Source organism: Pseudomonas putida, assembly GCF_028682455.1.
Taxonomy (GTDB): Bacteria; Pseudomonadota; Gammaproteobacteria; order Pseudomonadales; family Pseudomonadaceae; genus Aquipseudomonas; species Aquipseudomonas putida_AA.
Window position 1 is genome coordinate 1206400 of sequence record NZ_JANHLD010000003.1, and the last position, 56896, is coordinate 1263295.

The 56896-nt window shown below is 62.1% G+C and carries 47 protein-coding genes, 2 tRNA genes and 3 rRNA genes (2 of these 52 running past the window's edge); 31 read left to right on the plus strand and 21 right to left on the minus strand.

The features are described from left to right. The 3 genes from pbpC to NPS58_RS22580 form a co-directional block, all read left to right on the plus strand. Positions 1–669: the 3' end of a peptidoglycan glycosyltransferase PbpC gene (gene pbpC / locus NPS58_RS22570; RefSeq protein ID WP_425313111.1), read on the plus strand. It extends 1656 nt beyond the left edge of the window; the window shows 669 of its 2325 coding nt (coding positions 1657–2325); its start codon lies beyond the left edge, outside the window; it ends in the stop codon at positions 667–669. 239 nt (positions 670–908) lie between these two features. After that, positions 909–2477, plus strand: coding sequence for a collagen-like triple helix repeat-containing protein (locus tag NPS58_RS22575; protein ID WP_274117474.1), 1569 nt, complete (start codon positions 909–911; stop codon positions 2475–2477). Positions 2478–2581: 104 nt separating this feature from the next. After that, complete coding sequence (locus NPS58_RS22580; RefSeq protein WP_274117475.1) at positions 2582–4249, plus strand: ShlB/FhaC/HecB family hemolysin secretion/activation protein; 1668 nt, start codon at positions 2582–2584, stop codon at positions 4247–4249. Positions 4250–4275: 26 nt separating this feature from the next. On the opposite strand, the gene NPS58_RS22585 is transcribed toward NPS58_RS22580, so the two are convergent. Next, positions 4276–4683, minus strand: coding sequence for a response regulator (locus NPS58_RS22585; protein ID WP_274117476.1), 408 nt, complete (start codon positions 4681–4683; stop codon positions 4276–4278). A gap of 35 nt (positions 4684–4718) precedes the next feature. Beyond that, entirely contained in the window at positions 4719–4931 is a 213-nt protein-coding gene (locus tag NPS58_RS22590; protein ID WP_274117477.1) for a Flp family type IVb pilin, read from the minus strand. A 318-nt stretch (positions 4932–5249) separates the two neighbouring features. Here NPS58_RS22590 and cpaB point away from each other — a divergent pair, with 318 nt between their 5' ends. The 8 genes from cpaB to NPS58_RS22630 are packed head-to-tail and all read left to right on the plus strand — an operon-like array spanning position 5250 to position 12696. After that, on the plus strand, positions 5250–6170 hold the full coding sequence (gene cpaB, locus NPS58_RS22595; protein WP_274117478.1) for a Flp pilus assembly protein CpaB: 921 nt from the start codon (positions 5250–5252) through the stop codon (positions 6168–6170). 24 nt (positions 6171–6194) lie between these two features. Continuing rightward, entirely contained in the window at positions 6195–7475 is a 1281-nt protein-coding gene (locus NPS58_RS22600; RefSeq protein ID WP_274117479.1) for a type II and III secretion system protein family protein, read from the plus strand. After that, a complete protein-coding gene (locus NPS58_RS22605; RefSeq protein WP_274117480.1) occupies positions 7472–8662 on the plus strand; it encodes a pilus assembly protein in 1191 nt (396 codons plus the stop codon). Before NPS58_RS22600 ends, NPS58_RS22605 begins: the two co-directional genes overlap by 4 nt. Beyond that, positions 8659–9933 (plus strand): CpaF family protein, encoded by a 1275-nt coding sequence (locus NPS58_RS22610; protein WP_274117481.1) that lies wholly within the window; start codon positions 8659–8661, stop codon positions 9931–9933. The genes NPS58_RS22605 and NPS58_RS22610 overlap by 4 nt, the downstream gene beginning before the upstream one ends. Next, positions 9930–10814: a type II secretion system F family protein gene (locus NPS58_RS22615; protein ID WP_274117482.1), complete on the plus strand. Its 885-nt coding sequence runs from the start codon at positions 9930–9932 to the stop codon at positions 10812–10814. Before NPS58_RS22610 ends, NPS58_RS22615 begins: the two co-directional genes overlap by 4 nt. A gap of 1 nt (position 10815) precedes the next feature. Next, a complete protein-coding gene (locus NPS58_RS22620) occupies positions 10816–11706 on the plus strand; it encodes a type II secretion system F family protein (protein ID WP_274117483.1) in 891 nt (296 codons plus the stop codon). A 14-nt stretch (positions 11707–11720) separates the two neighbouring features. Beyond that, positions 11721–12425 (plus strand): hypothetical protein, encoded by a 705-nt coding sequence (locus NPS58_RS22625; RefSeq protein WP_274117484.1) that lies wholly within the window; start codon positions 11721–11723, stop codon positions 12423–12425. 7 nt (positions 12426–12432) lie between these two features. Then, the gene (locus NPS58_RS22630) at positions 12433–12696 is read left to right on the plus strand and encodes a DUF3613 domain-containing protein (RefSeq protein ID WP_274117485.1); all 264 of its coding nucleotides are present in this window, start codon (positions 12433–12435) and stop codon (positions 12694–12696) included. A gap of 9 nt (positions 12697–12705) precedes the next feature. On the opposite strand, the gene NPS58_RS22635 is transcribed toward NPS58_RS22630, so the two are convergent. Further along, positions 12706–13488, minus strand: coding sequence for a response regulator transcription factor (locus tag NPS58_RS22635; protein WP_274117486.1), 783 nt, complete (start codon positions 13486–13488; stop codon positions 12706–12708). Positions 13489–13623: 135 nt separating this feature from the next. Further along, a complete protein-coding gene (locus NPS58_RS22640) occupies positions 13624–14094 on the minus strand; it encodes a prepilin peptidase (protein ID WP_274117487.1) in 471 nt (156 codons plus the stop codon). Positions 14095–14167: 73 nt separating this feature from the next. Here NPS58_RS22640 and NPS58_RS22645 point away from each other — a divergent pair, with 73 nt between their 5' ends. Together NPS58_RS22645 and NPS58_RS22650 are read left to right on the plus strand one after the other, a co-directional pair. Further along, positions 14168–14608, plus strand: a complete 441-nt coding sequence (locus tag NPS58_RS22645; RefSeq protein ID WP_274117488.1) for a TadE/TadG family type IV pilus assembly protein — start codon at positions 14168–14170, stop codon at positions 14606–14608. A gap of 17 nt (positions 14609–14625) precedes the next feature. Next, positions 14626–17298, plus strand: a complete 2673-nt coding sequence (locus tag NPS58_RS22650) for a PAS domain-containing sensor histidine kinase (protein ID WP_274117489.1) — start codon at positions 14626–14628, stop codon at positions 17296–17298. Here NPS58_RS22650 and NPS58_RS22655 read toward each other — a convergent pair. The 7 genes from NPS58_RS22655 to NPS58_RS22685 form a co-directional block, all read right to left on the minus strand. Next, entirely contained in the window at positions 17283–19196 is a 1914-nt protein-coding gene (locus NPS58_RS22655) for a TadG family pilus assembly protein (RefSeq protein ID WP_274117490.1), read from the minus strand. The genes NPS58_RS22650 and NPS58_RS22655 overlap by 16 nt on opposite strands. Before the next feature lie 101 nt (positions 19197–19297). Next, on the minus strand, positions 19298–19858 hold the full coding sequence (locus NPS58_RS22660) for a DUF4136 domain-containing protein (RefSeq protein WP_274117491.1): 561 nt from the start codon (positions 19856–19858) through the stop codon (positions 19298–19300). A 19-nt stretch (positions 19859–19877) separates the two neighbouring features. Then, positions 19878–20525, minus strand: coding sequence for a DUF4136 domain-containing protein (locus tag NPS58_RS22665; RefSeq protein ID WP_274117492.1), 648 nt, complete (start codon positions 20523–20525; stop codon positions 19878–19880). 19 nt (positions 20526–20544) lie between these two features. Continuing rightward, positions 20545–21294, minus strand: coding sequence for a methyltransferase domain-containing protein (locus NPS58_RS22670; RefSeq protein WP_274117493.1), 750 nt, complete (start codon positions 21292–21294; stop codon positions 20545–20547). Then, complete coding sequence (locus NPS58_RS22675) at positions 21291–21596, minus strand: nucleotide pyrophosphohydrolase (RefSeq protein ID WP_274117494.1); 306 nt, start codon at positions 21594–21596, stop codon at positions 21291–21293. The genes NPS58_RS22670 and NPS58_RS22675 overlap by 4 nt, the downstream gene beginning before the upstream one ends. Before the next feature lie 60 nt (positions 21597–21656). Then, entirely contained in the window at positions 21657–22511 is an 855-nt protein-coding gene (locus tag NPS58_RS22680; protein WP_274117495.1) for a MaoC family dehydratase, read from the minus strand. Positions 22512–22513: 2 nt separating this feature from the next. Then, a complete protein-coding gene (locus NPS58_RS22685) occupies positions 22514–23866 on the minus strand; it encodes a 3-oxoacyl-ACP reductase (RefSeq protein ID WP_274117496.1) in 1353 nt (450 codons plus the stop codon). Positions 23867–23986: 120 nt separating this feature from the next. Between NPS58_RS22685 and NPS58_RS22690 the strand changes: the two genes are divergently transcribed. Next, positions 23987–25264 (plus strand): acetyl-CoA C-acetyltransferase, encoded by a 1278-nt coding sequence (locus tag NPS58_RS22690; protein WP_274117497.1) that lies wholly within the window; start codon positions 23987–23989, stop codon positions 25262–25264. Here the strand turns inward: NPS58_RS22690 and NPS58_RS22695 are convergent. Further along, entirely contained in the window at positions 25251–26270 is a 1020-nt protein-coding gene (locus tag NPS58_RS22695; protein WP_274117498.1) for a bile acid:sodium symporter family protein, read from the minus strand. The two genes, NPS58_RS22690 and NPS58_RS22695, sit on opposite strands and share 14 nt — an antisense overlap. Before the next feature lie 87 nt (positions 26271–26357). On the opposite strand from NPS58_RS22695, the gene NPS58_RS22700 reads away from it, so the two are divergent. Next, positions 26358–27146 (plus strand): AraC family transcriptional regulator, encoded by a 789-nt coding sequence (locus tag NPS58_RS22700; RefSeq protein ID WP_274117499.1) that lies wholly within the window; start codon positions 26358–26360, stop codon positions 27144–27146. A 182-nt stretch (positions 27147–27328) separates the two neighbouring features. Beyond that, positions 27329–28222 carry a PA4780 family RIO1-like protein kinase gene (locus NPS58_RS22705; protein ID WP_274117500.1) on the plus strand — a complete coding sequence of 298 codons (894 nt, stop codon included), beginning with the start codon at positions 27329–27331 and terminating at the stop codon, positions 28220–28222. A gap of 4 nt (positions 28223–28226) precedes the next feature. Here NPS58_RS22705 and cueR read toward each other — a convergent pair whose 3' ends face one another. Both cueR and NPS58_RS22715 read right to left on the minus strand, forming a co-directional pair. Further along, the gene (cueR, locus tag NPS58_RS22710; protein WP_274117501.1) at positions 28227–28631 is read right to left on the minus strand and encodes a Cu(I)-responsive transcriptional regulator; all 405 of its coding nucleotides are present in this window, start codon (positions 28629–28631) and stop codon (positions 28227–28229) included. Positions 28632–28758: 127 nt separating this feature from the next. Beyond that, entirely contained in the window at positions 28759–29145 is a 387-nt protein-coding gene (locus NPS58_RS22715) for a hypothetical protein (RefSeq protein ID WP_274117503.1), read from the minus strand. A 147-nt stretch (positions 29146–29292) separates the two neighbouring features. On the opposite strand from NPS58_RS22715, the gene NPS58_RS22720 reads away from it, so the two are divergent. Next, entirely contained in the window at positions 29293–29490 is a 198-nt protein-coding gene (locus tag NPS58_RS22720) for a heavy-metal-associated domain-containing protein (RefSeq protein ID WP_274117504.1), read from the plus strand. Positions 29491–29602: 112 nt separating this feature from the next. Further along, on the plus strand, positions 29603–30784 hold the full coding sequence (locus NPS58_RS22725) for a multidrug effflux MFS transporter (RefSeq protein WP_274117505.1): 1182 nt from the start codon (positions 29603–29605) through the stop codon (positions 30782–30784). Here NPS58_RS22725 and NPS58_RS22730 read toward each other — a convergent pair. Together NPS58_RS22730 and NPS58_RS22735 are read right to left on the minus strand one after the other, a co-directional pair. Continuing rightward, entirely contained in the window at positions 30768–30932 is a 165-nt protein-coding gene (locus tag NPS58_RS22730) for a hypothetical protein (RefSeq protein WP_274117506.1), read from the minus strand. The genes NPS58_RS22725 and NPS58_RS22730 overlap by 17 nt on opposite strands. A 125-nt stretch (positions 30933–31057) precedes the next feature. Beyond that, positions 31058–32071 (minus strand): zinc-binding alcohol dehydrogenase family protein, encoded by a 1014-nt coding sequence (locus NPS58_RS22735; RefSeq protein ID WP_274117507.1) that lies wholly within the window; start codon positions 32069–32071, stop codon positions 31058–31060. A gap of 115 nt (positions 32072–32186) precedes the next feature. Here NPS58_RS22735 and NPS58_RS22740 point away from each other — a divergent pair, with 115 nt between their 5' ends. Continuing rightward, positions 32187–33104, plus strand: a complete 918-nt coding sequence (locus tag NPS58_RS22740) for a LysR family transcriptional regulator (protein WP_274117508.1) — start codon at positions 32187–32189, stop codon at positions 33102–33104. Positions 33105–33600: 496 nt separating this feature from the next. Next, positions 33601–34317, plus strand: a complete 717-nt coding sequence (locus NPS58_RS22745; RefSeq protein ID WP_274117509.1) for an ArsR/SmtB family transcription factor — start codon at positions 33601–33603, stop codon at positions 34315–34317. 17 nt (positions 34318–34334) lie between these two features. On the opposite strand, the gene NPS58_RS22750 is transcribed toward NPS58_RS22745, so the two are convergent. Next, positions 34335–35288: an adenosine deaminase gene (locus tag NPS58_RS22750; protein WP_274117510.1), complete on the minus strand. Its 954-nt coding sequence runs from the start codon at positions 35286–35288 to the stop codon at positions 34335–34337. Positions 35289–35434: 146 nt separating this feature from the next. Here NPS58_RS22750 and NPS58_RS22755 point away from each other — a divergent pair, with 146 nt between their 5' ends. Next, positions 35435–36514, plus strand: a complete 1080-nt coding sequence (locus NPS58_RS22755) for a calcium:proton antiporter (RefSeq protein WP_274117511.1) — start codon at positions 35435–35437, stop codon at positions 36512–36514. A gap of 4 nt (positions 36515–36518) precedes the next feature. Here the strand turns inward: NPS58_RS22755 and NPS58_RS22760 are convergent, their stop codons facing one another. The 4 genes from NPS58_RS22760 to NPS58_RS22775 form a co-directional block, all read right to left on the minus strand. Beyond that, positions 36519–37205, minus strand: a complete 687-nt coding sequence (locus NPS58_RS22760) for an SDR family oxidoreductase (protein WP_274117512.1) — start codon at positions 37203–37205, stop codon at positions 36519–36521. A gap of 335 nt (positions 37206–37540) precedes the next feature. Further along, positions 37541–38125, minus strand: coding sequence for an IMPACT family protein (locus tag NPS58_RS22765; protein WP_274117513.1), 585 nt, complete (start codon positions 38123–38125; stop codon positions 37541–37543). Between the two features lie 10 nt (positions 38126–38135). Beyond that, a complete protein-coding gene (locus tag NPS58_RS22770; RefSeq protein ID WP_274117514.1) occupies positions 38136–38798 on the minus strand; it encodes a TetR/AcrR family transcriptional regulator in 663 nt (220 codons plus the stop codon). A gap of 62 nt (positions 38799–38860) precedes the next feature. Beyond that, positions 38861–39778: a LysR family transcriptional regulator gene (locus NPS58_RS22775; protein ID WP_105642374.1), complete on the minus strand. Its 918-nt coding sequence runs from the start codon at positions 39776–39778 to the stop codon at positions 38861–38863. A 118-nt stretch (positions 39779–39896) separates the two neighbouring features. Here NPS58_RS22775 and NPS58_RS22780 point away from each other — a divergent pair, with 118 nt between their 5' ends. The 10 genes from NPS58_RS22780 to recD form a co-directional block, all read left to right on the plus strand. Then, on the plus strand, positions 39897–41243 hold the full coding sequence (locus NPS58_RS22780) for an aspartate aminotransferase family protein (RefSeq protein WP_274117515.1): 1347 nt from the start codon (positions 39897–39899) through the stop codon (positions 41241–41243). A gap of 71 nt (positions 41244–41314) precedes the next feature. Beyond that, the gene (locus tag NPS58_RS22785; protein WP_274117516.1) at positions 41315–42808 is read left to right on the plus strand and encodes a CoA-acylating methylmalonate-semialdehyde dehydrogenase; all 1494 of its coding nucleotides are present in this window, start codon (positions 41315–41317) and stop codon (positions 42806–42808) included. A 609-nt stretch (positions 42809–43417) separates the two neighbouring features. Beyond that, a 16S ribosomal RNA gene (locus tag NPS58_RS22790) occupies positions 43418–44954 on the plus strand. Between the two features lie 85 nt (positions 44955–45039). Further along, positions 45040–45116: transfer RNA gene (locus NPS58_RS22795), tRNA-Ile, on the plus strand. 10 nt (positions 45117–45126) lie between these two features. Then, positions 45127–45202, plus strand: a tRNA-Ala gene (locus NPS58_RS22800). A gap of 222 nt (positions 45203–45424) precedes the next feature. After that, positions 45425–48315: ribosomal RNA gene (locus tag NPS58_RS22805) — 23S ribosomal RNA — on the plus strand. 133 nt (positions 48316–48448) lie between these two features. Further along, positions 48449–48564: ribosomal RNA gene (gene rrf / locus NPS58_RS22810) — 5S ribosomal RNA — on the plus strand. The 16S, 23S and 5S rRNA genes sit together here with 2 tRNA genes alongside, the layout of an rRNA operon. Positions 48565–48683: 119 nt before the next feature. Continuing rightward, entirely contained in the window at positions 48684–52163 is a 3480-nt protein-coding gene (gene recC, locus NPS58_RS22815) for an exodeoxyribonuclease V subunit gamma (RefSeq protein ID WP_274117517.1), read from the plus strand. Next, on the plus strand, positions 52160–55840 hold the full coding sequence (gene recB / locus NPS58_RS22820; RefSeq protein ID WP_274117518.1) for an exodeoxyribonuclease V subunit beta: 3681 nt from the start codon (positions 52160–52162) through the stop codon (positions 55838–55840). The genes recC and recB overlap by 4 nt, the downstream gene beginning before the upstream one ends. Then, positions 55837–56896: the 5' portion of an exodeoxyribonuclease V subunit alpha gene (recD, locus tag NPS58_RS22825; RefSeq protein WP_274117519.1), read on the plus strand. It continues 1022 nt past the right edge of the window; only the first 1060 of its 2082 coding nucleotides appear in the window; the start codon lies at positions 55837–55839; its stop codon lies beyond the right edge, outside the window. The genes recB and recD overlap by 4 nt, the downstream gene beginning before the upstream one ends.

Here is a 56896-nt window from a genome sequence, read left to right on the forward strand (position 1 = left end):
ATGCTGCAGGTCCACGATGTGTTGAGTAACCGCGACAGCCAGCGGGGCATTGCCGCACCGGTGGCGGCAGTACCGGCCAATGTCGGGGTGGCGGCGATCTGCTGGCCGTTGGGGCAACCCCTGGCGCGCCAGGATGCCAATTGCCGGCGCCAGCGGTTTGCCTGGACCTTGGACGGCACCACACCGCCCACCCTGCAGGCGGCCGACCAACCGTTGAGCGTGGGCTTGCGCGAAACCGTGTGGGTCAACGCCCAAGGGCTGCGCGTCGATGCCAGCTGTGCCGGTGCCACGGCCCGGGAGGTCGCCTTGTGGCCAGCGCCCCTGGAGCCCTGGCTGCCCCGGGCGGAGCGGCGTGAAGCGCGGCTGCCCAAGGTCGATCCGGGCTGTGCGCCCCACGTACCGGCAAGCTCGCCACCGCTGTCCATCGTCGGCGTTCGCCAGGGCGATGAGCTGCGTCGTCCGGCCACCAGTAGCGAGCCGTTGCGCCTGGACGTGTCGGCACTGGGCGGCAGCGGCAAGCGTTGGTGGTTCCTCAATGGCGTGCCGTTAGGTGAGTCGGTTGGCCAGGAGCGCTTGAGTGCGCGGTTCGAGCAGGCCGGGCGGGTCGAGTTGAGCGCGCTGGACGAAAGTGGGCAGACCGCTCGGGTCGAGTTCCAGATCAATGAGTAAGGGACCAGGAGCCCCTTCAATTGGATATAGCGCCAAAGTGGAGTACGCCTCGAAATCTGCATGCCTGGCACGTAAGCCGTTGAATCGTAAGCCCGGTTTTTTCCTGTTCAAAGGTATAGAAGGGGTTAATACCAAGTTCTGAATTGCCTGCCGTCAATGCCCGCGCTCAGATGCTCGCAACGGAGAATGGCGCTGCGTGCGTCGCTCTCCAACAACGAGCAGCGGCAACGGAGTCGCCCATGAAAACGCAAGCGTGGAAAGCAAGTACGGCCCTGGCCCTGATCCTGGCGGTGAGCCTGGGTGGATGCAGCAGCGGTGGCGGTGGCTCCAGGAGCCATGTCGACAGTTCGACACCCACCGAGGCCGGTACCGACACCGGGACCGCTGGCAGCGGTGATGGAACCGCAGGTGGCGGCACCGGCGGCACCGGCGGCACGGGCGGAACAGGCGACGGCGGGCTGGCGGGTGGCGGCACGGGTACAGGCGGTACAGGCGGTACGGGCGGTACGGGTGGCACCGGAGGCACCGGAGGCACTGGTGGCACTGATCCCGGGAGCGGAAACCCCGGTACCGGCAATCCAGGCGGCGACCCGGGCGGCGGCACTACCGCACCCTTGGTCACGGGCCAGGTGGTTGACCAGGTGGGCAGCGCCGTGGCCGGTGTCGGTACGGGTGTTGCCGGCGTAGGTACGGTCGTGGATTCGCTGCCGGTAGTGGGCAGTACTGGCGCCGGTGGGCTGGTGACCTCCACGGGCACGGCAGTCAACAGCATCGGTACCGGGGTAAGTGAGGGTCTCGGCCAGCTGGGTACCGGTGGCAATGCCATCGGTACCACGGTAGCCGGTGTCGGCCAGGGTGTGTCGGATCTTGGCGGCGGTGTGAAGCAACTGGGCGGCAGCGACCTGATCGAGCACATTCCCGTGGTGAACACGGTGGTTGGCAATGTCGGGCAGGCCGTGACTATGCTCGGCGATACCTTGAGCACCCAGAGCACCACCGGCCCCTTGGGCAGCCTCAATGACAACCTGAGTAATAAAGTGTTGGTCCCAGTGGTCTCGCTGGTGGAAAACACCACCAACAACCTGGGCAGCCAGACCAAGCTCGGTGGCCCGCTGGATTCGGTGGTCAACAAGGTGGGCGGTACGCTCGACGGTGTGGGTGACAAGATCGCCAGCGCGGGTGGCGGCAACCCGCTGACCACTGCAGTGGGCAACCTGGTCAGCACTGTGGGCGGTGCAACCGGCACCTCCGGCGAACTGGTGAATGGCCCTGGCGGCAAGCCAGGCCTGCTGGAAACTGTCGGCGGCGCGGTGGCCGGTGTGGGCACCGGTCTTGATGCCGGCAGCAATAACGCCTTGCTCAGCACCACGGGCGGTGCCGCTGCCGCCGTGGGTAATACCGTGGCTTCACTGGGCACGCTGGTGGGCGGCAACGGCGTGGCCAGCGCCAGCGCGGGCGTGCCGACCGCGGCACTCACCAGCAATGTGGGCGCTGCGGTTACGCCGGTCGTTACCAGCGTCGCCAGTGTCACCGGGCAAGTGGGTGCGGCGACTGGCATTGGTGCACCGGTCGACAATCTGGTCAGCAAGGTCGGCGGGGCGGTCAGCAGCCTGGGCAATCAGGTGGATGCGGCCAGCAGCAACCCGGTGGTCAGCACCGTGGGGGCTACCGTCAACGAAGTGGGTAAAACTGTCGATCAGGTGGGCGGCCTGCTCACCAGCGGGGGGCAACAAGGCGGTGGCCTGGGTGGTGCGCTCAATGGGCTGACAGGTGGCCTCAAGAATGGTCTGACAGGGGCGCAGCATTGAAGCATGCGCCGGCATTAGACGATTGTTCGGGCAACACCTACGCTTGAGTCTGACGAGGGAACCACCTGGGTTCCCTCGTATTTTTCGGGAACATGGAGCGTCCAATGCGTCCATTGGCAGTTGCGATTCTGGGTCTGTCCTGGGCAAGCGTGCTAAGTGCAGAGCCCCTGCCAAGTTTTCTCAACAGCAACGATGTCGAACGCAGCCTGCCGGCGCCCAACCTGCCGGCGGATGCCTTCAGGCCCGCCACGCCGGACCTGCAAACCCCAGCGCCCGTCCCCCAGCAGCAACCCCTGCTGATGAGTACCCGGGTGATGGTGCGCAAGGTGCGCATCGAGGGCGGTACGATCTACCCCTTGAGTGACCTGCGTGACAACTACCAGGACCTGGTCAACCGCGAAGTCACCCTGGCCGAACTGATTGAGGCGACCCGTCGCCTGACTCAGCGTTATCAAAACGACGGCTACCTGCTTTCGTACGCCTACCTGCCGCCCCAGGACTTTGCCGACGGGCGTGTACGGGTGGTGCTGGTCGAAGGCTATATCCGCGACTTCGAGCTGCAAGGCGATGTCGGCCCGGCATCCGCGTACCTGGACAAACTGTTCAGTAAACTCAAGGCAGAGCGCCCCCTCACGCGCCAGTCCTTCGAGCGCTATACCTCCTTGATGAGCCGGGTGCCTGGCATCACTTTCCAGGCGCAGGTGCCGCCGCCGGGCACTACCGACGGTGCCACCAAACTGATCGCCCAGGCCTCGCGCAAGCCCTTCACATCGACCCTGAACCTGACCGACGGCAGCCGCGACGACATTCAGGCGCTGGTGGGGGTGAGCAGCAACGCCCAGACCTCGCTGGCCGAGCAGGTGAGTTTCAGCGCCCTGTTCCCACCGGGGGATGATCATGAACACTACTATCGCCTGGACTACGCCCAGTACCTGGACAGCGAAGGCAGCCAGCTGACCTTGTCGGCCTCGCAGTACCGCAGTGACCCCAGCGCCCTGGTGCGCCTGAACAACGGCATCAACCTCAAGCAGCACCGCGAGAACGATCGCTATTCGATTGGCCTTGGGCAAACGCTGATTGCCTCGCCCAACGAATGGCTCAGCGTTGCGGCGCGCCTCTATGCGGTCAATGACAACACCGACTATCGGGTCGTCGGCTTTCCACTCAAGATCAGCAGCCGCACCGACCTTCGGGCCCTGGCCTTCGAGGGCGACTGGCGCGTGGCGCACGCCCGGCAACTGCGTATCGTCAGTGTCGGTGCCTATCAGGGGCTGGATTACCTGGGGGCGAAGACCGACAGCGACATCGACCTGGATTTTTTGCGCCTGCGCCTGTCGGGCGTGCAGAGCGACCGGTTCTTCGACAACTGGCAGGGCGTGGCGTCGGCGGCGTTGTACTGGAGTGGCGACAGCCTGCCTGACAGCGAGCGGGCCGTGTTTGGCGGGCAGAGCTTCGGCCGTGGCTATCCCAGCGACCAGGCATCGGGCGACAAGGGCTGGGGTGCGGCCTATGAGGTCAACTACAGCTTCAAGCGCGAGGGCGACTGGCTGAAGATCCTGCAGCCGTATGTGGTGCTGGATGCGGCGCGCAGTTGGTTCAACGAGCTGGAGGTGCGCGACTCCCGGCTGTCGTCGGCGGCAGTGGGGATGCGCTTTGGTGACGCGCGCTATTACAACATCTCCCTCGAAGCGGCCAAGCCGATGTCGGACATCGCCCTGGACAGCTTCAACCGTCGGCCACGGTACACCTTGAGCTTCAGCTACCAGCTGTAGTGATGCGTTGTAGGAGCGGGAGGACGTCAGTTCACCAGGTGCAGGCGTGGCTTGGGGAAGAGATTGTCGAGGGTTTCCAGCAGGCGGGTGTGATAGATGGGCTTGCGGAACAGGTCCAGTACCTGCAGGCGCAGCAGGTCGCTGATGTCGTCCATGTCGGCGTGCCCGGAGGTGACGATCACCGGCAGGTGCTGGCGCGCGGTGTGCTCGCGCAGGCGCTTGATCAGTGAGATGCCGCTCTCTTCGGGCATGCGCAAATCGGTGATCACCAACGCCACGTCCGGGTGGCGGGTGAGCTGTTGCAGGGCGAGTTTCACCGAGGTCGCCGTGTGGCAGCAAAAACCCTCGCCCTCCAGCAGTTCGGCCAGCTCCAGCAAGGCATCCTGCTCGTCATCCACCAGGAGAATCTGTTGACGTGTGGTCGGCATGGTCATTCCTTTGGTGGGGGTGGATGTGGCTGGCTTCCCTATCAAGGAGTGGTAGGGGCAGCCGGTTTATTGGAATCAACCAGGGCCGTCTCCACCTTTTTCATCACCCCTGCCACGTTTGTGGAAATGGTCGGAATGAACGCCGTCAACGCCACTGCCACCATCGCTGCCACGATGGCGTATTCGATACCTGACGCCCCGTCCTTGCGATAGAAGAATTCTTTGCAGCTCTTGAGAATCCGGAATACACGCATGGCACTTCTCCTTGCGCACAACGGCGCAGATGGCAGGGGTCGGTTCGATGATTCCCCTTTGCCACCACAGCATCGTCAACCGCTGAAAAACCAGCAAATGTAAGAAGGCATTAATACTAAAGCGATAGTGCGGAAACTGGCGCCAGTAAGCCGTTGATTCAGGGGGCTGTCAGCATTACGACGGAAAAAATTCTGGCGGGTAATGGCGTTTTGTCCTCACTGCGCTACCTTCAAATAGCGAAATAGTTGCTGTTTGTGGCACCCGTTGGCCGGTTCGAAGGCGGTTGCAAGGGACAGGCAAGACAAAGGAGTACCGGCATGGGCAGTCGAATCACCATCATTCTTGCGGGACTCTTTCTGGTCGGCGCCTTGCTCGCGGGTTATTGGGGCCTGGCGCTGACCCGTCCGGTCGAGGCTCCGGTGGCAGTGCCCGTTGTCGCACCGGTGGTCCAGCAGGTGGTCGAAAACGCCAACGACGAAATGCGCCAACCGGTGGTTGTGTTGCGCCGGGATGTGGCGCCTTTTACTCCCCTCACCGCCGACGACTTGCTGCTGGAGCGCTTGCAGGTGGCACCCGCGGGTAGTTTCCAGACCTTCGAGCAAGTGGTGGGCCGCAGCAGCTGGCGCAACCTGCCTGCCGGCACTTGGCTTGAACCTGGCAGCTTCGAGGCCGGAGGACCGCTGGCCCGTATGATCCATCCCCATGAGCGTGCGCTGGCGGTCGCGGTTGACGAAGTGATCGGCGCTGCCGGTCAGTTGAGCCCCGGCGACTACGTAGACGTGCTGCTCTTCCTGCGCGAGGCCAATCTCAATCCCCAGGCCACCGCTCAAGTGGTACTGCCTGCCTTGCGGCTGCTGAGTGTCGGAACGCAACTCGGGTTGGCCAACGACGGCAAGCCGATCAACCCTCCGCTCGATGATAAAGCGCGTCAGGAGCAGCAACGCAGCGCCGCCCGCACCGTAGTGCTGGCCGTTCCCGAGGCGCTGGCCAGTCGGTTGATGCTCGCCGCCCAGACCGGCAGCTTGCGCCTGGCTGTACGTAGCGCCGAAGAAAAACGCCTGGCGCGCTATTGGGCCGATCCACAGGGCAGCGCGGCTGAAGTGGACAAGGCCAACCGCGAACTCTATCGCTTCAGCCAGCTGGCCCAGGCACCAGTGGCCCAGGCCGTTGCCAGTGCCGCGCCGCGCCGCGGCATGGAAATCATCCGAGGTAATCAAGCCGTCCCATCCACCCCCTGATTCCACCAGCCAGGATGCCCTTCAATGAGCAGTCGTTCCGTGCAGGTAACTCAGCAAGTGTTGTGCGTGTTGCTGTGCTCCACGGCGCTGGCTTCCCAGGCCCAGGCGGCCAGCGGCGGTTGTGCGGCGATGGAGCGGCTGCCGGCGGCGATCGAGATCGACCAGGGCCTGCAGCAAGAGGTGCGGGCGCCGGTGAACATCACCCGGGTCGCAGTGGGCGATTCGAAAATCGCCGATGTGCAAGCCAGTGGCGATGACGCCGTATTGGTGACGGCACTGGCTCCCGGCGCTACCAGCCTGATGCTCTGGACCGCCTGCTCCAAGGTGCCGCGCCAGGCCATGTTGTTCGTCAAGGGCGTGGCCACCGCCGACATGGCCGAGAGCGCCTTGCCCCCTTCCCAGGACCCATTGCTGCCTAGCCAGGTACAGGCCGATATCCGCTTTGTCGAAGTCAATCGCACCAAGTTCAAGGAAGCCGGCGCCCGGTTGTTCTTCAAGGGGTCGAACAACGCCCTGTTCGGCTCGCCCGGTACTGTGCCCAATACCGTCGTCAGGCCTGGTTATGTGCCGGGGGTGAGCACCGTCCCCGGCCAGTACGTTGACGTGCGCCCAGGCATCCCGCTCGACAACGATGTGTTCAACATTGTCTTTGGCGGCGGCAGCAGCCGCTTTCTCGCCGCCATCAATGCCCTGGAAAACAGCGGCTTTGCCTACACTCTGGCGCGGCCCAGCCTGGTGGTGCTCAGCGGTATGACCGCAAGCTTTCTGGCCGGTGGCGAGATCCCCATTCCGGTGCCCAGCAGTGGCAGCGACAGCGTGTCGATCGAGTACAAGGAGTTCGGTATCCGCCTGGCCTTGTCGCCCACCGTGGTCAGCCGCGACCGTATCAACCTCAAGGTGGCGCCAGAGGTCAGCGAGCTGGATTACAGCAAGGCGGTCAACATCGCCGGCACCCTGGTCCCGGGGCTCACGGTACGGCGCACCGACACCAGTATTTCCCTGGCCGATGGCGAGAGCTTCGTCATCAGCGGCCTGATCAGCAGTACTACCCGCTCGGCGGTGGACAAGTTCCCGGGGCTGGGCAACCTGCCGGTCATCGGCGCGCTGTTTCGCCAGTCGACCGTGGCGCGCGATGAAACCGAATTGTTGATGATCGTCACGCCGCACCTGGTCCAGCCCCTGGCGGCCAATGCGCAACTGCCGTCGCTGCCCGGCGAAGGGTTGCGCAACTACGACCCGAGCTGGGGCCGACTGTTCTTCCTGGAAAACGGCGACTTCGAGGGTCGCAGCGGGTTATCCCAATGAGCGAGAACCTGAGCCAGACCTTTATTGCCATCACGCGTAACGACGAAGACCTGCAATGGCTGCAAGGCGCCCTGGCGCCGATCGGGCAGGTGGTCGGCACCGGCCGTGGCAACCTTGACGAACTGCTGGCGCTGATCGATGTCACCTTCGCCAACCTGATCTTCGTCGGCCTGGACCGCGAGCAGGTGGTGAGCCAATGCGCCCTGATCGAAGGCGTGCTCGAAGCCAAGCCGATGCTGGCGATCGTTGCGCTGGGCGATGGCATGGACAACCAGTTGGTGCTCAACGCCATGCGTGCCGGGGCCCGTGATTTTGTCGCCTATGGCTCGCGCTCGAGCGAAGTGGCCGGGCTGGTACGACGGCTGGGCAAGCGCTTGCCGGCGGTCACCAGCAGCCCGAGCCTGGGCGGCTTGACTGTCCTGTATGGCAGCCAGTGTGCGTCCGACGGTGCCTTGCTTACCACGCACCTTGCTCGTGTCGTCCAGGGCAGCGGCCAGCAGACCCTGCTGCTCGACCTGGGCTTGCCACGTGGCGACAGCCTGGCCCTGCTGGGCCTTGAGGCTTCGTTTCATTTCGGCGATGCCCTCCGGCATTTGCGACGCCTGGACAACACCCTGATCGACAGCGCCTTCACCCGCGAGAGTTCCGGCCTGCGCCTGCTGGCTTATGCCGAAGGCGACGAACCACTGCAGCGCACCAGCGCCGCTGAGCTGTACATGCTGCTCAGCGCCTTGCGCCAGCATTTCCAGCACATTGTGGTGAACCTCACCGGCCAGACCGATTGCGAAGCCTTGCGCACCTTTGTCAGCCATTGCGACAAGCTGGTCTGGTACACCGACCAGAACGTCATGGAGTGCCGGCGCAACCTCGATGTACTGACCTCGTGGCGAGAAAAGGGCATGAAGCTCGAGCATGCCAGCCTGTTGGTGGACCGCTACCTCAAGGGCGTGGCACCGGACTCCGAGGCCTTGAGCAAGCGTTATGGCCTGCCGCTGCTGGTGGCGTTGCCCTACAGCCCCGAGGTACGCCTGAATGCCAAGAATCAGGGGCTGACCTTGTTCGAACTGGCCCCCCGGGAAAACCTCACCCACCACCTCAAGGCCCTGGGCGAGCGCTTGGCCCGGCGTACGGAGCACAACAAGCAGCCGTCGGGCAACTGGCTCAATCGGCTCTGGGGGCACAAATGAGCAGCACCGACGAGCTGTTCGGTGGACTCCGGCACAACCTGGGCAACGACCCGCAGGGGCTCAAGCGGGCCTTGCACCGGTTCATCATCGACGCCATCGAAGACAGCGGGCGCAATTTGCTGGAAGGTTCGCGTCCCGCCCTGGCGCAGTTCGTGGTCGAGCAGGTGGGCGACTACATCGCCCGCTTGCACCTGGCGTTGTCACGCTACGAGATGGAGCGCCTGGCCGAGGAAATCGTCGATGAGCTGACCGGCTTCGGTCCGCTGGAAGTGCTGCTGCGCGATGCCAGCGTCACCGAGATTCTGGTCAACGGCCCGCACCGGGTATTCATCGAGCGGGCCGGGGTGCTGCAACAGACGGACCTGCGGTTTATCGATGCCCACCATGTGGAGCGGGTGATGCAGCGCATCCTTGCGCCGCTGGGGCGCCGCCTGGATGAATCCTCGCCGATGGTCGATGCGCGCATGCCCGACGGCAGCCGGGTCAATGCGATCATCCCCCCGGTGGCGCTGGACGGGCCGTGCCTGTCGATCCGCAAATTTCGCAAGGACATGCTCAAGAGCGCCGACCTGCTGGCCACCCGTACCATCGACGCGAACATCCTGGATTTTCTCCGGCTGGCTGTGGCCAAGCGTTGCAACATCCTGGTCAGCGGCGGCACCGGGACCGGCAAGACCACGTTGCTGAACATCCTCAGCCAGTTGATCACCCCTCACGAACGCCTGGTGAGCATCGAGGATGTGGCCGAGCTGCAACTGGACCATCCCCATGTGGTGCGGCTGGAAACCCGCCCGCCAAATGCCGAGGGGCACGGTGAGATCAAGGCCAGCGAGCTGATCCGCAACGCCTTGCGGATGCGCCCCGACCGCATTCTGCTCGGTGAAATTCGCGGCGTCGAAGTGCTCGATGTGCTGACCGCGATGAACACCGGCCACGATGGTTCGATGAGCACCGTGCATGCCAACACCGCCCAGGATGCGCTGCTGCGCCTGGAAACCCTGGTGGGCCTGACCGGACGCCAGGTGGCCGAGAAAACCCTGCGCCAGATGATCTGCGCGGCGCTCGATGTGGTGATCCAACTGACCCGGCTGGCTGATGGCCGGCGTTGTGTCAGCGAGGTACTGGAGGTGGTGGGAGTGCGTGACGATGTGTATGTCACCAATACCTTGTTCCGACTCGATCGGCGCACGGGGGAGGGCGGCTTCATGCGGGAAGCCCCGAACCCGGCCGGCGCCAAGCTGCGTCGCGAGTTCACGGAGCCGCAGCCATGATCGCACTGGTGCTCGGCCTGATCTGCCTGGCGATGCTGGGCGTCTCGATCCGATTGTTCTATGCCGGTATGCGCAAATCGGCGACCGAACGCATCCTGCAACGCCTTGGCCAGGCACAGGAGGTTTCGTCGGCGCTGGCTGCACCCCGGCGCGACTGGCTCGACAGCCTGCTGCAACGTGCCGGCCTCGAGCGGCATGACGAGCGCCTGCTGTCGTGGTTGGTGATCTGGGCGCTGCTGTCGCTGATAGCTGGCGTGGCCTTGAACTGGGTGGCAGGTGTGGGCCTGATGCTGCTCGGCCCGCTGCTGTTTCGCCTGTACCTGGGCTGGCGCTACCACCGTCGGCGCCAGCGCATGATCGAACAGCTGCCGCAACTGCTCGATCACAGCGTGCGCAGCCTCAAGGCCGGGCGCACCTTGAACGATGCCGTGCTGGGGGCAATCGATGCCGCCAGGCAACCCTTGCAAGGCGCGATGCAGCGGGTGCGTCGCAACGTACAGATGGGCGTGGGCCTGGACGATGCCGTGCAGGATCTGGCCGAGCTGTACGACCAGGACGAGTTGCGCTTGTTTGCCCTCGGGCTTCGCATCAACCACCGCTATGGCGGCAACGCCAGCGAGCTGCTGGAAAACCTTATCAAGACCATCCGAGAGCGCGAGCAGGGCGCGCGGCAATTGCGAGCCATGACCGGCGAAACTCGCATGACTGCCATGGTGCTCGGGGCGCTGCCGGTGAGCATGGCCGCCTACTTCCTGTTCAGTAATCCCAAGTACCTGCTGAGCATGTGGCAGGACAGCAGCGGCCAGGTCATGTTGATCAGCGCCTTTGCCCTGCAGGTGTTCGGCTGCCTGGCGCTGTGGCGCATGTTGCGGAGTCAGTGAGATGGCCTTGATGCTCTGCGCCGTTCTGTTCTTTGCCGCCTTCGTGCTGTTGTGCGGGCAGTTGCTGCGCCAGCAACGCCGGCAACGGCTGGTGGCGCTGCGTCTGCAGGGGCAATTGGCCCGGGACAACCGCCTGGACAATTGGCTGCATCAACTGGGCAGCAGTCACCTTGCCCAACGGCTGCAGACCCTGGACAGCGAAACCCGGCAATTGCTCGATCGCATAGGTTGGCGCCGCAGCCGCCAGCGGGCGGTGTTCGCCGCCTGCCAGATCGGCGTGCCGTTGCTTGCGCTGGGGATTGCCGTGGTGGTCGAAGAAACCTTCTACCGCGAGAGCCCCACGGCCTGGCTGGTAATGCCGATGTTTGCGCTGTGTATCGGTTACCTGTTGCCCAAGCGCCTGTTGGCATGGGCAGCGTCCAGGCGCCAGCAACAGGTTGCCCGCGAGGTTCCGACCTTCATCTCCCTGCTGCGCATCCTCTTTGAGTCGGGCCTTGCGGTCGAGCAAGGGCTGCGGGTGCTGAGCCAGGAGGGCCGGCAGTTGCTGCCGGAGCTCAGCGAAGAGTTGCGCGGCATTTTGCTGCGGGTCGATTCTGGCCTGGCCTTGGTACCGGAGCTTGAGAAAACCTCACAGCTGCTGGCGGTGGAGGCGTTCAGCGATACCTGCGTGATCCTCCAGCAATTGCTCACCCAGGGCGGCGGGGCGATGAAGTCGCTGCTGGCGCTCAAACAACTGCTCGATGACCGGCGTCTGACGGACATGCAGGAGCGCATCTCGAAGATGTCCGGGAAAATGTCGGTGGTGATGATGGTGTTTTTGTTTCCGGCCTTGCTGATCGTGCTGGCCGGGCCTGGTCTTACGGCATTGGCCAGGGCCTTGGCTTCGTCATGAAGGGAGATGCGTGCATGAAAGCGGTGGTGATGATCATGAGCCTGTTGATGCTCGGCGGTTGTGCTACGGATGGCCGCGTACCCTGGTCGGCCCTGGCCGGGAGTACGGCCAGTTGTGCCAAGCCCGACTCGAGCCAGGAGCTGGCATTGAGCATGGCCGACGAGATGCTCGCCGAGGGGCGCCCCCACGCCAGCCTGGCGCACCTCGAGGCCTTGCCGGCGGACATGGCCCAGGTGCGTTTGCGCAAGGCCAAGGTGTGGCGCCTGCTCGGTCGGAGCGAGGCCGAGCCCTTGTATCGCAGCTTGCTCGGCACGTGCCTGGCGGCCGAAGGCGAGCATGGTCTGGGCCAGTTGGCCTCGGCGCGCGGTGACAACGTACAGGCTGAGCGCCACTTGTTACGCGCGGTCCGCCTGGCGCCGACCGACGAGAAAATGCGCAACGACCTGGGCGTGGTCTACCTCGACCTCGGCAACGTCGAACAGGCCCGGTTCGAGTTCCTGACCGCCATCGAACTCAAGGACAACAACCCGCTGGCGGCGGTCAATCTGGTCAGCCTGCTGCTGTACCAGGACAAATGGCAGCAGGCGGCCGACCTGGTCTCGCGCTTGAAGTTGAGCCCCGCGCAGTTCAGCGAAGCGAAGTACCGCGCCGAGCAATTGAAAAAGCCGACCTCGCCAGCGCCGGCCAGGGTTGATCACGTCGCGGCAGTGCAACAGTGAGGTGCATATGAAACCTGGATGGGTATTACTGCTGGCATTGAGCAACCTGCCATTGGCTGCACAGGCCATTGAGGAGGGGCCATCATCAAAGGCGCAGAAGGGGACTGAAACCTGGTTGCAGCTTCAGGCTCGCAACCAGCAGGCGTCGAAGAAACCGCAGACGGCGACGCCCAAGGAGCGCGAGCGCAGCATGCAGCGCTGGCTCGACAGCTACAAGTATGAGATTCCGGAACACTTTGAGTACGACAGTGTGGGGGCGGGCGACAAGTAGCGGCGCAGGCTAGTGTGCCGTTACCCGCTGCTGTTGTGCTGAGTTGCCGGGCGAAAGGGCCAGTGCCAGTTGGGTGCGGTTGCGCATGTGGGTCAGGCGCAGCACCTGGGACACGTAGAGTTTGACAGTGTTCTCGGTGATGCCCAGTTCGCAGGCGACCTGATAGTTGGTCTTGCCTTTGCCCACCAGGCGCGCCACGTCCAGTTGGCGTGGTGACAGCTGATCGAAGATAACTGGAATGGTGTCGTTGTCGAGCTCGCCGTCGAAGTCAGTGGCGCGACGCAAGCCTGCCTGGCCACGGGCTTTGTCCAGGTCCTGGCAGAGGTCGTCGATGGACTCGGCCAGGTACTGCAGCTTCTGGTTCAGGTGGCCCAGGTGCTGGAAGTTTTTCTGCCGCTCCTGCAGCGCGGCTTCCTGGCGTTGAATGCCCTCGAGCAGCTCGTTGAGGTCGACCGGTTTTTGGTAGTAGTCGGCAAAGCCTTCGCGCAATGCCTTGATCACGTCCTGCTTGTCGGCGCGACCGGTGAGCATGATGGCTTCGAAGAGCCGCTGCTGTCCGGCAATGATCTTCAGCGCCTTGACCAGTTCGATACCGTCACGCTCGGGCATGTGCAAGTCACAGAGCACCAGGCTGATGGCCGGGTCGGCAGCAAAGCGTTCTATCGCCTGGGTGCTGGATTGGCAGGGAACACAGCGATAGCCGCTGCTTTCGAGAAATTCGCACAGTTCTTCCACGATCAGTGGCTGGTCGTCGACGACCAGCACCTTTACTTCGCTTACAGGCTTGTTCACGCGCGACTCCCTGCTTGAAGTGCCCTTGCTTCCGAGATCTGGACGGCCTGGGCATTGGCCGACAACACTGTAGAAAGTAGTCGTACTTGATGACGATGTACAAGGCTTGCACGCCCGGAAAAGGCATTCAGGCGACTAGTGGACCCAGACGGCCGCCAGCAGGAAACCGGCCAGTATGAACGGTGCAAAGGGTTGTTTTTTTGACGATTCTTCCAACACTTGCTTGAGTCGGTTCTTAACCTTCTGACTTAAAAGAGACCATAGCCAGCGCCGTGTCGACAGCCACACCAGCACGGCGATACCGGCGCCGATAAAGGTGCCCAGAACGTACATCCGGTCGGTGGCCAGGGCCAGCGCAGCGAGCAGCTTGACGTCACCGGCACCGAAGCGTCCCAGCATGTAGCCGGGCAGGGTCAGCAGCATGACGATAGCCAGCGCCCAGCCGCCCTCACTGGCGTCGGCGCCGATCCAGGTGTGCCCGGTCATGAACAGATAGCCCAGCGCGCAAGCTGCCGCGCCGAGGGTAAGGGTGTTGGCAATCTGGCGCTCACGCACATCTTGTTCAGCGCATAAGGCAAGCCACAACAACAGGACAATGCTTTGCATCGTGAAATGCATCCCTTTGTGGTGAATGATTCTATGCTGTCAGACAGGTGTCACTGTCAGGGTAGACGCGATCATGCAAGCAAGCCTGTGCAATCGGCAAAAAGGCGCTGCAGCGCTGGAGTTCGTGGCGGTATTCGTGATCTTTTTCGCAGTGTTCTATGGGGTGGTCAGCTATGCCCTGCCCATGCTCATGTTGCAGTCCTTCAACCAGGCCAGCAGCGAAGCAGTGCGTCGCTGTGTGGCGCTGGATCCCACCAGCAAGACTTATGGCGCCGACGTCGACACGCTGGCCAGGCAAGTGCTTGGACAGCAGCTCGCATGGATGCCCAAGTCGCTCGAATTTCAGGCCAGCGACGCCACGGTAACGCTGTCGCCAACCCATCTGCTGACAGTGAAAATCGATTACGCCAGGGCCAGGCTGACCTCGGTGATACCGGTGCTCGACCTGCCGGTGATCGGCCAGGTGCCGCGATTGCCCACCAGTCTCAAGGCTGAAGCGAGCCTGCAACTGTGAGTGCGGGCCAGCGCTTGATGGCGCTTTGGCGGGGACGGGTGGCCACCCCTGCGCAGGAGGAGCCTGCACCGTTGAGTGTGCCCGCCACCGGCCTGCAGGTTTGGCTCGATGACAACGCCCGGGTGCTGCGCCTGGCCGGCCCGTTGCGCTCGGCCCTGGCTTTGCCGGCACAGGCGCAGGGACGTCTGCAGGACTATGTGCAGCCTTGCAGCCTGCTGGTGCTCGAAGGCGAGCCTGTCGATTGGCAAGGCCAGCCTCTGGATCTGGATTTCAAGGCCGTCGGAGGAACGACCCTGCATACCCGCGGCTGGCTGCAAGCGCTGGCCGGGCAATGGCTGTTGCAGGTATTCGATGTCGGCGACCTGTTGCAGCATCGCCAGCAATCGCTCATTGCCGAGCGCCAGCGTCACCTGACCAGTCACCTGGCCGGTGCGGTGCGCGACTGCAGCATTGAGTGCCTGGAAACCGTGGCAAAGGAGCAACTGCAATGGCTGGCGCGACATTGGCAGGCTGCGGGTGTGCGGGTGTTGTTGTCGCGTGGCGAGGGTTGGCAAACCTATGTCGCCAGCGGCGAGGGGGTGCAGGCCGCCACTGACGAAGCGCTGAGCCCGGTGCTGGATCATCTGGCGCCGGGGCAAGTGTTCACCAGTACCACACATGCGCATTTGCAGCCGTTGTTCCCGGGCATTGCCGCGTGTCTCGTGCCCTTTGCCTCAGGCTTGCAGGTCAAGGCCTGGTTGGTGTGCTTCGGGCCGGGGCAGCCGCTGGTGGCAGGGGATGCGCTGGGCCTGTTCGGTGCCTATGCCGAGCCGCTGGTGAGCCGCCTGGTGGCGTTCGAGCTGGAGCAGCAGAGCGAGCGACTGGACAGCCTGCAGGTACAGCTGGGCGCCGGTTGGTGGCAGTGGCGGTTGATCACGCCCACGCTGCAACTGGACCCAGGCTTGGCCCGGCGTCTCGGCGTACCGGCGCAATTGACCCTCAGCCAGTGGTTGAGCCGGGTCCACCCCGCTGACCGGGAGGCGGCGCAGCTGGCCCTCGGGCAGTTGCAGTGCGAAGGCAGTGAGCTGGAGCTGACCCTGCGCTTGCTCGACAACAATCTGCAGGCCAATCCGCGTTGGTACCGGTTGTGCGGGCACGTGCGCGGCAGCGGCTCGCAGCGCCGCCTGCAAGGGTTGATGCTCGATATCAGCGACAGCAAGGCGCAGCAGCTTCAGGCCGCCGCCGCCCAGGCCCGGCTGGAGAACCTGATCGCGAGCGCCCCCGCGGTGATCTACATCCAGCGCTACAGCGAGGGCGCGCTGCACGCCGAGTTCTTCAGTGCCAGCCTGCAGCCGATGCTGGGTTGGCAAGCACCCCAGGATGGCGTATTGCAGCCTGGGCAGTGGGTGCATCCGCAGGACCAGCCCCTGTGGCTGGAGCGCACCCGTACCTTGCTGCGTGAAGGCCAGGTACGCAGCCGCTACCGCCTGCGTGACCGCCAGGGCGGCTATCACTGGGTGCTGGATGAAGCGCAGCTATTGCGCAATGACTTGGGCTTGCCGGTGGAAGTGGTGGGCATCTGGCTGGATGTCAGCGAAGCCACCGAGGCCGCTGAACGGATGCGCGAGAGCGAGGAGCGCTACCGGGTGCTGGTGGAGGATTCCCCGGCGATGATCTGCCGCTACACCCCCGAACTGGAATTGGTGTTCGGCAACCAGCCACTGGCCGAATACCTGGAGTGCAGCCCGGCGCAGTTGCCGGGTATCAACCTTGGGCGTTGGATGTCGGCGTCGCAGCGGGAGGCGTTTGTCGGGCGGCTGGCCAGCCTTACGCCAGAGCAGCCGGTGAGCACGGCGGAAATTTGCCTGGAGCTGCCCGGCCGCGAGAATGCGTGGTGGGTGTGGTCTGATCGTGGCTTGTTCGACGAGCGCGGCAAGCTGCTGGAAATCCAGGCGGTGGGGCGCGACAACACCCAGGTGCGGCGAACGCGCCAGCAGTTGGTGCAGAGCGCGAAAATGGCCACTCTCGGCGAGATGGCCACCGGCCTTGCCCATGAAATCAACCAGCCGCTGAATGTGATGCGCATGGCGGTGGTCAACGCCCTCAAGCGCCTGGAGAGCGGTGAGGCCCAGGTGGAGTACTTGCAGGAAAAACTCACCCGTATCGATGCCCAGGTACAGCGTGCCTCGCGGGTGGTCGAGCACATGCGCGTGTTTGGCCGACGCTCGGAGGTCGACCAGCAACTGTTCGCGCCGTGGCAGGCGGTGGAGGGCGCCTTGTCGCTGCTTGCCGATGGCTTGCGTGGCAAGGGCGTGGACTTGCGCGTCGATGCTCCGCAGCAACTGCTGCAGGTCAGCGGTCATCAGGACCAGTTGGAACAGGTGCTGATCAACTTGCTGGTCAACGCCCGTGACGCCTTGCTGGGGCGTCGTGACGACGGGTTGCTGGAGCCCTGGATTGCATTGCGCCTCGAGCAGGATGAGCGCCAGGTGCGCGTGCTGGTTGAAGACAACGGCGGCGGTATCGACCCGCGTCTGCTGGAGCGCATTTTCGAACCCTTCTTCACCACCAAGCCGGTGGGCGTCGGCACCGGCCTTGGGTTGTCGGTGAGCTACGGGATCGTCGACGCCATGGGTGGCTGCCTGAGCGTGGAGAATGGTGCCGAAGGGGCTCGCTTCTGTATCGAGCTACCGGTTCACAGCACCAGTTGAGCGCGGGTGCTGGAGCAGCTGAGGTTGGCGCTGACTTCGGTGGTGTTGAGGTCGATGCCCAAAGCCTTGAGCAGGGCATTGATCAGGGGGTCGACCAAGGGGCTGAGCAGGTTTTTGATCATCGGTTTGAGGATGTTGGTGACGGTGGTCAGCAAGCCCTCGGCGACACTGATCACGTTGCCAAGCACATCGTTGTTCTGTGGCTTGTAGACATGAATTGGGAGGGTCTCAATGGTGTTGTTCAGACTCCCGATGATGTTGCTCGGTTGCATGGCAAGGTAGGGTGAGGCTTTGCCGACTTCCAGCAAGTTGTCGCCCGAGAACTTAAGGTCTTCCTGGTGTGTAAGCAACACTACAGGCTCTGGTTTGATACCGATGCCACCGCCGACAAAGGGGGTGCGTGGTCCACACCCCAACAGCAGGTTGCACATCTTGGTCCCGATGTCGATCAATGGAATTGGATTGATGGTGCCACTGCCGTCATTTAGGAACGAGCCGGTATCGTCGATCTTGCCAATGGAAATGGTCGCCGCAGCGCTATCGGTTGCGGCGGTCAGTTGCCGATCGGGGGCGCAGCGAAAATCGCTGATGCGGCTTTTGGCTGCGACAGCGCTGATGCTGATGTCGAACTTTGCAGCGTGGGCCAGCGCTTCTATATCGACGGTCTTGCAACTGACCACGCAGGAAAGCGCCTGAAGCAGGCCCTTGAGATTCAGGCTCAGCGCGCTGTTGAGAATGTTGACCAATGGCGCCGCCAGGTCCGCTACGGCATTGATAATACCGGCCAGGCTTTTGATCACGGGAGAATTGACCGACACCATGGTTCTGATCTGCGCCGTCTGCACACTGATGTTGTCAGTCTGCGGATTACCGATTGCCGATACCCTGGGCGGCTCGATGACCTTGACTTGAATACTGGCTGTCACCAACCCCAGCACGTCGACCGGTAAATTGACCACCGCCGCATTCTGCTTGTTCGAGAGCAGAATCACCCCCTGCACCAGTTGCAGCAGCTGCAAGTTGGTATCCAGCCCCGCCTTGGGCGTACCGGCACTTACCTGGAGGATGTCGGCAAGCGTGAGTACCTTGTTGTCGGAGGTGGCGACGGTGAGCCTGGCCAGGTTGCTGGCTACTTCGAGGGCTTTGTTGCTACCGTTTTTCATGACCTCGACGGCGGCTTCGATCAACTGGGTTGCCGACACGTTGGTGTTCAACAGCTCATCGTAATTACCCGCCTGCACATTGGCCTTGATCGCCAGTTGATCCAGGTATTCAAGCAGGTTGATATCGGTATTGGCCAACCCCTGCCACCCCAACACGTCAAGGCTCACGCGGGCACCCAAAGGGTCAGCCAGGGCGTTGAGCAGGTTGGACTTGCGCGTGTCGATGGTGGCCAGCGTGGTACGGATTCGTAGCTGAGCCAGCGGCGGCCTGGGTGTTGCCGCCACGGCGGTAGCGCTGAGGGTAATGGTGGTGGGTATCGCGTTGCCCTTGGCCAGGGCCAGCACGCCGGCGGCAACGCTGGTGGCAACATCGCGGCTGACGACCACCCGGATCGCTTCATTGCGGCTGGCATCGACACTGAACCGGCGCAGGCTGTTGGCACCGGTCTGCAAGGTGCCACAGGTGGTTACGAGGCGTCCCGCCGCATCCAGGCCGTTGCGCTCTGCCCCCACTTTGGCAAGTGCATCGGCAGACGGACCGCTGCCGTTGCAGGTACCCAGCTGCCCGGCGGCTTCCAGCGCCGACATGTCGGCTACCCGCTGCAACTTGCGTTGCTCCAGGTAGAGCCTGCCGCTGTCGACCACCATCAGCAGGAACAGCAGCGCCATGCCCAGCGTCAAGGCCGCCATCAGGCCGATTGCACCGCGTTGCCGGGCGGGGAAGCGAGAAGACACGTGCACTCCTTTGCTGCCCATGGCCGCGCGGGGCAACAGCTGCAAAGGAGTGTAGACAAGATAATGGCCAGTCGCCTTCAGGCGACCGGCGCTGGGAGGGATCAGTGTGGCGGGTAGTTGGCCAGTACCTTGGCGACGGTGTTGCGGATGGCGGTGTTGCGTTCTTCCGGGCTTGGCGGGTAATTGTTCATGATCTGTTCGGCACTGCCGCGCCATACCAACTTGCCGTCCCGGCTGTCGAACATATCGACCTGGATGGTTGCCACCTTGTAGTCGACGCTGCGGGTCTCGTTGTACATCGGCCCGCCCCAGTAGTTACCCCAGTAACCGCCCCAGGCGCCGCCATAGTTGGTGGTGATCTGTTGCTGGCGGTTCTCGACGATCAGGTAGGTCTGCACTTTCAGGTCACCCCGGGCATTGCCCTGGGCGGGACGCAGGCCACGTTGATCGAGCTGCCCGGCCACGGCCTGGCGAATGCGCTGTTCGGTGAGGTCGCTCTTGATCCGCGGATCATCCGGGCGGTACTGCAGCGCCGGTTCTTGCCATACCCAGCTGCGGTAACCGGCAAAGTCGCGGCTGGCATCGAAGTCCTGGGTCACGTTGTTGCTCGAGCACGCGCCCAGCAACACCACCAACGAGAGTAAAGCGAGACGGCACAACATGATGGATCTCCAATTGCCTTTAGCTGGGAGGATAGCCGTTGAGGGCTTTTTTAACGGATTCGCGCAGGGCATCTTCACGCTCGCCCTGGGAGCCCTGGCTGCTGGTCTCGGCGCTGGCACTCCACACCGGTTGGCCGTCGCGGGCGTCATACAGATCGACCCGCACCACCATCACCTCGACTTCATAGGTGCGTACCAATGGCACGCTGGCATACGCCCCGTAGCCGTTGCGGTAGCCACCCACGCCGCCGTAAGCGCCATAGCCTGCGTACGGATAGCCGCCGTAGGGGTACGCGCCGTAGGGGTAGTAGTCTTCCCGTACCTGGCGCAGGCGGCGCTCCAGGCTCAGGTTGGCGCTGACCAGCAGATCGCCCTGGCCATTGCGCGCCGGTCGCAGGCCGCGTTGGTCCAGGGCATTGCTGACTGCATCGGCCAGTTGTGCAGGTTCTGCGAGCGCGACACCCGACGGCAGCTGACCGTCGCGCCAGGCCCAGCTGCGGTATCGGCCATAGTCGCGAGGCGGGGCCGGGTAGGCGCTGGCGTCGAACGTCGTGGCCGCCTGGGGCGGCGCCGGTGGCAACGGGCGGGAGCTGGCGACATAAGGGTTTGTGCTTTGGCACGCTGCCAGGCTCAGGCACAGCAGGCCCAGGGTCAAACGGTACGGCATGTCACCCTCCAGGCAGGTGTCAGCGGGGTCGGCACATCCAGTGCAGGTAGCGCCCAAGGCCGGCGAAGGCCGGATGACGTCGATGGGCCAGCTCCATTTCCAGCAGGTCGAGCAGCTCGGCCTTGGCTTGGAACTCACTGGGCATGTAGTCGTGGAATACGCGCACGCCACTCTCTGTTTCGACCTGCCACAGATCTTCAAGTTGCGCCCTGAGCGTGCGCGGATCAAGTGGTTTTTGTGGGGTCAGGCTCTGCTTTTCGCCGGCCATGTCGTTGCGCCGCAATTTGCGGAAATGGCCCTTGAGCAGGTTGCGGTAAACCAGCGCATCGCGGTTGTAGAAGGCCAGTGACAACAGGCCGTCGCTGCGGGTCAGCTGGTGCAGCACCGGCAGAATGGTTTCAGGCTCGGCCAGCCATTCCAGTACCGCGTGGCAAAGCACCAGGTCGTAGGGTTCGGTCAGTTGCCCGAGCAGTTCCTGCCACGGCGCCTGGATGAAAGTGGCTTGCTGATTGGCCTGGGCGAAGCGCTCACGGGCTCCTTCGAGCATGGGTTCGGCCGGTTCCGCCAGGGTCACCTCATGGCCGCGCTCGGCCAGCCACAGGGCCATGTGGCCCAGGCCCGCGCCGATATCGAGGACCCGCAGGGGGCGGTCGGGAAGGACTTCGGCGAGGTCCGCCTGCAAGACCGCGAGGCGGATGGCACCCTTGGCGCCACCGTAGATTTTCTCGGCAAAACGCGTGGCCAGGGCATCGAAATGACGGTCGTTCATCGGGCAAACCGCCGTTCATTGTCGGCCAGCTTGCTGCGTACCACCTGCTCCATGTCCAGGCCCAGTTCGCTGCACAGCAGCAACAGGTAGAGCACCACGTCTCCGACTTCCTGGCCGGCATGCTCAAGCTGCCCGGGCGTCAGCTGGCGGGACTGGTCCTCGCTCAGCCACTGGAAGATCTCTACCAGCTCGGCCATTTCGACGCTGGCGGCCATGGCCAGGTTCTTGGGACTGTGAAAACCGCGCCAGTCGTTGTTGTCACGGATGCGGTGCATGCGTTGGGTCAGTTCGTGCAGGTTCATCAAGGCTCTCCTCAAGCCGCATAGCTTCAGGCGGGCGCCGTCGCAACGCAAGGGGCCGTTTCAGTCCAGCGGCCTCCAGGTTCCGCGCATGTGCTGCAGGTCGCCGTGGCCATCCAGTTGCAACTGGCCTAGGGCGGCGGTCGGGCTTGCGTTGAGGATGACCTCGCTGGGCAGGCGCACCGGCTTGAGGAAGTCCACGGCGACCTCGTAGCCGCTGACCGGCAAATGGCCGCGCAGTGCGGCAAGGGTCATGGCCTTGCTCCACATGCCGTGGGCGATGGCGGTGGGAAAACCGAACAGTTTTGCGCTGGCGGCGCTCAGGTGGATCGGGTTGTAGTCGCCGCAGACCTTGGCATAGCGTCGGCCGATATCGCTGTCGGCATACCAGCGGGTCAGCTCGCTCAACGCAGCTTCGGCAGGTGCCTCGCCGAGGGCAGGCTCACCCTCGAGCTTCAGCCCGCGACACAGCATGCGGCTGGTTTCGGACCAGATCGGCCCGAGGCCGTCGGAGGCCTCTGTGACCAGGTCGAAGGTGCCGCCCTTCTCGTGGGGCTGCAGGTTTTGCACCTGCACGCTGAAGCGCAAGCGGCTGATTCCACCCAGGGGTCGTATCACGCGAATGCTGTTGTGCAGGTGCACCAGGCCGAGCAAGGGGAAGGGGAAGTTTTTTTCGGTCAGCAACTGCAGTTGCAGGGCAAAAGCCATCACATGGGGGAAGGTGGGCGGCAGGCGCCCGTCGTCACTGAAGTGACAGAGCTTGCGGTACGCTTCGAGCTGCTTCGGGTCGACCTCCAGGTAGCAGCGCAAACCTTCCTCGGGCAGGGTGTCGCCAGTGATCTTGCGCTTGCGTGCGGCGCGCAGGTACAGGCCGGACAACGCGGCGGTGCTGCTCAGGTCGTGCCACTTTGGTGTCATGTTCAAGCTCCCATCACGGCCTGGCCGCATACCCGCAGTACCTGGCCATTGACCGCACCGGTACCCGGTTGCGCCAGCCATGCCACGGCTTCGGCGACATCCTGGGGCAAACCACCCTGGCCCAGGGAGCTCATGCGCCGCCCGGCTTCACGCAAGGCGAAGGGAATGGCAGCGGTCATGCGGGTCTCGATGAAGCCGGGGGCCACGGCATTGATACTGCCACCGCGTTCGGCCAGTTTCGGCGCCCAGGCCTGGGCGAGGCCAATCAGCCCGGCCTTGCTGGCGGCATAGTTGGATTGCCCGCGGTTGCCGGCGATGCCGCTGATCGAGGCCAGCAATACGATGCGGGCGTTGTCATGCAGGGCGCCGCTGTCGAACAGGGCCTGGGTCAGGAGCTGGGGGGCCTTGAGGTTGACCGCCAATACCGAGTCCCAGTATTCGGGGGTCATGTTGGCCAGGGTCTTGTCGCGGGTGATGCCGGCGTTATGGACCACGATGTCGATGCCGTCGGGCAGCCCCTCGGTCAATTGCGCCGGGGCGTCGGCCGCGCAGATGTCCAGGACCAGGCTGCGGCCGCCCAGGCGCGCGGCCAGGGCTTCGAGGTCGGCCTTGGCCTGGGGCACATCGAGCAACACCACCTCGGCACCATCGCGGGTCAGGGTTTCGGCAATGGCCGCACCGATACCCCGGGCGGCGCCCGTGACCAGGGCCTTGCGCCCGGCCAAGGGGCGGGTCCAGTCCTGCACGGTGCTGGCACAGGCGTCCAGGCGCAGCACTTGGCCTGAGATAAAGGCGCTCTTGGGCGACAGGAAAAAGCGCAGGGCACCTTCGAGCTGGTCTTCGCCCGCATCGCTGACATACAGCAGTTGCAAGGTAGCGCCGGCTCGCAGTTCCTTGGCCAGGGAGCGGCTGAAGCCTTCGAGGGCGCGCTGGGTGACCTGGGCCAGTGGGTCATCGAGCTGTTCCGGCGCCCGACCGAGTATCAGCACATGGGCGCTGGGGGCCAGGCTGCGCAGGATTGGCTGGAAGAATTCACGCAATTGCTTGAGCTGGTCGGTGTCGACCAGTTCGCTGGCATCGAAGACCACGGCCTTGAGCTTGGGACCGAGCCCGGCCACCCATTCGGTGGCACTCAGGTCGGGGCTGGCGAAGCCGTACACGTCGTCGGTCAGGCGCTGGGCGAATGCCTCGACCTTGTTCGCCAAGGGGCCTCCCCCCAGCAGCAGGGCGCCATCTACCGGCCGCAGGCGACCGGCCTCCCAACGTTCCAGGCGCGCCGGGCTGGGCAAACCGACGGCTCCCACCAGACGGCGGCCGAGGTCGGAGTTGGCGAAGTCGATATAGCGGTCGCTCATGTGCGCGTCTCCCTGAAATAAGCTTCAAAGTGTGGACCATGATTGGCCGTTGGTCGTTCGCCTGCGCAAAAAACACCTACGCTGTAGCGGACTGTTTGCTGATTAAAGAGGACATTACGCATGCGCTCACTGCGCCGGGTCGCGATCATTGGCGGCAATCGAATTCCCTTCGCTCGTTCCAACGGCGCCTACGCCACGGCCAGCAACCAGGCGATGCTCACGGCAGCCCTCGAAGGGCTGATCGAGCGATATGGCCTGCATGGCCTGCAGCTGGGCGAGGTGGCCGCCGGAGCGGTGCTCAAGCATTCACGGGACATGAACCTGACCCGCGAATGCGTGCTGGGCTCGCGCCTGTCGGCGCAGACCCCGGCCTACGACCTGCAGCAGGCCTGCGGCACGGGCCTTGAAACGGCGATACAGGTGGCCAACAAGATCGCCCTGGGACAGATCGACAGCGGTATTGCCGGTGGCGTCGATACCACCTCCGATGCGCCCATTGCGGTGAATGAAGGCTTGCGGCGGATTCTGCTCCAGGCCAACCGTGGCAAGACTACGGCCGACAAGCTCAAGGCCTTGCTCAAGCTGCGCCCGGGGCACCTCAAGCCCGAGCTGCCGCGCAATGGCGAGCCACGCACGGGGCTGTCCATGGGGCAGCATTGCGAGTTGATGGCGCAGACCTGGCAGATCCCCCGACAGGATCAGGACGCCCTGGCCCTGCTCAGTCACCAGCGCATGGCAGCCGCCTATGCCGAAGGCTGGCATGACGATCTGCTCACGCCGTTCCTCGGCCTGACCCGCGACAACAACCTGCGCGCCGACCTGACCCTGGAGAAGCTCGCCAGCCTCAAGCCTGCCTTCGAGCGCAGCGAGAAAGGCACCCTGACCGCGGGCAACTCCACGCCGCTGACCGACGGCGCCTCGGTGGTATTGCTGGGCAGCGAAGACTGGGCACGCGAGCACAACCTTGAGGTGTTGGCGTACCTTGTCGATGGCAAAACCGCCGCGGTGGATTTCGTCAAAGGCCAGGAAGGGCTGCTGATGGCGCCGGCCTACGCAGTACCCCGCCTGCTGGCGCGCAATGGCCTGAGCCTGCAGGATTTTGACTACTACGAGATCCACGAAGCCTTCGCCGCCCAGGTGCTGTGCACCCTCAAGGCCTGGGAAGACCCCGACTACTGCCAGCGCAAGCTGGGCCTGAGCGAGCCGCTGGGGGCCATCGATCGCAGCAAGCTCAACGTCAAGGGCAGCTCGTTGGCGGCCGGACATCCGTTCGCCGCCACCGGAGGGCGCATCCTGGCCAACCTGGCCAAGCTACTGGCCACGGCAGGCAAGGGCCGTGGCCTGATTTCCATCTGCGCCGCCGGCGGTCAGGGCGTAACGGCGATCATCGAGCGCTGACCAGCGTCGCTGCTTCGACCGGGGCCGGGCGATTGGCATAGTGCTCGGCCATGATCGAGCAGACGATCAGCTGCAGTGGGTGGTAGATCATGATCGGCAGCAGGATCAAGCCCAGCCCCGGGTGCGCACCGAAAATCAGTGCGGCCATCGGCGCACCGGCGGCCAGGGACTTCTTGCTGGCGCAGAACACCGCCGCCACTTCGTCGGCGGGGCTCAAATGCAGGGCCCGTGCGGTGCGGGTGGTCATCCACAGGATCACGGCCAGCAGCGAGGCGCTGCCCAGCAGGGCGGTGAGCAGCACAGCGTTGCCTTGCTGGTGCCACATGCCGGACACCATCGAGTTGCAGAACGCGGCATACACCAGCAGCAGAATCACCAGCTTGTCCATCACGTTGGTGTAGCGCTTGTGCCGGGCGAAGAAGCGGCCCAGCCACGGGCGCAGCAGCTGGCCGAGCAAGAGCGGCACCAGCAGCAGTACGCAGAGGTCGAGCAGGGTAGCCCCCAGGTCGATGCCGCCGCTGCCGGTGCCTACCACCAGGCTGACCAGCCAGGGGGTGATGAAGATGCCGAGGACGCTGGACAAGCTGGCGTTGAGAATCGCCGCCGGCACATTGCCGCCTGCACTGCCCGTCAGGGCCACAGAGGACGAGATGGTCGAGGGCAGGGCGCACAGGTAGAAAAAGCCCAGCATCAAAAGCGCCGGCACCTGGTTGCCGAGCACGGTGTCTGCCAGCCACCAGATCAGCGGAAAGACCACGAAGGTAAAGCCCTGAACCATCAGGTGCAGGCGCCCGTTCTTGAGACCATGGCGGATCTGTTCGCTGGACAGGTTGATGCCGTGCAGGAAGAACACCAGGAACACGCCGATGTTGATCACGTATTCGGCATGCATCGTGCCGCCGCTGCTGCCGAACTTCGGGAACAGCCAGGCCAGGAAGGTGGCGAGGAACATGCCGCAGAGGAACCAGTCGGTCACCACGCGTTTGAGGTGCTTGAGCGCTTGCATGGGCGGGCCTTCGAATCATTTTGTAATCAATGAGGCAAGAGGCTACGCTGCGCTGAACGATGCCGTCTTGCGACATAAGGCCAAGCGATGCCGACAAACGGACAAAAACAGCACCCTCGTCCGATTCCTGCCCTGGAGCGCTTGCCCAGGCCTGTGTATGCACGGGCCGAAAGTCTGAGCGCCGGTTCCTGGACCACGCGCCACCGGCATGACTGGGTGCAGTTTTCGTACGCGATCAGCGGGGTGCTCGGCGTACGCACCGCCGAGGGCAGTTATTTTGCCCCGCCACAGTGGGGAGTGTGGATTCCGGCCGGCGTCGAGCATGAGGTAGAAACCTCGATGCGGGCCGAAATGCGCAGCCTGTATGTTCAGCGCGACGCGTGTCCCTGGGCCGCGGAGCAGTGCCGGGTACTGGAAGTCACCCCGCTTGCTCGCGAACTGATCAAGCAGTTCTGCCTGCTGCCGGTGGCCTATCCCGAGGGCGACAGCGCCGAGGCGCGGCTGGTGGGGGTATTGCTCGATCAGTTGCAGGCCCTGCCGCAAGTGGGGTTTTCTTTGCCACTGCCGCAAAACCCGCGCTTGCTGGCGCTGTGCAATCAATTGCTCGAGCACCCCGAACACGGGCAAACCCTCGGCCAGTGGGCGCAGCACCTCAATACTTCGGAAAAGACCCTGATGCGGCTGTTCCAGCGTGAAACCGGCTTGAGCTTCCGGGGCTGGCGCCAACGCATGCGACTGTTGTCGTCGCTGACGGCCCTCGAAGCGGGGCAGAGCGTCACCGACGCTGCGCTGGGTTGCGGCTATGACTCGACATCGGCCTATATCGCCGCCTTCAAGGGCCTTTTTGGCATGACCCCCGGAGGCCTGCGCCTGTGAAGGGCAACGAATTCCAAGGATTTTTGTGAACGTTTGTGCACCCGGAGTTACAAAAACAATGGCAAGTCGGACGGTTTGTCGATACAACGCAGAGCGGTCTTGATACAGCGACAATCCGGTGCAGTACCGGTGACCTACAAAAATCCATGTGTCTGGCAGAACAGGACCCCCGACAAAAGCCGATGAAGACTCCAAAACGTATTGAACCACTGGTTGAAGATGGACTGGTCGACGAAGTATTGCGACCACTGATGAGTGGCAAGGAGGCCGCTGTGTACGTGGTGCGCTGCGGTCTGGAACTGCGTTGTGCCAAGGTCTACAAAGAGGCCAACAAACGCAGCTTCCGCCAGGCCGCCGAATACCAGGAAGGGCGCAAGGTTCGCAATAGCCGCCAGGCCCGGGCCATGGCCAAGGGCTCCAAGTACGGTAAAAAAGAGGCCGAAGACGCCTGGCAGAATGCCGAGGTGGCCGCCCTGTTCCGCCTGGCCAATGCCGGTGTACGGGTACCCCGGCCCTATGACTTCCTCGACGGTGTACTGCTGATGGAGCTGGTGGCCGACGAATACGGCGATGCCGCGCCGCGGCTCAACGATGTACACCTGGAGCCGGACCAGGCGCGCGAGTACCACGCCTTTGTGATCCGCCAGATCGTGCTGATGCTCTGCACCGGCCTGGTACATGGCGACCTGTCGGAATTCAACGTGCTGTTGGGCCCGGACGGCCCGGTGATCATCGACCTGCCCCAGGCGGTGGATGCGGCAGGCAACAACCACGCCTTCAGCATGCTCGAGCGCGATGTCGGCAACATGGCGGCCTATTTCGGTCGCTTCGCCCCGGAGCTCAAGCAAACCCGCTTTGCCCGGGAAATGTGGGCCCTGTATCAGGCCGGCGAGTTGCTGCCGGAGACTGAACTGACCGGCCAGTACAAGGACGACGAGCACACTGCCGATGTCGACGGGGTCATGCGCGAGATCGACGCCGCCCGTATCGACGAAGCCCGCCGGCGTGCCGCCAGGGACGACGCCGAACGGGGTTCGAGCAAGGACGAAGAGCCCGCGCCGCCCTGGATGCAGTGATGCGTCAGTGACAGCAACTGGCGCCGGCTGCCAGGTCCTTGAGGATCGGGCAGTCGGGGCGGTCGTCGCCCTGGCAGTGGGCGACCAGCTCGCTCAAGGTATCGCGCAGGCTCACCAGTTCTTCGATACGCCGGTTCAAGTCGTCGATGTGCTGGCTGGCCAGGGCCTTGACGTCGGCACTGGCGCGCTGGCGGTCCTGCCACAGGGTCAGCAGCCGGGCCACCTCCTCCAGCGAAAACCCCAGGTCACGCGAACGCTTGATGAACGCCAGGCTGTGCAGGTCGTCCTGCGAGTACAGGCGATAGCCACTGTCGCTGCGCAGGGCCGGCTTGAGCAGGCCGATGGACTCGTAGTAGCGGATCATCTTGGCGCTCAACCCGGAACGGCGAGCAGCTTGTCCGATATTCATGAGGCATCGTCCTGTCGTGGGGTTTCGGGTTTCCAGGCCTTGAGCGGCAGAGCGTACGTGGTAGATGCAGACATTGGCACTCCTCCTTGGACGGGCCACCAGCATCAACCTTGCCATGCAGGTAAGGTCAATAGCCCAGGCCGGCTCTTATCAACGTGAGGCCATTCTGATCGACAGCAATGCGGTATTTGTTGATCTGGCCGGCTGCCAGCTTCAAGTGGGTGCTGCGCTGGTTCTCGATCCCGGGCTGGCAACCCGGCACTTGCCCAGGCAAGTAGCGCAGGCGCACGTCGAGCTCGCCTGCCGGCAGGTTGAACGAGGTCGACTGCTCCTGGAACAGCCGGCCCGCCAGTTGATCATTGATGTACACGCCGATCTCGCACGATGTCGCTACTTCGAGGCGTTCGCGCGAGATGATCAGAATGCTGTAGTCGCTCGGCCCTGCGGCGCCAGCCTGTGGAAGCAGACCGACAATACCCAACAGGCCAAAAAGGCCGAAAGCTGCCCTGCGCATGAAATGAAACTCCTGCATCGTCAATCGTCAGGCTCGCAGCTTGGCCGACACGGTGAATGATTTCCAGCCCGGCAGCGTGACGAAAGTCTTGACCTTGTCCCGATGGCAAGCTTGAAACTGCGCTCAAATCCACAGGAGGCAATCACCATGCAAGTGTTCAACGTTCAAGGAATGACCTGCGGCCATTGCGTCAAGGCCGTGACCCGTGCTGTTCAGGCCCAGGATGAAGCAGCCATTGTCGAAGTCGATCTGGCCCAGAAGCAGGTCAAGGTACAGAGCTCGCTGCAAGCCCCGCAGATTCTTGAACTGATCCGCGAAGAGGGCTATCAGGCCGAAGCGGTCTGACCCCGATGGCCCGCGCCGAGATCAAGATTCATGCGCGGGCCCAACTCTTCGCAGCGCAACCCCGGAAGGACGGTTAGACTAGCAGACTTGCTTAGCCTGCTATGGATTTCCGATGAACCTGCGAACCATCCTGATTCTGGGCGCCCTCAGTGCGTTCGGGCCCCTGGCGATCGACTTCTACTTGCCAGGCTTCCCGGCCATGGCGCTGGCGTTCGGTACCGACGAAAAACACATCCAGACCACCCTGGCAGCCTATTTTCTGGGCCTGTCGATCGGCCAGTTGGCGTATGGTCCGGTGGCCGACCGTTTCGGTCGCAGGATTCCGCTGCTGGTCGGTGTGACGCTGTTTACGTTGGCGTCCGTGGCCTGCGCCTTTGCCCCCAACCTTGATGCACTGATCGTCGCGCGCTTTGTCCAGGCCCTTGGCGGCTGCGCGGGGATGGTGTTGTCGCGGGCGATTGTCAGCGACAAATGCGATGCGGTGGCATCGGCCAAGGTGTTTTCCCAGTTGATGCTGGTGATGGGTCTGGCACCGATCCTGGCGCCGATGCTCGGCGGGGTGATGGTCAATCTGTACGGCTGGCAGTCGATCTTCCTCGCCCTGACTGTGTTCAGTGCGCTGTGCACCCTGGCGGTCGCCATGGGCCTGCCGGAGAGCCTGCCGGCCAATCAGCCGCGCCAGCCGCTTTCGGGTGCGCTGCGCCAGTATGGACGCCTGCTCAAGGACCGGATCTTCCTCGGGCATGCCCTGACCGGGGGCATCGCCATTGCCGGGATGTTTGCCTACATCGCCGGCTCACCGTTTGTCTTCATCAAGCTCTATGGCGTGCCCGCCGAGCACTACGGCTGGCTGTTCGGCAGCAACGCTGCGGGCTTCATCCTGGTGGCGCAGGTCAATGCGCGGCTGCTGGCCAAGCGCGGGCCGGCGTTCCTGCTGGCACGCACGGTGTGGGTCTACCTGGGGGCGGGGCTGTCGCTACTGGCGGTCACGGCGCTGCATCCGGCGGCGCTCTGGCCGTTGCTGATTCCGCTGTTCGTTTGTGTGGCGAGCCTGGGTTGCATCATTCCCAATGCCTCGGCCTGTGCGATGAGCGGGCAAGGCGCACGCGCCGGGAGCGCCTCGGCGTTGCTCGGTTGCATACAGTTCAGCGTTGCCGCCGGGGCGGCGGCCTTGGTGGGGGTGCTGCACGATGGCAGCGCAGTGCCGATGGCGCTGGTCATCAGCCTGTGTGGCCTGGCAGCGTGCGCAGTGGCCATGGCCACGCGTCGCTTGCAGCTCAGCCGGCCTGTTTGAGTGGGTGCGGTGCCTGCAGGCGGGCTTGCAGGGTGCTGACGAAGGCGCGGGCTTCGGCCTCGCTGCGAAAACTCACCACATGCTGGTCGAGTCGAACCTGCCACGGGCAGCCTGGTTTCTGGGCTGATGCACTGACTTGAATAATCATCGCTGCATACCTGCGGTTGGCGTTGGCTGAAGAATTGTAGCGCTGCCTGCTTGCAGGGGAATGACCTGCGTCAGTTGTCGGACTGACGGTCACGCCCACCCCGGCTCCGGGGTGGGCGTTCTGTTCTAGAAGCCTTCGAGCACGATCTTGCCCTTGGCCGCACCGCTTTCCAGCAGGGCGTGGGCGCGGCGCAGGTTGGCCGCGTTGATGGTGCCGAAATGCTCGCCCAGGGTGGTCTTGAGGGTACCGGCGTCGATCAGCTCGGCGACCCGGTTGAGCAGCTTGTGCTGTTCGATCATGTCGGCGGTTTCGAACAGCGAACGGGTGTACATGAACTCCCAGTGCAGCGACAGGCTCTTGCGCTTGAGCAGGCCGACGTCCAGTTGCTTGGGGTCGTCGATCAGGGCCAATTTACCCTGGGGCGCCAGGGCTTCGACCAGTTGAGCCAGGTGCTGGTCGGTCTGGGTCAGGCTGGCCACGTGAGTGACCTGCTCGATACCTTGCGCCTTGAGGGCCTCGGCCAGGGGCTGGCTGTGGTCGACCACACAATCGGCGCCCAATTGGCGAACCCACGCCTGGGTCTGCTCGCGGGAGGCGGAGCCGATCACGGTCAGGCCGGTCAGTTGGCTGGCCAACTGGGTGAGGATCGAGCCCACCCCTCCTGCGGCGCCGACGATCAACAAGCGTTGGCCCAGGTCGTCCTGGCCTTGCGCAACCTGCAGGCGCTCGAACAGCAACTCCCAGGCGGTGATCGCGGTCAGCGGCAGGGCGGCAGCTTCGGCAAAACTCAGGGTCCTGGGCATATGGCCGACGATGCGCTCGTCGACGACGTGCAGTTCGCTGTTGCCCCCGGCCCGGGCGATGGAACCGGCGTAGTAGACCTTGTCGCCTGGCTGGAACAGGGTGACTTCACTGCCCACCGCCTTGACCACACCGGCCACATCCCACCCCAGCACCTTGGCTGCACCCGCGTCGGGCTGTACGTTCTGGCGAACCTTGGTGTCCACTGGGTTCACCGAGATGGCGCGTACTTCTACCAGCAGGTCCCGCGGACCTGGCTCGGGGGCGGGCAGTTCGATGTCTTGCAGAGAGGCGGGGTCGGTGATGGGCAGGGAGTGGTAGTAGGCAATGGCTTTCATGACTGTCGTCCTCAGGGGGATTGGATGGACGCCATGATTGGTGCTTTCACTTCTGGTTAAAAGCCGATAAAACCACAGATACTTTCAATAATTTTTTGTTAATGGGGCCCGGGCGGTGCGACTCGATGACTTGCTGTTGTTTGTCCGTGCGGCGGAGCTGGGCAGCTTGTCGGCTGCGGCACGCTTGCTCGACCTGTCGCCTGCGGTGGCCAGCGCGGCGCTCAAGCGGCTGGAGGCACAATTGGGCGCGCGCCTGCTGGCGCGCTCCACGCGCAACCTGCGCCTGACGGCCGAGGGCGAAGGCTTTCTCGGCCATGCCCGCACCGCGCTGGCCAGCCTGGAGGAGGGGCAGCGCCTGCTGGCCCAGGGGCAGGACCAGGTGAGCGGGGTACTGCAGTTGTCTGCACCGTCGGATTTTGGTCGCAATGTGTTGTTGCCCTGGCTCGACGAGTTGCAGCGCGAGCACCCGAAGCTATCGGTTCGCCTGCTGTTGGGGGATCGCAATGCCGACCTGTTTCGCCAGGCCGCCGATGTTGCCCTGCGCTATGGCGCGCCGGAGGATTCGAGCCTGGTGGCGCTGCCGGTATGTCCCGACAACCGCCGCGTGCTCTGCGCATCCCCGGCCTACGTGGCGCGGCATGGCGAGCCGAGGGAAGTGGCGCAGCTGGCGCAGCACAACTGCCTGATGTACCAACTGGGCTCCCGGGTACACGACCATTGGCGTTTTGGTCAGGGGCCGAATGAAGTGGGCCTGACGGTTCGCGGCGATCGCTTCTGCGACGATGCAGACGTGGTTCGCCGTTGGGCCCTGGCCGGCCAGGGCATCGCCTACAAGTCATGGCTGGATGTGGCGACGGATATCCAGGAAGGGCGGTTGAAATTGCTGCTGGGGCACCTGCCGGGTGAGCCGGCGCCCTTCAACCTGATGTGCACGCATCGTGCGCAATTGGGCAAACCGGTCCAGCTGCTGCTCAATATGCTTCGGCTGCGTTGCCAGGCGCTGCTCGAGCAACGCGGGCGGCAGCATGATTGAGAGTTCGGAACTTGCTATTTAGTGTGTGGCTTGTAGTTAAGTTTGATGTAGGTTTTATCGCTCATTTTTTGTTGCCGTTTATTGAGTATGCGAAGAACAGATATACCCGGCGCGGCTCGACACAGTTTTTTCAAACTGAACAATTTGTGGCTTCGTAGATCGGCCTGTCCAAGGTTTGCAAGAACAGGCTTTGTTTGACCCCACCAGCGCCCCTAGGCTCGATAATCGCGCGCGTAAAGCGGCTTATAATCGCTGCAGCAGTCATTTCCAGCGAGAGACACTTCCATGCCAAGGGTCGGTAAGTAACGCTTCTCACTCGAATGCTGTCTGAGGCGCAATACAGGCTGCTTGTAGGCCAACCGATTGATTGCTGCGCGCGCAACCGGCGTCTGTAACTTCAACTTCCTGCTTTTCTGGCATCGGGTACCTCGCAGATAAGTGCTGCTGGCATGGTTATTCATTCGATAGCAGTCGTGATCTCTCAGGGAGTTGAGATATGAAACCTGTAACAAGTATCAGCCAGATCGCCAGCCTGCTCGCCGACCCTAAACGCAGTGCAATGCTCTGGGCCTTGATCGACGGCATGGCACGGCCTTCCGATGAGTTGGCCCACCTGGCCGGATTGACCCCTTCTTCGGCGTGCGCTCACCTGGCCCGCTTGTCGGCCAGTGGTCTGCTCAAGCTCGAACCCCGGGGGCGAAAGCGCTATTTCAGGCTGGCCGGCCCGGAAGTCGGCGCTGCAGTGGAGGCCCTGGCCAGTGTGCAGGTGATCTCGCGCGAGGCAAGCCTGGAGCAGGGCGTGACGGGTATACCGCTGTCCATGCGCAGGGCACGATTGTGCGGCGATCATCTAGGCGGGGAGCTTGCGGCAGACCTGTATCAACGGTTGTTCGATGCCGGATGGCTGGAAGGGCTTGAACATCAGATCGAGGTCACGCTGGAGGGGCGGGCACAGTTTGCCGGTTACGGCATCTTCATCGAGGCGCTGGCGCAGCATCAGCGCCGAAGTTTCAGTAGTTGCCGTTGTTGCAGCGAGTGGAGCGATCACCGCCCGCATCTTGGAGGCGCATTGGGCAGCAGCCTGCTGAAGCTGTTCATGCAATCAAGCTGGATACGCGAGAGCGAGACCTCGCGCAGGCTGCATATCACAGCGATCGGCTTGCACCAGATCAACCGGATAGCCGAACCGACGGCCCTCAAGACCGCCGGCTGAAACCTGCAGGAGCGGGTTCAGGGTTTGATCAGTCGCGCATCGAGGCTGTTCTGGGCCAGGCGTTTGGCCTGGTCCTGGGTCATCCCCAGGTGGGTATGCAGGGCATGGAAGTTTTCGGTGACGTAGCCGCCAAAATAAGCCGGGTCATCGGAATTCACCGTCACCTTCACGCCGCGTTCGAGCATGTCGAGGATGTTGTGCTGGCTCATGTGGTCGAACACGCACAGCTTGGTATTGGACAGCGGGCACACCGTCAGCGGGATTTGCTCATCGATGATGCGTTGCATCAGGCGTTCGTCTTCGATGGCGCGTACGCCATGGTCGATGCGCTGGATCTTGAGCAGGTCGATGGCTTCCCAGATGTACTCGGGCGGGCCTTCCTCACCTGCGTGGGCAACGGTCAGGAAGCCTTCGCTGCGGGCGCGGTCGAACACGCGCTGGAACTTGCTCGGCGGGTGCCCCATCTCCGAGCTGTCCAGGCCGACGGCAATGAAGGCGTCGCGAAACGGCAGGGCCTGATCGAGGGTCTTGTGCGCTTCGTCTTCGCTCAGGTGACGCAGGAAGCTCAGGATCAAGCCGCTGCTGATGCCCAGCCGCTGCTGGCCATCCTTGAGGGCGCGGCTGATGCCATTGAGTACCACCTCGAACGGGATGCCGCGGTCGGTGTGGGTCTGCGGGTCGAAGAACGGTTCGGTGTGAATCACGTTCTGAGCCTTGCAGCGTTGCAGGTAGGCCCAGGTCAGGTCGTAGAAGTCCTGCTCGGTGCGCAGTACATCGGCACCCTGGTAATAGAGGTCGAGAAACTCCTGCAGGTTGTTGAACGCATAGGCTGCGCGCAGGGCTTCGACATCGTTCCAGGGTAGGGCGATCTTGTTGCGCTCGGCCAGGGCGAACAGCAACTCGGGCTCCAGCGATCCTTCCAGGTGCAGGTGCAATTCTGCCTTGGGCAGCGCGTTCAGCCAGTCATACATAACGTCTGTGTCTCATCAGGTGCGGTTGGCGCCATTCTACAGGGTTGCCCGGCACTGGCGCACAAAGCTGACCAGACGGACCACCGCCTAAACCTTCTACAGTGACTACAGTCTCCTTGCCTCTAGCCAATGGAAGCGGCCTGCCGATGCTTGCCCTGATCAACCAGGAAAAACCCCTGTTGCTTGCGTTGCTGCTGGCCGTTGCAGCCTGGCCGCTGCAGGCACAGTTGCTGGGCCACGGCCATGCCGTGGCGCTGCTGTCGGGCCTGGTGCTGGTGGTGGCGATCATCTGCGCGTCGATGCGGGTGGCCCAGCATGCCGAGCAACTGGCCGAGAAGGTCGGCGACCCTTACGGCACGATGATTCTGACCCTGTCTGCGGTGATGGTCGAGGTGCTGGTGCTGGCCATCATGATGAGCAACCAGCCGTCACCCACCCTGGTGCGCGACACTATCTATTCGGCAGTGATGCTCGATATCAACGGGATCCTCGGGCTGGCGGCGTTGATGGGCGGGCTCAAGCATGGAGAGCAGCCATACAACGATGATTCGGCGCGTACCTACAGCGTGATGATCATGACCGCCATGGGCGTGTCGATGGTGGTACCGGAGTTCATTCCGCGCGCCGATTGGAAGCTGTATTCAGCCTTCACGATTGCCGCGATGTTGCTGTTGTATGCCTTGTTCCTGCGCATGCAGGTTGGCCCGCACAGTTACTTTTTCAGCTACAGCTATCCACAAAAGAAACGCCGCAATCCCTCGCAGGTGCCGGTGAACAAGGTCCGCTCGATCTTCATCCTGGTGGCCGGGGTGGTGATTATCGGGGTGTTGGCCGAAACCATGTCGCACCCGTTGGGATATGGGCTGGAGGGCAGCGGTGCTCCGCCCGTGCTGATGGCGATTGTGGTGGCCGCGATTTCCGCCGCGCCGGAAATTCTCACTGCCCTGCGCGCGGCGTTGGCCAATCGCATGCAGTCGGTGGTCAATATCGCCCTGGGTGCTTCGCTGTCCACGGTGATATTGACCGTTCCGTTGATGGAAGCCATGGCGCTCTACACTGGCCAGCCCTTCCAGATGGCGATGACGCCGGTCCAGACCGTGATGATTTTCATCACCCTGATCGTCAGTGCAATCAACCTCAACGATGGCGAAACCAACGCCATCGAGGGGATGACTCACTTCGTCCTGTTCGCCACCTTCATCATGCTGGCGGTGCTTGGCCTGTGAGGGCCTACCAGATCAGCGTTTCCCCTTTGTAATTAATGAACGCCAGGCCGCCTTTGCCAGCCTGGGCCTTGACCTGTTCGAGCATCCCGCGGGTGCTGGTGGCTACATCGATGTCGGCGCCGTCGCCGCCCATGTCGGTTTTTACCCAGCCCGGGTGCATCGCCAGGACGGTTAGGCTGGTCTCGCCCAGTTGCACGACGAAGCTGTTGATCATCGAGTTCAGGGCCGCCTTGCTGGCCTTGTACAGGGCCATTTCCGGGGCGTCGGGAATGGTGATGCTGCCCAGTACCGAGCTCATGAAGGCGATTACGCCGCCTGCCGGATTGATCTGGGGGGCGAAGCGCTGGGCCACGCGAATCGGCGCCACGCTGTTGGTCATGAACAAGTCGCCGACATCGGCCAGTTGCGCGTTTTCAGGGTTTTGATCATCCGGGCCTTTGACCCCGGCGTTGACGAACAGCAGGTCGAAGGTCTGGCCGGCGAGCTGCTGTTGCAGGGCATCGAGTTGCTCGGTGCTGTTCATTTCCAGGGTCTGCACCTTGACCCCGGCCACCGCCGCCAGCGCCGGTGCTTTTGCCGGATCGCGAACCGTCGCAACGACATCCCAGCCGTCTTCGCGCAAGCGTTGCACCAGTCCAAGCCCGAGGCCGCGTGAGGCGCCGATGATCAGGGCGGTTTTGTTCGAGGGCATGGGGAACTCCTTTCAGTGGGTCAGCAATTGATCAAAGAATAACCAGTCTAGCCAAGCCGTGGCCGGATGGGGCGCTGGCACAGGGGTGCACGGCTTATCCACAGTTTGCTCCACAGTTATTGTGAGCAAGCGCTGGCGGTGGATATAAACGCCGGCAGGCTCCTTTCCAAGGGCTATAAATGGGGATAACTAACTGATTTTCAGGCGGTTCGGACGCTGTCATCAAATCTTGATCAAAATATGATCGTTTGCCTGGAGACCACGGATTTAAAGGCGTGCAAGCAAATGCCCAGAGCTTATCCACAGCCGGGCCCACAGTGAATGTGGGCAATTGATCAGTGTCTTTCGAGCAGGATCCGGCCCCGGCTCAGGTCGGCCAACTGGCGTTGCAGCGCTTCGATATGTTCTTCACCCAGCGCCAGGCGCAGATCGACGCCATTGGCGGTGAAATCTTCCTCCAGCACCAGGCCGTCGGCTTCGGCGACTCGCAGTTTGAGCAGGGCCAGTTCGCTGAAGCTGCAGCTGCAACTGACTTCGGTGCGGCTGACCAGCAAGCGCTTTTCTGCCTGCTGCAAGCACTTGTTGGCGCCGCCGCCATAGGCGCGGGCCAGCCCACCGGTACCCAGCTGAATACCGCCGTACCAGCGAATCACCAGCACCACGACCTGATCGCAGTCCTGCGCCTCGATGGCGGCCAGGATCGGCCGTCCGGCGGTACCGCCCGGCTCGCCGTCGTCACTGCTGCGGTATTGCGCGCCGATCTTCCAGGCCCAGCAGTTGTGGGTGGCCGCCAGGTCGCTGTGCCGCTCAATGAAGTCCATGGCCTCGGCGGGGCTGTTGATCGGCGCCGCCAGGGTGATGAAGCGGCTCTTGCGAATTTCTTCGCGAAATTCGCACGTTTCGAGCAGGGTAAAAGGCATAAACGCAGGTTCAGTCGGGAAGTTTCAGGCCGCAGCCCTTGAGGATGATGTGGATAAGGTTGTTGCTGGCATCTTCCATGTCCTGCTTGGTCAGGCGGCTACGGCCGGTGACCTGGCAGATCTGGGTCGCGAAGTCGGCGTAGTGCTGGGTGCTGCCCCACAGCAGGAAAATCAGGTGCACGGGGTCGACCGGGTCCATCTTGCCGGCGTCGATCCAGGCCTGGAACACTGCGGCACGGCCCTTGAACCAGTCGCGGTAGTCCTGGCTGAAGTAGTCGCTCAGGCACTGGCCGCCGCTGATCACCTCCATGGCGAAGATCCGCGAGGCCTGCGGGTTGCGCCGCGAGAACTCCATTTTGGTACGGATGTAGCTGCTCAAGGCCTGGGCCGGATCGTCCTCGACGCTCAAGGCGTTGAAGGTGCTGTCCCACAACTCGATGATGTTGCTCAGCACTGCCACGTACAAGCCAAGCTTGTTGGTGAAGTAGTAGTGCAGGTTGGCTTTGGGCAGGCCGGCCTTGAGGGCGATGGTGTTCATGCTGGTGCCCTTGAAGCCGTGTCGGGCGAACTCGTCCTCGGCGGCCTGGATAATGGCTTGCTCGTTCTTCTGACGGATGCGGCCGGCGGGCTTGCCCGGGGCGTTGAGGCGATGCGCAGGGACTTCGAGTGACATGGACGGTTCCAGACAAGGCAAGGGGTATCACTTGTGACTGGCTAACCTACCAGCATTAGCGCTCAGCGAGTAGCCGCCAGGGCCTCCAGAAAACTCTCCAGCACCAGGTGCGGGCGCCGGCCCTTGCGCGTAACCCAGCACAGGCTCAGGTCGTAAAAGCGCTGCGCAGGCTTCAGGGCGCGCAATCGGCCCTGTTGCACCCAGAAGCTGGCGTAGTGATCGGGCAGGTAGCCGATGTAGCGGCCGGTCAGGATCAAAAACGCCATGCCTTCGCGGTCCGAGGCGCTGGCGGTGCAGTTCAGGGCCTGATAATGCGCCTGGACATCGGCCGGCAGGCGGAAGGTCGGGGCGATGGCGTCCTGGGTGTTGAGGCGTTCGTCGTCCAACTGGCGGTCGTCGGCGTAGAACAACGGATGGCCGACCGCGCAGTAAAGCAGCGAACGTTCGCTGTACAGGGGTTGGTATTCCAGGCCCGACAGTGGGCTGGTCTGCGGCACCACGCCAACGTGCAGGCTACCGTCGAGTACACCTTGCTCGACCTGGCTTGGGGCGATCATGCGGATCTGGATGCGCACATCCGGGCCACGGTCCTTGAGCTGGGCCAGGGCGTGGGTGATGCGCATGTGCGGAAGGGTCACCAGGTTGTCGGTCAAGCCGATGTTCAACTCGCCACGCAGGTGTTGGTGCAGGCCGTTGACCTCGGTGCGAAAGCTCTCGATGGCGCTGAGCAGTTGCAAGGCCGAGTGGTATACCTCGCGACCTTCCTCGGTCAGCGAGAACCCGGCCCGCCCGCGCTGGCAAAGGCGCAAGCCCAGGCGTTGCTCCAGGTCGCTCATCTGCTGGCTGATGGCCGAACGACCGATACCCAGGACGTTTTCCGCCGCCGAGAAGCCGCCACACTCCACCACGCTGCGGTAGATCTTCAGAAGGCGGATGTCAAAATCGCTGACTTGGGCCAGGGGATCGGGACGACGGCTCATAGTTTAGTGATCGCCTATCTGAAGATTAGAAAAGTTGAGTTTTCCAGACTTTATCTCCGTGACAACGTAAGCACAACAACAACGGTTGCTGCCCCATAGCCATGCGAGGACTTGTCCGATGAATCTGCCTGAAAACGCTCCTGTCGGTCTGGCCAGCCAGCTCAAGCTGGACGCCCACTGGATGCCCTATACCGCCAACCGCAATTTTCAGCGCGATCCACGGCTGATTGTCGCCGCCGAAGGCAGTTACCTGACCGACGATAAAGGTCGCAAGATCTATGACGCGCTGTCTGGCCTGTGGACATGCGGCGCCGGCCACACCCGCAAGCAGATTCAGGAAGCGGTATCGCGTCAGCTGGGCGTGCTCGACTATTCGCCAGCCTTCCAGTTCGGTCACCCGCTGTCGTTCCAGCTGGCCGAGAAGATCACCGACCTGACGCCAGGCAACCTCAATCACGTCTTCTATACCAACTCCGGTTCCGAGTGCGCCGACACCGCGGTGAAGATGGTGCGTGCCTACTGGCGCCTGAAGGGCCAGGCCACCAAGACCAAGCTGATCGGCCGTGCCCGTGGCTACCACGGTGTGAACATCGCCGGCACCAGCCTGGGTGGCGTCAACGGCAACCGCAAACTGTTCGGCCAACTGCTCGACGTCGACCATATTCCACACACCCTGTTGGCCAGCAATGCGTTCACCAAGGGCATGCCGGAAGAGGGTGGTATCGCCCTGGCCGATGAAATGCTCAAGCTGATCGAGCTGCATGACGCCTCGAACATTGCCGCGCTGATCGTTGAGCCGCTGGCAGGTTCGGCGGGTGTACTGCCACCACCGAAGGGCTACCTGAAGCGCCTGCGCGAAATTTGCGACCAGCACAACATCCTGCTGATCTTCGACGAGGTGATCACCGGTTTCGGCCGTATGGGCGCGATGTTCGGTGCTGACGCTTTCGGCGTGACCCCGGACCTGATGTGCATCGCCAAGCAGGTCACAAACGGCGCCATCCCGATGGGCGCGGTGATTGCCAGCAGCGAGATCTACCAGACCTTCATGAACCAGCCGACGCCTGAGTACGCGGTGGAGTTCCCGCACGGCTACACCTACTCGGCTCACCCGGTTGCCTGTGCTGCCGGTATCGCCGCACTGGATCTGCTGGAGAAGGAAAACCTGGTGCAGGCCGCCGCCGAACTGTCGCCGCATTTCGAGAAAGTGCTGCACGGGGTCAAGGGTGCCAAGCACATCATCGACATTCGTAACTACGGCCTGGCGGGTGCCATCCAGATTGCCCCCCGTGACGGCGATGCCATCGTGCGTCCGTACGAGATCGCCATGAAACTGTGGCAAGCCGGCTTCTACGTGCGCTTTGGTGGCGACACCCTGCAGTTCGGCCCGACCTTCAACAGCCAGCCGCAGGAACTGGACCGCCTGTTCGACGCGGTCGGTGAAGCCATCAACCAGGTCGCTTGATTCCTACCTATATATAAGAAGCGGACGCGAGGGTTTTCGCGTCCGTGCACAACCTCTTACTGGAGTTCTGCATGAGCACTGTTCAACACCTGATCAACGGCGAGCTGATCGCTGCCGATACGCGCACCGCCGATGTCTTCAACCCGTCCACCGGGCAGGCTATCCACAAGGTCGCCCTGGCCAGCAAGCAAACTGTGCAACAGGCCATCGACTCGGCCAAGGCCGCTTTCCCGGCCTGGCGCAATACGCCACCGGCCAAGCGTGCCCAGGTGATGTTCCGCTTCAAGCAACTTCTGGAGCAGAACGAGGCGCGTATCTCCCAGCTGATCAGCGAAGAGCACGGCAAGACCCTCGAAGACGCTGCCGGTGAACTCAAGCGCGGTATCGAGAACGTCGAATTCGCCTGCGCCGCTCCAGAAGTGCTCAAGGGCGAGTACAGCCGTAACGTCGGCCCGAACATCGATGCGTGGTCCGACTTCCAGCCGTTGGGCGTGGTTGCCGGTATCACCCCGTTCAACTTCCCGGCCATGGTGCCGCTGTGGATGTACCCACTGGCCATTGCCTGCGGTAACTGCTTCATCCTCAAGCCATCGGAGCGTGACCCGAGCTCTACCCTGTTGATCGCCCAACTGCTGCATGAAGCCGGCCTGCCCAAGGGCGTGCTGAACGTGGTGCACGGTGACAAGGAAGCCGTGGACGCGCTGATCGAGGCGCCAGAGGTGAAAGCGTTGAGCTTCGTGGGCTCGACCCCGATTGCCGAGTACATCTATGCCGAAGGTACCAAGCGCGGCAAGCGCGTCCAGGCTCTGGGCGGCGCCAAGAACCATGCGGTGCTGATGCCGGATGCCGACCTGGACAACGCTGTGAGCGCATTGATGGGCGCGGCCTATGGTTCGTGCGGCGAGCGTTGCATGGCTATTTCGGTTGCCGTATGCGTGGGTGACCAGGTGGCCGATGCGATGATTGCCAAGATCGAACCTCAGATCAAGGCGCTGAAAATCGGTGCCGGCACCTCGTGCGGCCTGGACATGGGCCCACTGGTTACCGCTGCTGCCCGTGACAAGGTAGTGGGTTATATCGATGACGGCGTTGCTGCCGGTGCGAAACTGGTGGTGGACGGGCGTGGCTACCGCGTTGCCGGTAACGAGGATGGCTACTTTGTCGGTGGCACCCTGTTCGACCGCGTGACGCCGGAAATGCGCATCTATAAAGAAGAGATCTTCGGGCCGGTACTGTGCGTTGTTCGGGTCAACAGCCTGGAAGAGGCCATGCAACTGATCAACGATCATGAATACGGCAACGGCACCTGCATCTTCACCCGTGATGGTGAAGCCGCGCGCCTGTTCTGTGACGAGATCGAAGTGGGCATGGTTGGCGTCAACGTGCCGCTGCCAGTACCGGTTGCATACCACAGCTTCGGTGGTTGGAAGCGTTCGCTGTTCGGTGACCTGCATGCCTATGGCCCGGATGGCGTGCGTTTCTACACCCGTCGCAAGGCAATCACCCAGCGCTGGCCGCAACGTGCCAGCCATGAAGCCTCGCAGTTCGCTTTCCCGAGTCTGTGAAGGGCGATAGCGGCAAGCTGTAAGTTGTAAGAGGGGGCGCGTAGCGCCCCCTCCTTTTTGCAGATGGAGCTTGCTTCTTATAGCTAGAACGCTGCTTTTGAAACAAAGTTGAAATAAGTCCTTGACGCGCCGTTTTATCTCTCTATAATTCGCCCCACTTCCGGCGTAGTCGGAACCGAAAACTCCTTGAGTTTCAAAGAGTTAGCGGTTTCAGGTGGTGCTGGAGGGGCTTCGATCGAAAGATCGGCAGCGGTGAAAAAGGTGGTTGACAGCGAATTGAAACGCTGTAGAATTCGCCTCCCGCTGACGAGAGATCGCAGCGAGTTAAGCGGTTGAAGTTGAAAGGCTTTTTGCTAAAAACTTCAAAATAAACGCTTGACACACTCTGAGGAAAGCGTAGAATGCGCGCCTCGGTTGAAGCGAAAGACTTCAGCCAACGCTCTTTAACAATCGAATCAAGCAATTCGTGTGGGTGCTTGTGAGCTCAGACTGATAGTCAAAAAGATTATCAGCATCACAAGTGACTACACGAGAAGTCGAAAGACTTCGAATAAGTCATTTGAGATTGCTGAGCCAAGTTTAGGGTTTTCTCAAAACCCAAGCAGTATTGAACTGAAGAGTTTGATCATGGCTCAGATTGAACGCTGGCGGCAGGCCTAACACATGCAAGTCGAGCGGATGACGGGAGCTTGCTCCTTGATTCAGCGGCGGACGGGTGAGTAATACCTAGGAATCTGCCTGGTAGTGGGGGACAACGTTTCGAAAGGAACGCTAATACCGCATACGTCCTACGGGAGAAAGCAGGGGACCTTCGGGCCTTGCGCTATCAGATGAGCCTAGGTCGGATTAGCTAGTTGGTGAGGTAATGGCTCACCAAGGCGACGATCCGTAACTGGTCTGAGAGGATGATCAGTCACACTGGAACTGAGACACGGTCCAGACTCCTACGGGAGGCAGCAGTGGGGAATATTGGACAATGGGCGAAAGCCTGATCCAGCCATGCCGCGTGTGTGAAGAAGGTCTTCGGATTGTAAAGCACTTTAAGTTGGGAGGAAGGGCATTAACCTAATACGTTAGTGTTTTGACGTTACCGACAGAATAAGCACCGGCTAACTCTGTGCCAGCAGCCGCGGTAATACAGAGGGTGCAAGCGTTAATCGGAATTACTGGGCGTAAAGCGCGCGTAGGTGGTTCGTTAAGTTGGATGTGAAATCCCCGGGCTCAACCTGGGAACTGCATCCAAAACTGGCGAGCTAGAGTAGGGCAGAGGGTGGTGGAATTTCCTGTGTAGCGGTGAAATGCGTAGATATAGGAAGGAACACCAGTGGCGAAGGCGACCACCTGGGCTCATACTGACACTGAGGTGCGAAAGCGTGGGGAGCAAACAGGATTAGATACCCTGGTAGTCCACGCCGTAAACGATGTCAACTAGCCGTTGGAATCCTTGAGATTTTAGTGGCGCAGCTAACGCATTAAGTTGACCGCCTGGGGAGTACGGCCGCAAGGTTAAAACTCAAATGAATTGACGGGGGCCCGCACAAGCGGTGGAGCATGTGGTTTAATTCGAAGCAACGCGAAGAACCTTACCAGGCCTTGACATGCAGAGAACTTTCCAGAGATGGATTGGTGCCTTCGGGAACTCTGACACAGGTGCTGCATGGCTGTCGTCAGCTCGTGTCGTGAGATGTTGGGTTAAGTCCCGTAACGAGCGCAACCCTTGTCCTTAGTTACCAGCACGTTATGGTGGGCACTCTAAGGAGACTGCCGGTGACAAACCGGAGGAAGGTGGGGATGACGTCAAGTCATCATGGCCCTTACGGCCTGGGCTACACACGTGCTACAATGGTCGGTACAGAGGGTTGCCAAGCCGCGAGGTGGAGCTAATCTCACAAAACCGATCGTAGTCCGGATCGCAGTCTGCAACTCGACTGCGTGAAGTCGGAATCGCTAGTAATCGCGAATCAGAATGTCGCGGTGAATACGTTCCCGGGCCTTGTACACACCGCCCGTCACACCATGGGAGTGGGTTGCACCAGAAGTAGCTAGTCTAACCTTCGGGAGGACGGTTACCACGGTGTGATTCATGACTGGGGTGAAGTCGTAACAAGGTAGCCGTAGGGGAACCTGCGGCTGGATCACCTCCTTAATCGACAGACATCAGCTGTCTTATAAGCTCCCACACGAATTGCTTGATTCATTGAAGAAGACGATATCGGTAACAGCTCTTAACTGGGTCTGTAGCTCAGTTGGTTAGAGCGCACCCCTGATAAGGGTGAGGTCGGCAGTTCGAATCTGCCCAGACCCACCAGTTTCTTGTTGGGGCCATAGCTCAGCTGGGAGAGCGCCTGCCTTGCACGCAGGAGGTCAGCGGTTCGATCCCGCTTGGCTCCACCACCCCTTGCTACCGTGTCAAAGCTTAGAAATGAATATTCGCGTCGAATATTGATTTCTGAACTTTTTCAGAATCGTTCTTTAAAAATTTGGGTATGTGATAGAAAGATAGACTGGACAACACTTTCACTGGTGATTGTTCAGGCTAAGGTAAAATTTGTGAGTTTTCATGAATTTTCGGCGAATGTCGTCTTCACAGTATAACCAGATTGCTTGGGGTTATATGGTCAAGTGAAGAAGCGCATACGGTGGATGCCTTGGCAGTCAGAGGCGATGAAAGACGTGGTAGCCTGCGATAAGCTTCGGGGAGTCGGCAAACAGACTTTGATCCGGAGATCTCTGAATGGGGGAACCCACTCAGCATAAGCTGAGTATCTTGTACTGAATACATAGGTGCAAGAGGCGAACCAGGGGAACTGAAACATCTAAGTACCCTGAGGAAAAGAAATCAACCGAGATTCCCTTAGTAGTGGCGAGCGAACGGGGACTAGCCCTTAAGTGGCTTTGAGATTAGCGGAACGCTCTGGAAAGTGCGGCCATAGTGGGTGATAGCCCTGTACGCGAAAATCTCTTAGTCATGAAATCGAGTAGGACGGAGCACGAGAAACTTTGTCTGAATATGGGGGGACCATCCTCCAAGGCTAAATACTACTGACTGACCGATAGTGAACCAGTACCGTGAGGGAAAGGCGAAAAGAACCCCGGAGAGGGGAGTGAAATAGAACCTGAAACCGTATGCGTACAAGCAGTGGGAGCCTACTTTGTTAGGTGACTGCGTACCTTTTGTATAATGGGTCAGCGACTTATATTCAGTGGCGAGCTTAACCGAATAGGGGAGGCGTAGCGAAAGCGAGTCTTAATAGGGCGCTTAGTCGCTGGGTATAGACCCGAAACCGGGCGATCTATCCATGGGCAGGTTGAAGGTTAGGTAACACTGACTGGAGGACCGAACCGACTACCGTTGAAAAGTTAGCGGATGACCTGTGGATCGGAGTGAAAGGCTAATCAAGCTCGGAGATAGCTGGTTCTCCTCGAAAGCTATTTAGGTAGCGCCTCATGTATCACTGTAGGGGGTAGAGCACTGTTTCGGCTAGGGGGTCATCCCGACTTACCAAACCGATGCAAACTCCGAATACCTACAAGTGCCGAGCATGGGAGACACACGGCGGGTGCTAACGTCCGTCGTGAAAAGGGAAACAACCCAGACCGTCAGCTAAGGTCCCAAAGTCATGGTTAAGTGGGAAACGATGTGGGAAGGCTTAGACAGCTAGGAGGTTGGCTTAGAAGCAGCCACCCTTTAAAGAAAGCGTAATAGCTCACTAGTCGAGTCGGCCTGCGCGGAAGATGTAACGGGGCTCAAACCATGCACCGAAGCTACGGGTATCACTTAGGTGATGCGGTAGAGGAGCGTTCTGTAAGCCTGTGAAGGTGAGTTGAGAAGCTTGCTGGAGGTATCAGAAGTGCGAATGCTGACATGAGTAACGACAATGGGAGTGAAAAACTCCCACGCCGAAAGACCAAGGTTTCCTGCGCAACGTTAATCGACGCAGGGTTAGTCGGTCCCTAAGGCGAGGCTGAAAAGCGTAGTCGATGGAAAACAGGTTAATATTCCTGTACTTCTAGTTATTGCGATGGAGGGACGGAGAAGGCTAGGCCAGCTTGGCGTTGGTTGTCCAAGTTTAAGGTGGTAGGCTGAGATCTTAGGTAAATCCGGGATCTTAAGGCCGAGAGCTGATGACGAGTTGCCATTAGGCGACGAAGTGGTTGATGCCATGCTTCCAAGAAAAGCTTCTAAGCTTCAGATAACTAGGAACCGTACCCCAAACCGACACAGGTGGTTGGGTAGAGAATACCAAGGCGCTTGAGAGAACTCGGGTGAAGGAACTAGGCAAAATGGCACCGTAACTTCGGGAGAAGGTGCGCCGGTGAGGGTGAAGGACTTGCTCCGTAAGCTCATGCCGGTCGAAGATACCAGGCCGCTGCGACTGTTTATTAAAAACACAGCACTCTGCAAACACGAAAGTGGACGTATAGGGTGTGACGCCTGCCCGGTGCCGGAAGGTTAATTGATGGGGTTAGCTAACGCGAAGCTCTTGATCGAAGCCCCGGTAAACGGCGGCCGTAACTATAACGGTCCTAAGGTAGCGAAATTCCTTGTCGGGTAAGTTCCGACCTGCACGAATGGCGTAACGATGGCGGCGCTGTCTCCACCCGAGACTCAGTGAAATTGAAATCGCTGTGAAGATGCAGTGTATCCGCGGCTAGACGGAAAGACCCCGTGAACCTTTACTATAGCTTTGCACTGGACTTTGAATTTGCTTGTGTAGGATAGGTGGGAGGCTTTGAAGCGTGGACGCCAGTTCGCGTGGAGCCATCCTTGAAATACCACCCTGGCAACTTTGAGGTTCTAACTCAGGTCCGTTATCCGGATCGAGGACAGTGTATGGTGGGTAGTTTGACTGGGGCGGTCTCCTCCTAAAGAGTAACGGAGGAGTACGAAGGTGCGCTCAGACCGGTCGGAAATCGGTCGTAGAGTATAAAGGCAAAAGCGCGCTTGACTGCGAGACAGACACGTCGAGCAGGTACGAAAGTAGGTCTTAGTGATCCGGTGGTTCTGTATGGAAGGGCCATCGCTCAACGGATAAAAGGTACTCCGGGGATAACAGGCTGATACCGCCCAAGAGTTCATATCGACGGCGGTGTTTGGCACCTCGATGTCGGCTCATCACATCCTGGGGCTGAAGCCGGTCCCAAGGGTATGGCTGTTCGCCATTTAAAGTGGTACGCGAGCTGGGTTTAGAACGTCGTGAGACAGTTCGGTCCCTATCTGCCGTGGACGTTTGAGATTTGAGAGGGGCTGCTCCTAGTACGAGAGGACCGGAGTGGACGAACCTCTGGTGTTCCGGTTGTCACGCCAGTGGCATTGCCGGGTAGCTATGTTCGGAAGAGATAACCGCTGAAAGCATCTAAGCGGGAAACTTGCCTCAAGATGAGATCTCACTGGAGCCTTGAGCTCCCTGAAGGGCCGTCGAAGACTACGACGTTGATAGGTTGGGTGTGTAAGCGCTGTGAGGCGTTGAGCTAACCAATACTAATTGCCCGTGAGGCTTGACCATATAACACCCAAGCAATCTGCAGCGCAGATTGTGGTGGTGAAGACGCATTGAACCGAAAGTTCAAAAAAACCACAGATTGTCACATACCCGATTCGCTGGAGTGTCTGCACAAGACCTTCTGGCAACAGAATTTCTTGACGACCATAGAGCATTGGAACCACCTGATCCCATCCCGAACTCAGCAGTGAAACGATGCATCGCCGATGGTAGTGTGGGGTTTCCCCATGTGAGAGTAGGTCATCGTCAAGATTAAATTCCGAAACCCCTATCTGCGTAGGTAGGGGTTTTGTCTTTTCCGGGCCTGCAATCGCAGCGCCGCTTCCTCATGATATGGTTTCCCCCTGTCCGCACAGCCTCAAGGATGTCCAATGCCGCACGTAAATCCATTACTTCCAGGATTCATGGTGGTCCACGGCAATCGCCTGGATGAATTGCGCAGCCTGGTTGTCAGTTGGATGCGGCGTTACCCCCTCAAGCCGCTGGAAAACGAGATTGCCCTGGTGCAGAGCAACGGTATCGCCCAGTGGCTGAAACTGGCTCTGGCTGAAGATCCCGAAGACGATGATTCAGGCGGTTGTGGCATCGCGGCGGCGATCGAAGTGCAACTGCCCGGTAGCTTCATGTGGCAGTTGTACCGCCGCGTGCTCGGTCGCGACGAGATCCCGGAAGTGTCGCTGCTCGACAAAGCCCCCCTGACCTGGCGACTGATGCGCCTGCTACCCGAAGTCATCGACCTGCCGCACTTCGAACCCCTGCAGCGCTTCCTCAATGACGACAGCGATCTGCGCAAGCGCTATCAGCTTGCCGAACGCCTTGCCGATTTGTTCGACCAATACCAGGTGTACCGGGCCGACTGGCTCAAGGATTGGGCGGCTGGCCGGCATGTACTGAACACTGCCAGAGGCGAAACCAAGCCGCTGCCGCCAGCCAATTGCTGGCAAGCCGAGCTCTGGCGGACATTGCTGGTGGATGTCGGGGAAGAGGGCATGGCCCAGAGCCGCGCCGGCGTACACCAACGCTTTGTCGAACGCATCAACAGCCTTGAACAGGCGCCGCCAGGGCTTCCTTCACGGGTGATCGTCTTCGGTATTTCCTCGTTACCGGCACAAGCGCTGGAAGCGCTGGCCGGCCTTGCCCGCTTCAGCCAGGTGCTGCTCTGCGTGCATAACCCTTGTCGTCACCACTGGGCCGATATCGTTGCCGACAAAGACTTGCTCCGCCACCAGTACAAACGCCAGCAGCGCAAGCAAGGCATGCCCAGCCTGATCGACGCCCAATCCCTGCACCAGCACGCCCATCCGCTGTTGGCCGCCTGGGGCAAGCAAGGGCGCGACTACATCAACCTGCTCGACAGCTATGACGATCCCGGTAGCTACCGCGCCGCGTTCAGTGAAGGCCGCATCGACCTGTTCAGCGAAAGCGACCCCAAGACCCTGCTTAACGAACTGCAGGACGACATCCTCGAGTTGCGCCCGCTGGCCGAAACCCGCGAGCGCTGGCCAGACGTCGATCCTGCCAAGGATCGTTCGGTACGCTTCCATGTCGCCCACAGCCCGCAGCGTGAAGTCGAGATACTGCACGACCAGTTGCTGGCCCGCTTCAGCGCCGACCCGTACCTGCGCCCTCGTGATGTCATTGTCATGCTGCCGGACATCAACACCTACGCCCCGCACATTCGCGCCGTGTTCGGCCAGCTGGAGCGTGATGATGCCCGCTACATTCCCTACACCCTCACTGACCAGGGGCAGCGCGGACGCGATCCGTTGCTGATTGCCCTGGAGCACCTGCTCAAGTTGCCCGAGAGCCGCTTCTCGGTCAGTGAAGTGCTCGATCTGCTCGACGTCCCGGCCTTGCGCGCCCGGTTCGCCATCAAGGAAAGCGACCTGCCGACCCTGCATCGCTGGATCGAAGGCGCCGGTATCCGTTGGGGGCTCAATGCCGAGCAGCGAGCGAGCCTGGGCTTGCCCGCCGACCTGGAGCAGAACAGCTGGCGATTCGGTCTGCGCCGCATGCTGCTGGGCTATGCCGTCGGTGTCGGCGAGGCCTGCGATGGCATCGAGCCGTACGATGAAATCGGCGGTCTGGATGCGGCGTTGATCGGTCCGCTGGTGGCCTTGCTCGATGCCCTGGAGGTGGCCTACCAGCAGCTTTCCCAACCAGCGACCGCCACGCACTGGGGCGAGCGCCTGCATGCCTTGTTGCAGGTTTTCTTCCTCGCTGAAAACGAACACGACGATTACCTTCTAGTGCAGTTGCAGACCCTGCGCGAAACCTGGCTGCAGACCTGTGAGTCGGTCGCGCTGCAAGACCTGCTGCCGCTGACGGTAGTGCGCGAAGCCTGGCTGGCCGGGCTTGACCAGGGGCGTCTGTCCCAGCGTTTCCTGGCCGGCTCGGTCAACTTCTGCACGCTGATGCCGATGCGTGCGATTCCGTTCAAGGTGGTGTGCCTGCTGGGCATGAACGATGGCGACTACCCGCGTGCGCAACCGCCATTGGATTTCGACCTGATGGGCAGCGATTACCGCCCCGGTGACCGCTCGCGCCGCGAAGATGATCGCTACCTGTTGCTCGAGGCACTGCTTTCGGCGCGTGAACAGTTGTATGTCAGTTGGGTCGGTCGCAGCATCCGCGACAACAGCGAGCGTCCAGCCTCGGTTCTGATCGGCCAATTGCGCGACCACCTGGCCGCCGGGTGGCGCCTTGCCGGCGCCCAAGCCGGCGGCAAGCTCGATGCCGGAGAACAACTGCTGCACGCCCTGACGATCGAGCATCCGCTGCAACCGTTCAGTAGTCGCTACTACGTCAAGGGCAGTCCCTTGTTCAGCTATGCCCGTGAATGGCATTCACTGCACCGGCCAGCCGACACGCCGGCCAAGGTCGAGGATGAGTTGCCGCCCTACGTCAGTGACGAAGCGTTGAGCCTGACCTTGCTGCAAGACTTCCTGCGCCGCCCCGTGCAGCACTTCTTCAGCCAGCGCCTGAAGGTGTTCTTCGAGTCCGTGGAGGCGCCAGTGCCGGACGAAGAGCCGTTCGTGCTAGACGCCCTGCAACGCTACAGCCTGAGCGCGAGCCTGCTGGAGGCGGCGCTCGCAGCACCAAGCGATGCGCCTCAGGCGCTGCATGCCCAAGCCCGACGTTTGCAGGGTAGCGGGATGCTGCCCCTGGCCGGCTTCGGTGAGTGCCTGCAGGCGGAGCTGATCGAGCCGTTGCCGGACCTGCTGCAGCGTCACCAGCAGTTGCTCAGCCAATGGCCTATCCCGCTGGACAGCGCCTTGCCGATCCGTTTCGAGTACCGCCAGCTTGCCTTGGAGGGGTGGCTCGGCCGTGTCTATCAACGTGACGATCAATCCCTGCTGAGCATTACCACCGTGCCTAACAGCATCAGCAGCGGGCGCACGCGAAAGTGGCATCGGCTGACCTCGACCTGGGTGGTCCACCTGGCCGCCTGCGCCGTCGGCCTGCCGTTGCACAGTGCGGTGGTGGCCACTGACGTCACCCTGCTACTGGCCCCCATCGAGCAGGCCCGTGCGGCGGAACTGCTGGGCTACCTGCTGCTGGCGCGCCAGGCAGGGATGTGCGCTCCGCTACCGGTGGCCGTGAAGACGGCCTTTGCCTGGCTGGCCCAGAGTGATCCCGAGAAAGCCTGGGCCGCGGCCATCAAGCAATACGACGGGGATGGTCGAAACAGCGCTGGCGAGCGTAGCGAAAGCACCGCATTGGCCCGTCAGTTCGCCGATTTTGCCGCCTTGAATGCCAGTGAAGAATTCGAAGGCTGGTGTGAAGCCTTGTACCGTCCGATGTTCGAAGCGCCCTGGCAGACCCTGGACAATGAGGAGGGCGGCCAATGAGTCGCGTAGCACCCCTGGCTCTGACCTTTCCCTTGCATGGCAGCCAACTGATCGAGGCCAGCGCCGGTACCGGCAAGACGTTCACTATTTCGGCGTTGTACCTGCGCCTGGTGCTCGGACATGGCGGCGAGCAGGGGTTTGGTCGTGAGTTGTTGCCGCCACAGATTCTGGTAGTGACCTTCACCGATGCGGCCACCAAGGAGCTGCGCGAGCGTATCCGCACCCGCCTGGCTGAAGCTGCACGGTACTTTCGCGGCGAGCTGCAAGAGGCGGATCCGCTGCTCCAGCAACTGCGCGACGATTATTCGCCCGACCTCTGGGGGGGCTGCGCCAATCGCCTGGACGTTGCCGCGCAATGGATGGACGAGGCCGCCGTATCGACAATCCACAGCTGGTGCCAGCGCATGCTGCGCGAGCATGCGTTTGACAGCGGCAGCCTGTTCACCCAGAGCCTGGAAACCGACCACAGCGAACTGCTCGGCCAGGTCATGCGCGATTACTGGCGCCGGTTCTGCTACGGGATGCAAGGTGAGGCCCTGGCCTGGGTTCGCGCCCACTGGATCAGCCCCCAGGCCTTGCTGCCGCGGGTGCGAGCGCTGTTCGGCCGCCAGCGCATCCTGAGCAACGATGAAGAACCCCAGGCCTTGATCGAAGCGGTGTTGCAGCAACGTACCGAACAACTGCGCACGCTCAAGGCGCCCTGGGCGCAGTGGGCGGGCGAGCTGCTGCAGATCTGCCGTGACGGCGTCGCCGCCAAGCAGGTCGATGGACGCAAGATGCAGGCGCGCTTCTTCGAACCCTGGTGCGAAAAACTGGCGGCCTGGGCGACCGATGAACAGGCGCTGGATCTTGACCTGGGCACGGGTTTCACCCGCCTGACCCGCGCCGGTATGGCCGAAGCCTGGAAGGGCGAGCCGCCGGAGCATCCGGCATTGCAGGCCATGGAGAGTCTTGGCCAGCAGCTCCAGGGCTTGCCAACGGCAGATGCCTGTCTGCTCGAGCACGCTGCCGTCTGGGTCGGCGCCCGCTTTGAAGCCGAAAAGCGTCGGCGTGCCGAAATGGGCTTCGATGACATGCTGCTGCGCCTCGACCATGCCCTGCACAGCGACACCGGTGAGCGGCTGGCGGGCTTGATCCGCGAGCAGTTCCCGGTGGCCCTGATCGACGAATTCCAGGACACCGACCCGGTGCAGTACCGGATTTTCCAGCGTATCTACCGCATCGAGGAAAACCTGCACGACACCGGCCTGTTCATGATCGGCGACCCCAAGCAGGCCATCTACGCCTTCCGGGGCGCCGATATCTTCACCTACCTGGGGGCTCGCCGGGCCACCGCCGGGCGCTTGCACAGCCTGGACACCAACTACCGTTCCAGCCAGGCCATGGTCACTGCGGTGAATCACGTGTTCATGCAGGCCGAGACTCGGGAGCTTGGACGTGGTGCGTTCCTGTTTCGCGACGGTGATGACAACCCGGTGCCCTTTGTAGAGGTCAAGGCCAAAGGTCGTAGCGAGCAGTTGCAGGTCGACGGGCAGCCGGTTGCGGCATTGAACCTCTGGCAACTGACCAGCGGGGAACCGGTGTCCGGTGCCATATACCGCCAACAGCTGGCCGCCAGCTGCGCCAGCCAGATCGTTGCCTTGCTCAATGGCGGGCAGCAGGGCCGCAGCGGTTTTGTCCAAGACGATCAGCCATTGCGTGGCTGCATGCCCTCGGACATCGCCATTCTGGTGCGCGATGGCCACGAGGCACAGTTGATTCGCGCCGAGCTTGCGGCCCGCGATGTGCGCAGCGTGTACCTCTCGGACAAGGACTCGGTGTTCGCTGCCCAGGAGGCCAAGGACCTGCTGAGCTGGCTCAAGGCCTGTGCCGAGCCGGACGCCGAGCGCCTGCTCAAGGCGGCGCTGGCCAGCGTGACGCTCAACTTGCCGCTCACGGACCTGGAGCAGTTGAACCAGGATGAGCGGGTCTGGGAGCGCTGGGTCATGGAGTTTCGCCAATACCGGATGATCTGGCGCAGCCAGGGCGTGCTGCCGATGCTGCGGCGCCTGCTTCACGACTTCGAACTGCCCCGGGTATTGATGGCGCACAGCGACGGCGAGAGGGTCCTGACCAACCTGCTGCACCTGGCCGAATTGCTGCAACAGGCCGCCACCGAGCTGGACGGCGAACAGGCATTGATCCGTCACCTGGGCGAGCACCTGGCCAGCGTCGGGCAGGCGGGTGAAGAGCAGATCCTGCGGCTTGAAAGCGACGAGCAATTGGTCAAGGTGGTGACCATCCACAAATCCAAAGGCCTGGAATACCCGTTGGTGTTCCTGCCGTTCATCTGCTCCAGCAAGCCGGTGGATGGCCAGAAAGTCCCCCTGGCCTGGCATGACAGCGAAGGCCAGGCTCACTTGACCCTGACCCCGGACGCCGAGCAGATCGCCCTTGCCGACGATGAGCGCCTGGCTGAAGACCTGCGTCTGCTCTATGTCGCCCTGACCCGTGCCCAGCACGCCTGTTGGCTGGGTGTGGCCGACCTCAAGCGCGGCAATGTAAAAACCTCGGTGCTGCACCGTTCGGCCCTGGGTTACCTGCTCGGTGGCGGGGCGCCGCTGGCGAGCTCGGCCCAGTTGGGTGAGTGGCTGAACGCGCTGCAGGCCGGCTGCCCGGCGATCAGCAGCAGCGCACCGCCGACGGTCGATGAGCAGACGTTCTGCGCGCCGGCCAACCTGGCCGAGTTGCTGCCAGTGCGTCAGCCCAAGCGCCGCGCCGCGGAGAACTGGTGGATCGCCTCGTACAGTGCCTTGCGTATCGGTGAACAGTTGCTGTCACTGACCGCCGACAGCTCCCAGGCTCAGCACCTGCTCGACGACGAGCGGCCCGATCCGCAACAACTGCGTGAAGTGGCGCCCGGCAGCGGTGATATCCACCGATTCCCTCGCGGCCCGAACCCCGGGACCTTCCTTCATGGCCTGCTTGAATGGGCGGGGCACGAAGGGTTTGAGCAGGTCACGGCCGAGCCTGAAAAACTGCAGCGCACCGTGGGCCAACGCTGCAACCGGCGTGACTGGACGGGCTGGATCAACACCCTGACCTCGTGGCTGCAGACGCTGCTGGTGCAGCCCATGAACCTGGCGCCGCACAGCCCTCCTGTGGCCCTGAATCAATTATCCGGGTACCAGATCGAAATGGAGTTCTGGTTCGCCAGTCACAAGGTCGATGTGGGGCAGCTGGATCGGTTGGTCTGCGAGTTCACCCATCAGGGCATGAGTCGGGTCGCCGCTCAGCCGGCCCAGCTCAACGGCATGTTCAAAGGCTTCATCGACCTGGCCTTCGAGCATGACGGGCGCTACTACGTGGCCGACTACAAATCCAACTGGCTAGGTCCGGATGACATGGCCTACAGCGAGCAGGCGATGGAGGCGGCGGTCCTCGCCCACCGCTACGACCTTCAATATGTGTTGTACCTGCTGGCCCTGCACCGCCAGTTGCGGGCGCGCCTGTCGGACTATGACTACGACCTGCACGTAGGCGGGGCATTGTTCGTGTTTCTGCGCGGCGTGCATGCGGCGTCGGGCGGCCTGTACTTCGTCAAGCCGCCACGGGAGCTGATCGAGCGCCTCGATGACCTGTTCCGCGGCGTGAGCACCTTGCAACAACACGACCTGTTCCTGGGAGATGCATCATGAGCCGTACCCTCGACGACCTGTTGCCGACACCGCTTGATGCCCGGCACCTGGCCGCGCTCGAGCCGTTGAGCAACAGTGCCGACCTGTTGGCCCTGCTCGATCGTTGGGTCGAGCGGGGTTGGCTGCGTGCCCTGGACCGTGCCTTCGTCGGCTTTTTGCAGGAGCGCGAGCCAGGCAGCGATTCGCTGGTAATACTGGCCGCTGCCTTGGCCAGTCATCAGTTGGGTCATGGGCATGTGTGCCTGGACCTGGGGGAAACCCTGGCCGAGCCTGATTTTGCCCTGTCCTTGCCGCCGGAAGGCGATGCCCTGGCTGGCCCGTTGCTGCTGCCCTCGCAACTGCTCGAACGCCTGGTGCTGGGCACTTGGTTGCAGCGGTTGGCCAGCAGCGCCCTGGTGGCCGATGCGGACCATCCCGAGCACGTGTCGCGCCCCCTGGTGCTCAGCGGCCAGCGCCTGTACCTGCGTCGTTACTGGGCTTACGAGCGCAGTATCGACCGCGCCCTGCATCAACGTCTGGAGCAGATAGAGCCCAGCCCGGCCGATTTGCCGACGCGCCTGGCGCAACTGTTCGCGGGTGGCGATCTGGCAGGGCAGGTGGATTGGCAGAAGCTCGCCTGTGCCCTGGCCACCCGCGGTGCCTTCAGCATCATTACCGGCGGCCCCGGCACCGGCAAGACCACTACCGTGGTGCGCTTGCTGGCCTTGCTGCAAGCCCCGGCCGTGGAGGCGGGGCGTCCTTTGCGCATTCGCCTGGCAGCGCCCACCGGCAAGGCGGCGGCGCGGTTGACCGAGTCCATCGGCCAGCAGGTGGAGCGCCTGGCGGTTGCCGCGCAAGTGCGGATGAGCATTCCCACCGATGTGTCCACCGTTCACCGCCTGCTGGGCAGCCGCCCGGGTTCGCGGCATTTTCACCACCATGCCGGCAACCCCCTGCCGCTGGATGTGCTGGTGGTCGACGAAGCATCGATGATCGACCTGGAGATGATGGCCAACCTGCTGGCAGCGCTACCGCCCCATGCGCGGCTGGTGTTGCTGGGTGACAAGGACCAGTTGG

What these genes read in the sequence shown, in the direction of transcription:
- NPS58_RS22575 (WP_274117474.1), top strand. Translation starts at nt 909, where the DNA reads ATGAAAACGCAAGCGTGGAAAGCAAGTACGGCCCTGGCCCTGATCCTG.
- NPS58_RS22580 (WP_274117475.1), top strand. Translation starts at nt 2,582, where the DNA reads ATGCGTCCATTGGCAGTTGCGATTCTGGGTCTGTCCTGGGCAAGCGTG.
- NPS58_RS22585 (WP_274117476.1), bottom strand. Translation starts at nt 4,683, where the DNA reads ATGACCATGCCGACCACACGTCAACAGATTCTCCTGGTGGATGACGAG.
- NPS58_RS22590 (WP_274117477.1), bottom strand. Translation starts at nt 4,931, where the DNA reads ATGCGTGTATTCCGGATTCTCAAGAGCTGCAAAGAATTCTTCTATCGC.
- cpaB (WP_274117478.1), top strand. Translation starts at nt 5,250, where the DNA reads ATGGGCAGTCGAATCACCATCATTCTTGCGGGACTCTTTCTGGTCGGC.
- NPS58_RS22600 (WP_274117479.1), top strand. Translation starts at nt 6,195, where the DNA reads ATGAGCAGTCGTTCCGTGCAGGTAACTCAGCAAGTGTTGTGCGTGTTG.
- NPS58_RS22605 (WP_274117480.1), top strand. Translation starts at nt 7,472, where the DNA reads ATGAGCGAGAACCTGAGCCAGACCTTTATTGCCATCACGCGTAACGAC.
- NPS58_RS22610 (WP_274117481.1), top strand. Translation starts at nt 8,659, where the DNA reads ATGAGCAGCACCGACGAGCTGTTCGGTGGACTCCGGCACAACCTGGGC.
- NPS58_RS22615 (WP_274117482.1), top strand. Translation starts at nt 9,930, where the DNA reads ATGATCGCACTGGTGCTCGGCCTGATCTGCCTGGCGATGCTGGGCGTC.
- NPS58_RS22620 (WP_274117483.1), top strand. Translation starts at nt 10,816, where the DNA reads ATGGCCTTGATGCTCTGCGCCGTTCTGTTCTTTGCCGCCTTCGTGCTG.
- NPS58_RS22625 (WP_274117484.1), top strand. Translation starts at nt 11,721, where the DNA reads ATGAAAGCGGTGGTGATGATCATGAGCCTGTTGATGCTCGGCGGTTGT.
- NPS58_RS22630 (WP_274117485.1), top strand. Translation starts at nt 12,433, where the DNA reads ATGAAACCTGGATGGGTATTACTGCTGGCATTGAGCAACCTGCCATTG.
- NPS58_RS22640 (WP_274117487.1), bottom strand. Translation starts at nt 14,094, where the DNA reads ATGCAAAGCATTGTCCTGTTGTTGTGGCTTGCCTTATGCGCTGAACAA.
- NPS58_RS22645 (WP_274117488.1), top strand. Translation starts at nt 14,168, where the DNA reads ATGCAAGCAAGCCTGTGCAATCGGCAAAAAGGCGCTGCAGCGCTGGAG.
- NPS58_RS22650 (WP_274117489.1), top strand. Translation starts at nt 14,626, where the DNA reads ATGGCGCTTTGGCGGGGACGGGTGGCCACCCCTGCGCAGGAGGAGCCT.
- NPS58_RS22660 (WP_274117491.1), bottom strand. Translation starts at nt 19,858, where the DNA reads ATGTTGTGCCGTCTCGCTTTACTCTCGTTGGTGGTGTTGCTGGGCGCG.
- NPS58_RS22665 (WP_274117492.1), bottom strand. Translation starts at nt 20,525, where the DNA reads ATGCCGTACCGTTTGACCCTGGGCCTGCTGTGCCTGAGCCTGGCAGCG.
- NPS58_RS22670 (WP_274117493.1), bottom strand. Translation starts at nt 21,294, where the DNA reads ATGAACGACCGTCATTTCGATGCCCTGGCCACGCGTTTTGCCGAGAAA.
- NPS58_RS22675 (WP_274117494.1), bottom strand. Translation starts at nt 21,596, where the DNA reads ATGAACCTGCACGAACTGACCCAACGCATGCACCGCATCCGTGACAAC.
- NPS58_RS22680 (WP_274117495.1), bottom strand. Translation starts at nt 22,511, where the DNA reads ATGACACCAAAGTGGCACGACCTGAGCAGCACCGCCGCGTTGTCCGGC.
- NPS58_RS22685 (WP_274117496.1), bottom strand. Translation starts at nt 23,866, where the DNA reads ATGAGCGACCGCTATATCGACTTCGCCAACTCCGACCTCGGCCGCCGT.
- NPS58_RS22690 (WP_274117497.1), top strand. Translation starts at nt 23,987, where the DNA reads ATGCGCTCACTGCGCCGGGTCGCGATCATTGGCGGCAATCGAATTCCC.
- NPS58_RS22695 (WP_274117498.1), bottom strand. Translation starts at nt 26,270, where the DNA reads ATGCAAGCGCTCAAGCACCTCAAACGCGTGGTGACCGACTGGTTCCTC.
- NPS58_RS22700 (WP_274117499.1), top strand. Translation starts at nt 26,358, where the DNA reads ATGCCGACAAACGGACAAAAACAGCACCCTCGTCCGATTCCTGCCCTG.
- NPS58_RS22705 (WP_274117500.1), top strand. Translation starts at nt 27,329, where the DNA reads ATGAAGACTCCAAAACGTATTGAACCACTGGTTGAAGATGGACTGGTC.
- cueR (WP_274117501.1), bottom strand. Translation starts at nt 28,631, where the DNA reads ATGAATATCGGACAAGCTGCTCGCCGTTCCGGGTTGAGCGCCAAGATG.
- NPS58_RS22715 (WP_274117503.1), bottom strand. Translation starts at nt 29,145, where the DNA reads ATGCGCAGGGCAGCTTTCGGCCTTTTTGGCCTGTTGGGTATTGTCGGT.
- NPS58_RS22720 (WP_274117504.1), top strand. Translation starts at nt 29,293, where the DNA reads ATGCAAGTGTTCAACGTTCAAGGAATGACCTGCGGCCATTGCGTCAAG.
- NPS58_RS22725 (WP_274117505.1), top strand. Translation starts at nt 29,603, where the DNA reads ATGAACCTGCGAACCATCCTGATTCTGGGCGCCCTCAGTGCGTTCGGG.
- NPS58_RS22730 (WP_274117506.1), bottom strand. Translation starts at nt 30,932, where the DNA reads ATGATTATTCAAGTCAGTGCATCAGCCCAGAAACCAGGCTGCCCGTGG.
- NPS58_RS22735 (WP_274117507.1), bottom strand. Translation starts at nt 32,071, where the DNA reads ATGAAAGCCATTGCCTACTACCACTCCCTGCCCATCACCGACCCCGCC.
- NPS58_RS22745 (WP_274117509.1), top strand. Translation starts at nt 33,601, where the DNA reads ATGAAACCTGTAACAAGTATCAGCCAGATCGCCAGCCTGCTCGCCGAC.
- NPS58_RS22750 (WP_274117510.1), bottom strand. Translation starts at nt 35,288, where the DNA reads ATGTATGACTGGCTGAACGCGCTGCCCAAGGCAGAATTGCACCTGCAC.
- NPS58_RS22755 (WP_274117511.1), top strand. Translation starts at nt 35,435, where the DNA reads ATGCTTGCCCTGATCAACCAGGAAAAACCCCTGTTGCTTGCGTTGCTG.
- NPS58_RS22760 (WP_274117512.1), bottom strand. Translation starts at nt 37,205, where the DNA reads ATGCCCTCGAACAAAACCGCCCTGATCATCGGCGCCTCACGCGGCCTC.
- NPS58_RS22765 (WP_274117513.1), bottom strand. Translation starts at nt 38,125, where the DNA reads ATGCCTTTTACCCTGCTCGAAACGTGCGAATTTCGCGAAGAAATTCGC.
- NPS58_RS22770 (WP_274117514.1), bottom strand. Translation starts at nt 38,798, where the DNA reads ATGTCACTCGAAGTCCCTGCGCATCGCCTCAACGCCCCGGGCAAGCCC.
- NPS58_RS22775 (WP_105642374.1), bottom strand. Translation starts at nt 39,778, where the DNA reads ATGAGCCGTCGTCCCGATCCCCTGGCCCAAGTCAGCGATTTTGACATC.
- NPS58_RS22780 (WP_274117515.1), top strand. Translation starts at nt 39,897, where the DNA reads ATGAATCTGCCTGAAAACGCTCCTGTCGGTCTGGCCAGCCAGCTCAAG.
- NPS58_RS22785 (WP_274117516.1), top strand. Translation starts at nt 41,315, where the DNA reads ATGAGCACTGTTCAACACCTGATCAACGGCGAGCTGATCGCTGCCGAT.
- recC (WP_274117517.1), top strand. Translation starts at nt 48,684, where the DNA reads ATGCCGCACGTAAATCCATTACTTCCAGGATTCATGGTGGTCCACGGC.
- recB (WP_274117518.1), top strand. Translation starts at nt 52,160, where the DNA reads ATGAGTCGCGTAGCACCCCTGGCTCTGACCTTTCCCTTGCATGGCAGC.